Annotated in this window: 49 protein-coding genes (1 of these 49 running past the window's edge); 18 read left to right on the top strand and 31 right to left on the bottom strand. The window is 59.9% G+C overall.

What is annotated here, in order from left to right; all coding sequences use genetic code 11:
- The 3 genes from E0486_RS18690 to nosZ form a co-directional block, all read right to left on the bottom strand.
- Window positions 1-302, bottom strand: the beginning of a protein-coding gene (locus tag E0486_RS18690) for a nitrous oxide reductase accessory protein NosL (RefSeq protein ID WP_165917132.1). Its footprint begins 724 nt before the window's first position; the window shows 302 of its 1,026 coding nt (coding positions 1-302); it begins with the start codon at window positions 300-302; its stop codon lies beyond the left edge, outside the window.
- A gap of 159 nt (window positions 303-461) precedes the next feature.
- The gene (locus E0486_RS00240; protein ID WP_131850124.1) at window positions 462-1,022 is read right to left on the bottom strand and encodes a fasciclin domain-containing protein; all 561 of its coding nucleotides are present in this window, start codon (window positions 1,020-1,022) and stop codon (window positions 462-464) included.
- Between the two features lie 60 nt (window positions 1,023-1,082).
- Window positions 1,083-3,080 carry a Sec-dependent nitrous-oxide reductase gene (gene nosZ, locus E0486_RS00235; protein ID WP_131850123.1) on the bottom strand — a complete coding sequence of 666 codons (1,998 nt, stop codon included), beginning with the start codon at window positions 3,078-3,080 and terminating at the stop codon, window positions 1,083-1,085.
- A 191-nt stretch (window positions 3,081-3,271) separates the two neighbouring features.
- Between nosZ and E0486_RS00230 the strand changes: the two genes are divergently transcribed.
- Window positions 3,272-3,724 carry an RrF2 family transcriptional regulator gene (locus E0486_RS00230; RefSeq protein WP_131850122.1) on the top strand — a complete coding sequence of 151 codons (453 nt, stop codon included), beginning with the start codon at window positions 3,272-3,274 and terminating at the stop codon, window positions 3,722-3,724.
- Between the two features lie 69 nt (window positions 3,725-3,793).
- Here E0486_RS00230 and E0486_RS00225 read toward each other — a convergent pair whose 3' ends face one another.
- Entirely contained in the window at window positions 3,794-3,988 is a 195-nt protein-coding gene (locus tag E0486_RS00225) for a hypothetical protein (RefSeq protein ID WP_131850121.1), read from the bottom strand.
- Window positions 3,989-4,099: 111 nt separating this feature from the next.
- On the bottom strand, window positions 4,100-4,486 hold the full coding sequence (locus E0486_RS00220) for a PAS domain-containing protein (RefSeq protein WP_165917131.1): 387 nt from the start codon (window positions 4,484-4,486) through the stop codon (window positions 4,100-4,102).
- Window positions 4,487-5,218: 732 nt separating this feature from the next.
- Between E0486_RS00220 and E0486_RS00215 the strand changes: the two genes are divergently transcribed.
- Window positions 5,219-5,944, top strand: coding sequence for a hypothetical protein (locus tag E0486_RS00215; protein WP_131850119.1), 726 nt, complete (start codon window positions 5,219-5,221; stop codon window positions 5,942-5,944).
- Between the two features lie 61 nt (window positions 5,945-6,005).
- On the opposite strand, the gene E0486_RS00210 is transcribed toward E0486_RS00215, so the two are convergent.
- On the bottom strand, window positions 6,006-6,425 hold the full coding sequence (locus E0486_RS00210; RefSeq protein ID WP_131850118.1) for a response regulator: 420 nt from the start codon (window positions 6,423-6,425) through the stop codon (window positions 6,006-6,008).
- 100 nt (window positions 6,426-6,525) lie between these two features.
- On the bottom strand, window positions 6,526-6,717 hold the full coding sequence (locus tag E0486_RS00205) for a hypothetical protein (protein WP_131850117.1): 192 nt from the start codon (window positions 6,715-6,717) through the stop codon (window positions 6,526-6,528).
- A gap of 74 nt (window positions 6,718-6,791) precedes the next feature.
- Between E0486_RS00205 and E0486_RS00200 the strand changes: the two genes are divergently transcribed.
- Window positions 6,792-6,989, top strand: a complete 198-nt coding sequence (locus E0486_RS00200; protein ID WP_131850116.1) for a hypothetical protein — start codon at window positions 6,792-6,794, stop codon at window positions 6,987-6,989.
- A 114-nt stretch (window positions 6,990-7,103) separates the two neighbouring features.
- Here the strand turns inward: E0486_RS00200 and E0486_RS00195 are convergent, their stop codons facing one another.
- From E0486_RS00195 to E0486_RS00160, 8 genes are all read right to left on the bottom strand, one after another.
- Entirely contained in the window at window positions 7,104-11,255 is a 4,152-nt protein-coding gene (locus E0486_RS00195) for a hypothetical protein (RefSeq protein ID WP_131850115.1), read from the bottom strand.
- Between the two features lie 210 nt (window positions 11,256-11,465).
- Window positions 11,466-13,043, bottom strand: coding sequence for a F0F1 ATP synthase subunit alpha (atpA, locus tag E0486_RS00190; protein WP_131850114.1), 1,578 nt, complete (start codon window positions 13,041-13,043; stop codon window positions 11,466-11,468).
- Window positions 13,044-13,070: 27 nt separating this feature from the next.
- Window positions 13,071-13,634, bottom strand: a complete 564-nt coding sequence (gene atpH / locus E0486_RS00185; protein ID WP_131850113.1) for an ATP synthase F1 subunit delta — start codon at window positions 13,632-13,634, stop codon at window positions 13,071-13,073.
- A gap of 76 nt (window positions 13,635-13,710) precedes the next feature.
- Window positions 13,711-14,205, bottom strand: a complete 495-nt coding sequence (atpF, locus tag E0486_RS00180) for a F0F1 ATP synthase subunit B (RefSeq protein ID WP_131850112.1) — start codon at window positions 14,203-14,205, stop codon at window positions 13,711-13,713.
- Between the two features lie 149 nt (window positions 14,206-14,354).
- Window positions 14,355-14,603, bottom strand: coding sequence for an ATP synthase F0 subunit C (gene atpE, locus E0486_RS00175; RefSeq protein ID WP_131850111.1), 249 nt, complete (start codon window positions 14,601-14,603; stop codon window positions 14,355-14,357).
- A 151-nt stretch (window positions 14,604-14,754) separates the two neighbouring features.
- Window positions 14,755-15,999: a F0F1 ATP synthase subunit A gene (gene atpB, locus E0486_RS00170; RefSeq protein WP_131850110.1), complete on the bottom strand. Its 1,245-nt coding sequence runs from the start codon at window positions 15,997-15,999 to the stop codon at window positions 14,755-14,757.
- Between the two features lie 113 nt (window positions 16,000-16,112).
- Window positions 16,113-17,756: a hypothetical protein gene (locus E0486_RS00165; protein ID WP_131850109.1), complete on the bottom strand. Its 1,644-nt coding sequence runs from the start codon at window positions 17,754-17,756 to the stop codon at window positions 16,113-16,115.
- 87 nt (window positions 17,757-17,843) lie between these two features.
- Window positions 17,844-19,607: an ABC transporter ATP-binding protein gene (locus tag E0486_RS00160; RefSeq protein ID WP_131850108.1), complete on the bottom strand. Its 1,764-nt coding sequence runs from the start codon at window positions 19,605-19,607 to the stop codon at window positions 17,844-17,846.
- A 705-nt stretch (window positions 19,608-20,312) separates the two neighbouring features.
- Between E0486_RS00160 and E0486_RS00155 the strand changes: the two genes are divergently transcribed.
- A complete protein-coding gene (locus tag E0486_RS00155) occupies window positions 20,313-22,475 on the top strand; it encodes a hypothetical protein (RefSeq protein ID WP_131850107.1) in 2,163 nt (720 codons plus the stop codon).
- Between the two features lie 51 nt (window positions 22,476-22,526).
- Here E0486_RS00155 and E0486_RS00150 read toward each other — a convergent pair whose 3' ends face one another.
- Window positions 22,527-24,722 carry a hypothetical protein gene (locus E0486_RS00150; RefSeq protein WP_131850106.1) on the bottom strand — a complete coding sequence of 732 codons (2,196 nt, stop codon included), beginning with the start codon at window positions 24,720-24,722 and terminating at the stop codon, window positions 22,527-22,529.
- 272 nt (window positions 24,723-24,994) lie between these two features.
- Here E0486_RS00150 and E0486_RS00145 point away from each other — a divergent pair, with 272 nt between their 5' ends.
- The 4 genes from E0486_RS00145 to E0486_RS00130 all read left to right on the top strand — a co-directional run bounded on the left by E0486_RS00145 (window position 24,995) and on the right by E0486_RS00130 (window position 28,029).
- Window positions 24,995-25,675, top strand: coding sequence for a response regulator transcription factor (locus tag E0486_RS00145; RefSeq protein WP_131850105.1), 681 nt, complete (start codon window positions 24,995-24,997; stop codon window positions 25,673-25,675).
- 92 nt (window positions 25,676-25,767) lie between these two features.
- Window positions 25,768-26,820 (top strand): ATP-binding protein, encoded by a 1,053-nt coding sequence (locus E0486_RS00140; protein ID WP_131850104.1) that lies wholly within the window; start codon window positions 25,768-25,770, stop codon window positions 26,818-26,820.
- Window positions 26,821-27,233: 413 nt separating this feature from the next.
- The gene (locus tag E0486_RS00135) at window positions 27,234-27,494 is read left to right on the top strand and encodes a hypothetical protein (protein WP_131850103.1); all 261 of its coding nucleotides are present in this window, start codon (window positions 27,234-27,236) and stop codon (window positions 27,492-27,494) included.
- 88 nt (window positions 27,495-27,582) lie between these two features.
- Window positions 27,583-28,029: a hypothetical protein gene (locus tag E0486_RS00130; RefSeq protein ID WP_131850102.1), complete on the top strand. Its 447-nt coding sequence runs from the start codon at window positions 27,583-27,585 to the stop codon at window positions 28,027-28,029.
- Window positions 28,030-28,147: 118 nt separating this feature from the next.
- Here the strand turns inward: E0486_RS00130 and E0486_RS00125 are convergent, their stop codons facing one another.
- On the bottom strand, window positions 28,148-29,566 hold the full coding sequence (locus E0486_RS00125; protein ID WP_131850101.1) for a hypothetical protein: 1,419 nt from the start codon (window positions 29,564-29,566) through the stop codon (window positions 28,148-28,150).
- A gap of 142 nt (window positions 29,567-29,708) precedes the next feature.
- Window positions 29,709-32,531, bottom strand: a complete 2,823-nt coding sequence (locus tag E0486_RS00120; protein ID WP_165917130.1) for a TonB-dependent receptor — start codon at window positions 32,529-32,531, stop codon at window positions 29,709-29,711.
- A gap of 625 nt (window positions 32,532-33,156) precedes the next feature.
- On the opposite strand from E0486_RS00120, the gene E0486_RS00115 reads away from it, so the two are divergent.
- Window positions 33,157-33,885 carry a DUF6261 family protein gene (locus E0486_RS00115; RefSeq protein ID WP_131850099.1) on the top strand — a complete coding sequence of 243 codons (729 nt, stop codon included), beginning with the start codon at window positions 33,157-33,159 and terminating at the stop codon, window positions 33,883-33,885.
- A 52-nt stretch (window positions 33,886-33,937) separates the two neighbouring features.
- On the opposite strand, the gene E0486_RS00110 is transcribed toward E0486_RS00115, so the two are convergent.
- Window positions 33,938-34,462 (bottom strand): YybH family protein, encoded by a 525-nt coding sequence (locus E0486_RS00110; protein WP_131850098.1) that lies wholly within the window; start codon window positions 34,460-34,462, stop codon window positions 33,938-33,940.
- A 39-nt stretch (window positions 34,463-34,501) separates the two neighbouring features.
- Here E0486_RS00110 and E0486_RS00105 point away from each other — a divergent pair, with 39 nt between their 5' ends.
- A complete protein-coding gene (locus E0486_RS00105) occupies window positions 34,502-35,101 on the top strand; it encodes a pseudouridine synthase (RefSeq protein ID WP_131850097.1) in 600 nt (199 codons plus the stop codon).
- Here the strand turns inward: E0486_RS00105 and E0486_RS00100 are convergent.
- Window positions 35,089-35,607: a hypothetical protein gene (locus E0486_RS00100; RefSeq protein WP_131850096.1), complete on the bottom strand. Its 519-nt coding sequence runs from the start codon at window positions 35,605-35,607 to the stop codon at window positions 35,089-35,091. The two genes, E0486_RS00105 and E0486_RS00100, sit on opposite strands and share 13 nt — an antisense overlap.
- An 81-nt stretch (window positions 35,608-35,688) precedes the next feature.
- Here E0486_RS00100 and E0486_RS00095 point away from each other — a divergent pair, with 81 nt between their 5' ends.
- Window positions 35,689-36,339 (top strand): TMEM175 family protein, encoded by a 651-nt coding sequence (locus tag E0486_RS00095; RefSeq protein ID WP_131850095.1) that lies wholly within the window; start codon window positions 35,689-35,691, stop codon window positions 36,337-36,339.
- On the opposite strand, the gene E0486_RS00090 is transcribed toward E0486_RS00095, so the two are convergent.
- The 3 genes from E0486_RS00090 to E0486_RS00080 are packed head-to-tail and all read right to left on the bottom strand — an operon-like array spanning window position 36,336 to window position 40,926.
- A complete protein-coding gene (locus tag E0486_RS00090) occupies window positions 36,336-36,833 on the bottom strand; it encodes a hypothetical protein (RefSeq protein WP_131850094.1) in 498 nt (165 codons plus the stop codon). The two genes, E0486_RS00095 and E0486_RS00090, sit on opposite strands and share 4 nt — an antisense overlap.
- Window positions 36,834-36,842: 9 nt before the next feature.
- Window positions 36,843-39,554, bottom strand: a complete 2,712-nt coding sequence (locus E0486_RS00085; RefSeq protein WP_131850093.1) for a M14 family metallopeptidase — start codon at window positions 39,552-39,554, stop codon at window positions 36,843-36,845.
- 43 nt (window positions 39,555-39,597) lie between these two features.
- Window positions 39,598-40,926, bottom strand: coding sequence for a porin (locus tag E0486_RS00080; protein WP_131850092.1), 1,329 nt, complete (start codon window positions 40,924-40,926; stop codon window positions 39,598-39,600).
- A gap of 114 nt (window positions 40,927-41,040) precedes the next feature.
- On the opposite strand from E0486_RS00080, the gene E0486_RS00075 reads away from it, so the two are divergent.
- The 4 genes from E0486_RS00075 to E0486_RS00060 all read left to right on the top strand — a co-directional run bounded on the left by E0486_RS00075 (window position 41,041) and on the right by E0486_RS00060 (window position 45,338).
- Complete coding sequence (locus E0486_RS00075) at window positions 41,041-41,688, top strand: DUF47 domain-containing protein (RefSeq protein ID WP_131850091.1); 648 nt, start codon at window positions 41,041-41,043, stop codon at window positions 41,686-41,688.
- Between the two features lie 123 nt (window positions 41,689-41,811).
- On the top strand, window positions 41,812-43,035 hold the full coding sequence (locus E0486_RS00070) for an inorganic phosphate transporter (RefSeq protein WP_131850090.1): 1,224 nt from the start codon (window positions 41,812-41,814) through the stop codon (window positions 43,033-43,035).
- A 147-nt stretch (window positions 43,036-43,182) separates the two neighbouring features.
- On the top strand, window positions 43,183-44,238 hold the full coding sequence (gene galE, locus E0486_RS00065) for a UDP-glucose 4-epimerase GalE (protein ID WP_131850089.1): 1,056 nt from the start codon (window positions 43,183-43,185) through the stop codon (window positions 44,236-44,238).
- A 140-nt stretch (window positions 44,239-44,378) separates the two neighbouring features.
- Entirely contained in the window at window positions 44,379-45,338 is a 960-nt protein-coding gene (locus E0486_RS00060) for a transketolase family protein (RefSeq protein ID WP_165917129.1), read from the top strand.
- A 186-nt stretch (window positions 45,339-45,524) separates the two neighbouring features.
- Here E0486_RS00060 and kbl read toward each other — a convergent pair whose 3' ends face one another.
- The 4 genes from kbl to E0486_RS00040 all read right to left on the bottom strand — a co-directional run bounded on the left by kbl (window position 45,525) and on the right by E0486_RS00040 (window position 47,997).
- Complete coding sequence (gene kbl / locus E0486_RS00055) at window positions 45,525-46,712, bottom strand: glycine C-acetyltransferase (protein WP_131850087.1); 1,188 nt, start codon at window positions 46,710-46,712, stop codon at window positions 45,525-45,527.
- Window positions 46,713-46,762: 50 nt separating this feature from the next.
- The gene (locus E0486_RS00050; RefSeq protein ID WP_131850086.1) at window positions 46,763-47,284 is read right to left on the bottom strand and encodes a hypothetical protein; all 522 of its coding nucleotides are present in this window, start codon (window positions 47,282-47,284) and stop codon (window positions 46,763-46,765) included.
- Between the two features lie 79 nt (window positions 47,285-47,363).
- A complete protein-coding gene (locus E0486_RS00045; RefSeq protein ID WP_131850085.1) occupies window positions 47,364-47,549 on the bottom strand; it encodes a hypothetical protein in 186 nt (61 codons plus the stop codon).
- Window positions 47,550-47,790: 241 nt separating this feature from the next.
- On the bottom strand, window positions 47,791-47,997 hold the full coding sequence (locus tag E0486_RS00040) for a hypothetical protein (RefSeq protein ID WP_131850084.1): 207 nt from the start codon (window positions 47,995-47,997) through the stop codon (window positions 47,791-47,793).
- 228 nt (window positions 47,998-48,225) lie between these two features.
- Between E0486_RS00040 and E0486_RS00035 the strand changes: the two genes are divergently transcribed.
- Together E0486_RS00035 and E0486_RS00030 are read left to right on the top strand one after the other, a co-directional pair.
- Entirely contained in the window at window positions 48,226-48,867 is a 642-nt protein-coding gene (locus tag E0486_RS00035) for a T9SS type A sorting domain-containing protein (RefSeq protein ID WP_131850083.1), read from the top strand.
- A 137-nt stretch (window positions 48,868-49,004) separates the two neighbouring features.
- Window positions 49,005-49,562, top strand: a complete 558-nt coding sequence (locus E0486_RS00030) for a hypothetical protein (RefSeq protein ID WP_131850082.1) — start codon at window positions 49,005-49,007, stop codon at window positions 49,560-49,562.
- Window positions 49,563-49,656: 94 nt separating this feature from the next.
- On the opposite strand, the gene E0486_RS00025 is transcribed toward E0486_RS00030, so the two are convergent.
- From E0486_RS00025 to E0486_RS00015, 3 genes are all read right to left on the bottom strand, one after another.
- On the bottom strand, window positions 49,657-50,376 hold the full coding sequence (locus E0486_RS00025) for a LytR/AlgR family response regulator transcription factor (protein ID WP_131850081.1): 720 nt from the start codon (window positions 50,374-50,376) through the stop codon (window positions 49,657-49,659).
- A complete protein-coding gene (locus E0486_RS00020; protein ID WP_131850080.1) occupies window positions 50,373-51,446 on the bottom strand; it encodes a sensor histidine kinase in 1,074 nt (357 codons plus the stop codon). Before E0486_RS00020 ends, E0486_RS00025 begins: the two co-directional genes overlap by 4 nt.
- Before the next feature lie 129 nt (window positions 51,447-51,575).
- The gene (locus tag E0486_RS00015; protein ID WP_131850079.1) at window positions 51,576-54,026 is read right to left on the bottom strand and encodes a TonB-dependent receptor; all 2,451 of its coding nucleotides are present in this window, start codon (window positions 54,024-54,026) and stop codon (window positions 51,576-51,578) included.
- Window positions 54,027-54,310: 284 nt separating this feature from the next.
- On the opposite strand from E0486_RS00015, the gene E0486_RS00010 reads away from it, so the two are divergent.
- Entirely contained in the window at window positions 54,311-54,715 is a 405-nt protein-coding gene (locus tag E0486_RS00010) for an endonuclease domain-containing protein (RefSeq protein WP_131850078.1), read from the top strand.
- 41 nt (window positions 54,716-54,756) lie between these two features.
- On the opposite strand, the gene E0486_RS00005 is transcribed toward E0486_RS00010, so the two are convergent.
- On the bottom strand, window positions 54,757-55,491 hold the full coding sequence (locus E0486_RS00005; protein ID WP_131850077.1) for a pseudouridine synthase: 735 nt from the start codon (window positions 55,489-55,491) through the stop codon (window positions 54,757-54,759).
- Between the last annotated feature and the right edge of the window lie 1,439 nt (window positions 55,492-56,930).

Here is a 56,930-nt window from a genome sequence, read left to right as displayed (position 1 = left end):
CGGCGCCCGCTCGCGGCTACCAGTAGGCCGAGCGCGATGAACACGCCCACGATGGTGCCGAGGTAATGAAATTCGGGAAACATCTTTTCATTGATGTGCTTCATCCCGATGTAGTGGTTGAGTCCGTTGATGATGTCTACCTGCCCGCTCAGGCGGTCGAGCCAGATGTACATCGTAAGTCCTTCGGGGTATTGCGGCGCCATCAGGAAAATGAACCATACCGGCAGCACGAAGGTCAGGCCGAGGGAAAGCGCTGCCAGCGCGATCAGGATCCGGGAAAGGGGGCGCATCTTGGGTTGCATAACTTGAATTTTCGATCCCGGGGGGCGGCCCGCACGAACGCGGGCCGCTTCGGAACCACATAAGCAAAAAGAACCAAAAAGAGCTGCAAATGGACTGAGCACGCTGCGGGCGCGAACTGATCTTTCGGCGTTCCCGGCCTGAGCAAGCGCAGCTTTTCTTTATTTAGAAGGCGGCAGCAGTACCGCGTCGATGACGTGGATGATGCCGTTGGAGGCCGGTATCGATGCGATGATCACCGCGCTGTTGTTGATCAGCACCTTGCCGTCTTTCTTCGTGATGCTGATATTGCCGCCGTTCACCTGGTTGAGCGTTTGCCCGTCCTGCATCAGGTCGGTTTTGAGGCTGCCCACATACACGTGGTATTGCAGGATGTCCTGCAGCTTCGCCTTGTTCTCGGGCCTCAGCAGGTCTTCCACCGTGCCCTTCGGCAGCTTGTCGAAGGCGGCATTGGTGGGCGCGAACACAGTAAACGGTCCGGCATTCGAAAGCGCATCCACCAGCTCGCCCGCTTTGACGGCGGCAACGAGCGTGCTGTGGTCTTTCGAGCTGGCGGCTACTTTCACCACGTCTTTCTGCGAATCATCATCCTGTACCGCCGACTGGCCGGCGGTTGCGGTCGCTTCGGTGGCATCGGCCACTTTGGGTGCTTCGGCGCTCTGGCAGGAGATCATGCCAAGGGCCAGTACGGTGGCCGTGGCAAAGAAGAAACGTTTTTTCATATCAGTGGGTTTTAGAGAAAGGGCCGGCACCGCCAGCGCGGGCCGGCCCATCCGGTTGATTCATTTTTCGAGGCTGGCCACAGGTGCCGGCTCGGGGCTTGTTTTACCGGTGCTGAACGAGATCGGCACGTTAGACCCGGTTGGCGATACCCTTACGTAGCCTTGCATTTCCTGGTGCAGTGCCGAGCAGAAGTCGGTGCAGTAGATCGGGAAGATGCCTACCCGCTCGGGGGTCCACTTCAGGGTTTGGGTTTCACCAGGCATCACAAGGATCTCGGCGTTGTTGGCGCCCTTCACCGCGAAGCCGTGCGGAACGTCCCAATCCTGCTCCAGGTTGGTAACGTGGAAGTACACCACATCGCCCATCTTCACGCCTTCGATGTTGTCGGGTGTAAAGTGCGAGCGGATGGCGGTCATATACACGTGCACTTCGTTGCCCTTACGTTCCACCTTGGCATTGGCGTCGCCTTTAGCCGCGTAGGGGCTGCCGTTTTCTTCGATGCGGAAGATCTTCTGGCTTTTCTTGTTGAGGAGCTCGGCCGGGATCGCTTCGGCGTAGTGCGGCTCACCCACGGTGGGGAAGTCGAGCAGCAGCTTCATCTTGTCGCCCTCGATGGAATACAACTGCGCGCTCTGGGTCAGCTCGGGACCCGTGGGCAGGTAGCGGTCCTTGGTGATCTTGTTGTACGCGATCACATACTTACCCCAGGGCTTCGCCGTCGGGCCGCCGGGCACCGACAGGTGACCGATCGAATAGTAGGTCGGCACGCGGTCGAGCACCTTCAGGTCTTTCACGCTCCACTTCACGATCTCCGACGATACGAAGAACGAAGTGTAGGCATTGCCCTTGTCGTCGAACTCGGTGTGCAGGGGTCCGAGGCCCGGCTTCTGCACCTCGCCGCGAAGGGCAGCTTCATACTTGATCACGGGGATGCCGTCGTAGTTGCCGTCAAACTGCTTTTGCGCGATCGCGTTCTGGATCTTGTCGAACGAAAAAACCGGGATCACCGCGGCCAGCTTGCCCGAGCCTACGATGCTTTCGCCGTCGGGGCTTACATCGCAGCCGTGCGGCGATTTCGGGCAGGGGATGAAATACACCATGTCGGGGCAATCTTTCGGATCGAGCACCAGCACGGAGTTTTCCATGGTGGAAGTGGCGTTGTGCGTTTTGTCGCTATAGGTATTGTGCGCGTAGCGAACGGCTTCTTTCACGCCTTTGCCGCTGCGGGCATACTCTTCGGCCTTTTTCCAGTTCACGGCCATGATGAAGTCTTTGTCTTTGGCCGACGCGTTCACTTCCAGCAGCGTGTTGGCCTTCTCGGAATTGTAGCAGGAGAAGAAGAACCAGCCGTGCGACTTGCCTTTACCGGCGCGGGCCAGGTCGAAGTTGATGCCCGGCAGGCGCAGCTGGAAGGCGATGTTCATATGCCCGCTTGTATCCACTTTAATAAAGGAGACGGTGCCCTTGAAATTCTGTTTGTAGGTGCTGATCGGCACGTCGCCGTTCTGGTTGTCGAGGGGCACCGAAAAGCGGGTACCCGCGATCACGTACTCGGTGTTCTCGGTGATGAACGGCGAGGAGTGGTTGCCGGCGCTGTTGGGGATCTCGAGGATCTCCTCGGTGCGGAAGGTGGAAAGGTTGATGCGGGCGATGCGCGGCGTATTGTTGGCATTGCCGAAGGCCCAGCGGCCGTCGTGCACGCCGGCCGTGGTAGACAGGGCGATGTGGTGCAGGTCGTCCCAGGGCACAAAGCCGTGCGAGGTAGTGAGCATCGGCTTCGTCTCTTCGCTGAAGCCCCAGCCGTTTTCGGGAAATTGCGAGAATACCGGGATGATGCGGAAGAGGCGACCGGAAGGGATGCCGTATACCGACATCTGGCCGTTGAAGCCGCCCGATACGATGCTGTAAAACTCATCGTATTTGCCGGGCGCCACGTACACTTTGGAGGCCGCGTCGCCCGTTACGGCAGCCGCCGTGCCTTTGGGCTTGCAGCCAACCAGCGTGGCCACCGCTACGGCGGCGACGCCAACTTGGGTTAAAATAGATCGGGAAAACATAACGTGTTGTTTGATGGTGAGAAAGACCGGAGAGGCTGTCTTTTCAGACGTTTTGGTTTGTTTCGCAACAAAGCTATCTGTGCCGCCCGCGGCGGCGGTTGAGCGGCGTCAAAGCGAAAGATGATTGAAATCAGACAGCCTTGTCTCTTTAATACGGGGGCTATTTTTGCAGGGAAAAAGAAAGCCACCCTATGTTTTTTTCGAAGTCGTTCGGGTATGCGTTGCGGGGAATTTTGTACATCGCCGCCTGCAGGGAGCAGCAGGCGTTCGTACAGACCGACAGCCTCGCGGCGGAGCTGGGCGTACCGCGACATTTTTTGGGCAAAGTGCTTAAAACCCTGAGCCGGCAAGGCTTTCTTCATTCCTCCAAAGGGCAGCGCGGCGGCTTTTCGGTGCCGCCCTCCGTGCTGGAGAGGCCGCTCATTGAGCTGCTGGCGGCCACCGACGGGCTCGCGATCTTTCATACCTGCGTGCTCCGCCTGCGCTCCTGCGACAGCAAACAGCCCTGCCCGCTGCATCCGCACTTCAGTCAGGTGCAGGAACACATACGCGCTATCCTTACCAACAACAGCATCGGCAGCTTTCTCGAGCCCGATAAAGCATCACTGCTCCGCAGCCTGACCGTAGACGAGATCGTGGAGTAAAAATCGAAGCGGATGCTTAATAAAAAAGCCACCCTTCCGGGTGGCCTCATGCATTGGTCGGTGACGGCCTTACGCCATTTCGGCTACGTTGTCCTGGCCTTTCTTGGCCAGCTTTCCGTATTGCTCCTTCACGAGGTCGGAAGCATTCGCCAGCAGGTCGTTGCTGCGGTCGAGCACCTTACGCACAGGTTCTTTATCGCGGAAATAATAAACGAGGCCGGCAACGGCAGCACCGGTCAGCAGGATTGTTACGGCTGTTTTCATATCTGTGTTTTCCAGAAACAGTTTCAATGATCGTACCAGATAAAAACGGGGTTGGGATTAGTGATAACCCACCCATTGACCAATCGAAATCAACGGTCGCGCTGTCGCCTCTCAGGCGATTTCGTTGTCGCGTAGCTCTCTGGTCAGCTTCGTGAATCCCACAACCCTGTTCTCGTCGTCGTGCAAAGCCGTGATCAGCACGCTGCCCCAGAACGTGGTGCCGTTTTTGCGCACCCGCTGGCCGATATGCCGCAGGCGGCCTTCGCGGACGGCCTGTTGCAGCAGTTGCTCCGGGAGTTGCTGCTCGCGGTGTTGGGGCAGGTAAAAAAGCCGGAAATTCTGACCAATGATTTGTTCTGCCCGGTACCCCTTAATGAGTTCTGCCCCCTTATTCCAGGTGAGAATGGTTCCGTCGATATCCATTAAAATAATGGCATAGTCCTGCACCTCTTCAATCATTCGCTGATGCAGGAGCTCAAGCAGTTCCTTTTTTTCCATATACAAAGGTACCGCCCTGCCTGCAAGGACAGTAAGCACGGACAGGGCCAGGAAACGGACCATCAGCACGGCCCGTGGAGGCAAAACAGCGAACAGGACGTACTCCTTCTATTTTTAAATCCCGTTTGCATTTCTGCAACCAAGGTTTCGGAAATAGATGGGCCTGGGCTGAATCAGGATCTCTTTTTTCACGCAGAGCGCATTGCCACTGCAATTGTTGCCACTAAGTCCATAAAACTGGAAACATTTTTTTCTTTATTCAAGGTGCCGGCTTAAATTAGTCTTACCGAATCCACCGCATCCTTCCTAAACCATTGCAACCTCCCAAAGCACCCCTTTCACTGCTCTTTCAAACAACTCCGCAGCCCCGGGATTCCTACAACCTCTTTTCCTTCCTGTACGCCGTTATAGGAACCTCCTACAAGACCCCGTAAATCGTACAGACGGTTATAGGAACCTCCTACAAACAGCCTTAAACCGTACATCGGCTTATAGGACCTTCCTACAGGCTTATGTCAAAAGCAACAAGGCCTTATAGGAACTTCCTGCAGGTACTCCTAAAGTGTACAGTGGCTTGTAGGAATCGCCTATGCGACCGCTGCCTGCGAAACGCATCGCCCACCGCCCGCAAGTACCCCTCCGTCAATGACTTAGGGGCCGCGGAACTGCCTATGACGCACCCCTTGATTGCGTGTATTTTTTATTTGTATAACCCCAAAAACCGGAACAACAATGAAAAAGATCAGGCTTTTCCTCGGCAATCCCTTCAACGATGCCCGCATCACCAACCTCCGCCTCGTGCAGTTCGCGCAGGACGCCTCCGAAGCCCTCAAAGGCGAATTCGCGGAGCTCGCCGTGCTGATCAACGATCGCGTAGAGCTCGTGCTGGTGACCCTCACCCGGGTAGCTACCGGCAGAACCAAGGGCAGTAGTGACACCGACGCGGTGGACGCATACATCAAGAAGGCCCATTCAATGATGAAAAAACACAGGGCACATATCGCCGTAGCCACCGGCGGTGAAGATTCGGAGGGCTTCCGCGCCTTTTACCCCGACGGCCTCAGCGGCTATGGGTTCGGCGAGCTGTCGCGCGAAAAGGCACCGCTCGTGTACAAGCGCGTAACCGACAGCCTGGCCACCTACGGGGCCGGCCTTTCCGCCGATATACGGACAGCCCTGGCCTCTATCGAGACTGGCTGGACGGCCCTGCGGGCCGGGCAGAAGACCACCCTCGAAAACCTCGATGGCAACCGCAACGAGCGCGACGAAGCGCGCCTGGAGCTCGAATGGGTGCTCATCGACGCCCTCCACGAAGTAGGCAAGAAGTACAAGAAAGAACCGAAGAAAGGGGAGGGATTCTTTAAGCCGCGCCTCCTGCTGCCGAAGGGCCGCAAAAAGGCGGAGGCCGATGTGCCCGCCGGTGCCGTGCCGGCCACTACGGCCGCCGCCAACGCATAGCTGCGACACACACGGATACCGCGAAGGCCGGACCGCAGGGTCCGGCCTTTTGCGTTCGCTGTTACAAAGAGGACAAGGGATGCTGCGCCTGGAATGCGGCGCAATATTCCAGCACGCGCTGAACGATCTCTTTCATGGCCGGACAGCTGGTCGGCTTTTTCAGGATGAGCGCATCGAGCTGTTCGATCACCTTGCGCTCCAGGGGGTTGCTGGCGGTGGTATAAATGACCACCGGGAGCTTGTCCAGACTTTCGTCCTGACGGATCTCTTTAAGCACCTGGATGCCGCTCTTGGGCGGCATGTTGATGTCCAGGATGACGGCGCAGATTTCGTCCCGGTGCTTACCCAGGAAATCAATCAGCTCATCGCCGGTGGCAAAGGCGACGATGGAATAATTCGAACACTCCAGGAAAACGTCATGAAGCATTTCCCGGTCATCGGCGTCGTCGTCGGCATATAGGATTACGTTGGGCTTGTGCATGGATACGGGTGTTATATTAGGGTACTAATTTAGGCCTGGGGGGAAATCATGATCGCTGCAAACCCTGCTGGCGGGAAAAAAATGTTTGTTTGGAGCAGTTTTACATCCGCTGTTCGGCCGGCGTCACGAAATCGTAAATGGGCAGTGAAAGCTGCGTGCGCAACTCGCGAATCTCTTTCCAAAGCTGGCCCAGCAGGCGAACATCCTCTTCGATGAGGCATTCCGCATAGGCGTCCTCCAACTCCTGTAATTGGACATAGGGGGACAGGGGTGTGCGTTCAAAAGGGTTCATAATACGGGTAAATAGGGGTAGGCCGCGTAAATTTACTAGCCGGCATGGGAAATTTACTAAACTCCTGTTCTTCCATGCCAATTATTTTCCGCAAAGACACGAAAGAGGACCGCAACGACGCCAGCGATGCCCGCATCGCCGTAGACCGGGCCTGCCACGTGGCGGGCCACGGCGTGGCCATAGAGTATCCCGGCGACGTGGAACGTTGTAAGGAGTTCGCGAACATCCACCTACTGCTGCCGGCGCCGACCCATCCCCGGCCCAACCCCTGACCCCTTCCCGAAGGGAAGGGGAATAGAGAAGGCTCAATAAAAAGCCCCGACGCCTGCGTCGGGGCTTTTTCGTTCCCCTTCCCTCCCGGGGAAGGGGTCAGGGGATGGGGTGGTTTAGAGCTTGATCACCTGCTTGTTGAACACCACGCCACTCTTCACATGCGTTACCTGGAGCGAGTAAGCACCGGGCGTCACGTTGGAGAGGTCGAGGGTATAGGTGGTGCCGGTGAAGGAGAACACCCGTCCGACGGGCTGACCGTATTGCGACAGCAACTGCACTGTAAAGGGACTTTGTTCGGCACCTGTGTAGCGCAGCAGCACGTTGCTGCGGGCCGGGTTGGGCCCCGCCTCGAACTGCGCCGCGAGGGCCGCCCGCATCGTGGCGGGGTCGCTTTGCGTACCGCCGCTTTGGGTTACCGGGCCGCAGGGATTGACCGCGATGCGGAAGCACATCGCTTTGCTTTCACAGGTATTGAGCGTGCCCAAAGCCGTAACGTGCACATACGCATAGGCTACACCGGGGCCCGCATTCACCGTGGTAAATGACGGCAGGCTATTGCCCGTGCCCGAAGCAGCCAGCCCGATGGAAGGGTTGTCGTTGGTCCATGTATAAATGCCGCTCGACCCGGTAAAGGGTATTGCCGACGTCACGATTCCACTGCAATAATTCTGGTTGCCCAGGGGCGTTATCACTTCCAATGCCTTTATTTCAACCGGCGCCCAGGCTTCGGCGCTACAGCTGGCCAGGCCGGATACTACGTACCGCACCAGGTAAAAGCCGGCCTGCGAGCCGCCAATATCGATGACGCCCGTGACCGGGTGGATGCTCAGCCCACTGGGGCTAGACAGGTAGAGTCCCCCGGTGCTCCCGGTAGAAATGGGCACGGCGGTTCCGGGAATGCGGCAGTAGCTGGGTTGCGGGTAACGGAGCGTGCCCGCCGACGGCGACGATGTAATGGTAAAGGTCCGGGACAGGCCACTGCAGCCCGCGGCAACAGGTGTCACCGTAATCGAAGCCACACCGGCCTGGGTGGGTTGAAAAGCCGCAATGTTGCCGCTGCCCGCACCGATTAGTCCGACACTGGTGTTGTTGTTCGTCCAGGAGTAGACGGCCGCGAAGCCGGTAAAGTTGATCGCAGCGCTGGTGCCGCCGACACAAAACGCCTGGTTAGGCACGGCATCCACGCGCGGTTCGGGCTTTACGGTAATGCGGAATACGTTGACTGATGCAGAGCAGCCGGTGCCTCCGCTCGGCACCGCGCGGATGTTGGCAAGTGCATTCGTGCTGCCGTTATTGACTGCGGCAAACGGGGGCAGGTCGCCACTGCCGTTGGAAGCAAGCCCGATCGCCGGGTTGTCGTTGGTCCAGTTGAAGGTGAGGCCCGGGGCGGGGTTGAATCCGATCGGGCTGGTGGTGCTGCCGCCGCATACGAGGCGGTTGCCCGTTACAGTACCCAGGTCGGGACGAATGACCACCGGGGCTGTAGTGCTCACCGGGCAGGCACCGGCCGTGACCGAATAGGTGACCACGTAGCTGCCCGCAGCGCTGCTGCCGATGTTGACCGAACCCGTGCCCGCGTTAAGTACCAGGCCGGCAGGAGCAGCGCTGAAGCTGCCGCCGGTGCTACCCGAGAAAAATACGTTGCCGGTCCCCGTAGAAGTACAGTAGGGCGACCCCGTGTACGAAAAGCTGGTGGCCAACGGGGCGGCGTTGATCGTGAAGGCGCTGCCCGGCGTACCGGTCACGGCAGGAATACTGGCTACGATGCGCACGAGGTAGCCGCTTCCGGCCCCCGTGCCCGCAGGAATGCTCGTTGTGATGGTGCCGGCGCCGGTGCCGCTCAGCGTTCCGATGGATACCGGGCTGGCGAAAGAACCGGAAGCATCACTCAACTGCGCGGTGAACACATTACCCGTGGTGAACGTGCCGGAGACGGTAAACGGTATGGAAAGCGCGGCACCGCCACAGATCTGGGCGGGCATCGTTCCGGGTACAATGGTCTGCCCGCCCGGGTCGCCCAGCAAGCGCAATACACGGTTGCGGCGCACGCCGTTGTAGCCAACAAACCCGCCACCTGCCAGGATCTTATTGTCGGAAAGCAGTTGCAGCGAACGCACGTCCCCCGTGATCCCGCTACCTATTGTAAAGGAGGCGTCGGCAACACCGCTGGCTTCGAGGCGCGCGATGCCTTTGCTGGCCGCTCCACCGGCATTGCCGAAAACACCGCCCAGCAGGATCTTGGTATCCGGCTGCACGGCGATGGCATACACCCAGGAATCCAGGCCGGGGTTGAACGTTTGATCACGGGTGCCATTGGCGTTCAGCCGCACCAGGAAGCCGATCGACTCCACATCGTAGCTCGAAAACCCGCCTCCGACCAGCAGTTTGCCATCCGCTTGCTGCGCCAGGGCGTCCACCGTAAAGTCGAAACCGAAGCCAGTATTCAGGCTGTTGTCGAAGCTCCCGTCGCTGTTCACCCGAAACAGGCGGGTTGCCGGGCTGGTGAAGTCGCCGCCGGCGAGCACCTTTCCGTCACTTTGAATCGCAACAACCTGGACAACATTGTCGATCGCGGGCGCCTGGAAGGTATTGTCGAGCGTACCGTCGCTGTTCAGTCGGATGAGGCGGCTGGTAGCTACGCCCCCATAGTTGCTGAAGTTACCGGCAACGATGATCTTCCCGTCGGCACACAACCGGATGCTGTGTACGTTATGGTCCGTGCCGCCCGGCAGCAGGAAGGCCGCATCGGCGCTGCCGTCGCTGTTGAGCCGTATGATGCGGTTGGCCGGGATGCCGTTATAGGTGGTAAAGTCACCACCCACCAGGATCTTTCCGTCTGGCTGCTGCAACACCGTACGCACTGTATTGTTGAATCCGGCACCGGTTGCAAAGCTTGGGTCTGCAGCGCCACTGGCATCGGTACGCACGATCCGCTCAAATTCCTGACCGTTGTAATACGAAAAAAGACCGGCGATAAGGTACTTGCCGTCGCTTTGCTGCGCAACTGCATTGACCGTGCTGCTGGCGCCCGTGGTCGCATTGAATTGGGCATCGATGCTTCCGTCGCCGTTCACCCGGGCTACACGGGAGGCGAAACGGTTTTGATAGCTGAAGAACATACCGCCGGCTACCAATTTGCCGTCTGCCTGTACGGAAATGGAGTTGACCGTATTCTGAAACCCCGTACCGCTGGCGAAGCCTGGCTGAAGCTGGCCATCCGGTGCAAGGCATACGATACGCCCGGAGGTGACGCCGTTGAACGCGGTAAAGCCTCCGGATACATACAGAGCACCGTCAGCCCTCAGTCCGATGCTGTTGACGGCACTGATGGGGCCCGAACCGATATTGGTGGCAAAGGTTGCGTCGAGGTTTCCCGATGCATCCAGCTTGACCAGGCGATTGGCGGTTGCGCCCTTATAGCTGCTGAAGCTGCCCCCCACGATGATGCTGCCGTCGGGGCGCCACGCAATCGTGCCTGCCGACAGGTTGAAACCCGTACCCGCGCTGAAGGTGCCATCCATGGTTCCATCGGCGTTGACCCGCACGATGCGGGTAGCTGAAGCGCCATTGTAAGTGGTGAAGTTGCCGGCAGCCAGGATCTTGCCATCGCCCTGCAGGGCTACAGCGCTCACCAGGTTGTTCAAGCCTCCTAAGGGGTCAAAGGAAAGGTCCAGGGTGCCGTCGTTGTTTAACACCGCTATCCGGTTGCGCGGCACGCCATTGTATTGCGTAAAGTTGCCCACCAGGTAGATCTTATCGTTGCTGCCTACCACCATACCGGTCACGGAGTTGTTCGGACCGGTGCCGGAAAGGAAGCTGTTGTCCAGGGTGCCATCGGTATTCAGCCGGGCAAGAAAACGGATCGTAGTTCCGTTATAGTTGCTGAAGGAACCGGCGATGAGCAGCCGGCCGTCACTTTGCGCTGCCATCACGCTGATACCCGTAGCTTGGGTCGCCGTTGCGAATGTATTATCGACCGTGCCGTCAGCAAGTAACCGCACCAGGCCACGCCGGGAAATTCCGTTAAACTGAAGAAATGAGCCGGCGACCATCGTTTTACCACCCGGCAGGGCCAGCACAGAGGTTACTGTATTGTTAGCGCCATCGCCGTTGCCGACGTCGCCGGTATTGAAGGCCAGGTCGAGGGTGCCGGCCTGTGCGCAGGCAGCATTGGCAAAAAGCAGGAGGGACATAGAGTGGAGCACAACCACCCGCAGAAAACGGGCGCGCAGCCGGAGTCCGGCACGGGAAATAAGCAGTGTCATGGTTTCGTTTTAGCGTGTTACGGGGAAATGAGTTCGCGGTACAGGAAGCTCAACCTTAAGCTAATATACCAATTCAGCCTTTTGTCACTATTAATATTTCGGAGATCCGCCGCAGTATTAATACGGAGTGCGCCCGCGAAAACCGGTTGCACGTTAAAATAAAAAGCCCCCGTATTTCTACGGGGGCCTTTGTATCGGGAAGCGTTGCGCTTACTTGAACTGGGGGATGAGGCTGTTGGACAGGTCCGTCAGCTTCTTGATCGCCTCGTCGGAGAGACCGCCTTTCTTGAACTCGGCCAGCACTTCGGGGTGCTTGTTTTCGAGTTCGAGCAGCAGTTGCTCTTCGAATTCCTTCACGCGGCGCACGGGTACGTCGCGGATGAGGCCCTGGGTACCGAGGTAGATGATGGCCACCTGCTTCTCCACCGGAACCGGCGAGTACTGGGGCTGCTTCAGGATCTCCACGTTACGGGCACCTTTGTCGATTACGAGCTTGGTAGCGGCATCGAGGTCGCCACCGAACTTCGAGAAGGCTTCCATCTCGCGGTAGAGGGCCTGGTCGAGCTTGAGGGTACCGGCAACCTTCTTCATCGACTTGATCTGGGCCGAACCACCCACGCGGCTAACCGAGATACCCACGTTGATGGCGGGACGGATACCGGCGTTGAACAGGTTGGATTCGAGGAAGATCTGGCCGTCGGTGATCGAGATCACGTTGGTGGGGATGTAAGCGGATACGTCGCCGGCCTGGGTTTCGATGATCGGGAGGGCCGTCAGCGAGCCGCCGCCTTTGGCGAGGTGCTTGATGCTGTCGGGCAGGTCGTTCATCTGGCGGGCGATGGCGTCGTTGTTGATCACTTTGGCGGCGCGCTCCAGCAGGCGGCTGTGGAGGTAGAATACGTCACCGGGGTAGGCTTCGCGGCCCGGGGGACGGCGCAGCAGCAGCGATACCTCGCGGTAGGCCACGGCCTGCTTCGAGAGGTCATCGTAGATGATGAGGGCGGCACGTCCGGTGTCGCGGAAGAACTCACCGATGGCGGCACCCGCGAAGGGAGCGTAGAACTGCAGCGGCGCGGGCTCCGAAGCCGAGGCGGCTACGATCACGGTGTATTCCATGGCGCCGGCTTCCTGCAGGGTTTTCATCACACCTGCGATGGTGGAAGCCTTCTGGCCGATGGCTACGTAGATGCAGTACACGGGCTTGCCGGCTGCAAAGAATTCTTTCTGGTTGATGATGGTGTCGATGCAGATGGCGGTCTTGCCGGTCTGGCGGTCACCGATCACGAGCTCGCGCTGGCCGCGGCCGATGGGGATCATGGCGTCGATGGCCTTGATACCGGTTTGCAGCGGCTCGGTTACGGGCTGGCGGTAGATCACACCGGGGGCTTTACGCTCCAGGGGCATTTCGTAGCGCTCGCCGGCGATGGGGCCTTTGCCGTCGATGGGTTCGCCGAGGGTGTTCACCACGCGGCCCACCATGCCTTCGCCCACTTTGATGGAGGCGATCTGGCCGGTGCGGCGCACCTTGGCGCCTTCGTTGAGCGTTCCGGTTTCACCCATCAGAACCACACCTACGTTGTCTTCTTCGAGGTTGAGGGCGATACCCTGCACACCGTTTTCAAATTCCACGAGTTCACCGGCGCGGACGTTGCCGAGGCCGTAAACGCGGGCGATACCATCACCGATCTGAAGAACGGTTCCCACTTCTTCCAGTTCGGCAGTGGTTTGCGCACCGCTCAGTTGCTGGCGAAGGATGGCACTAATCTCATCGGGCTTTATTTCAGGCATATTTGCTGATTTAGATGATTGTAGTTGTTATACGATTTTGTAGAGATAGTCATTCTTTTCGAACTGCCGGCCGATCTCCTGCAGCTCATAGGCAACGGAGGCGTCCACCAGCTTGTCGCCCGTTTGCAGCACGAAGCCGCCGATGAGGTCGGGGTTCACGCTGGTTTCGAGCTCGATGAGGTCGAGGTGGCCGCTGCTTTTCACCTGGGCCATGATGCGGTTCTTCGTTTCCTCGGAGATGGGAGCGGCCGTGGTGAGCTTTACCGTGTGAATGCCTTTGTGCTGGCGGTACTGCTGCAGGAAGGCGGGGATGATCTCCACCAGCTCGCCCTCGCGGTGCTTACCCACCAGCAGGCGGGCAAAAGCCATCGTCAGCTCGCTGACGTTGTTGCCGACCACAGCGTTGAGCACCGTCTGCTTTTTGTCGGCCGAAACCACCGGGCTTTTCAGCATCACGGCAAGGTCGCGGCTCTGGCGCAGCAGCTCGCGCAGGTATTGCATGTCGGCATAAACCGCCTCCAGCTGCCCGCGCTCCACGGCGAGGTCCAGCAGGGATTTGGCGTAGCGGCCGGCTAAACGGGGATTAGGCATATTCTAATGGGGTAATAGCGCTTCGGCTGCGCTCAGCGTGACAAAAGGCTTTGTCATCCTGAGCGAAGTCGAAGGATTAATTAAGTTTGATTTCGTTCACGAGGCCGTTGATGTGGGCTTCCTGCGCCTGCTGGCCGGAGAGCTCCTTACGCAGCACTTTCTCGGTCACTTCGATGACCAGCTTGCCCACCTGGTTTTTCACCTCGGTGAGGGCGGCCATCTTCTGGGCGTTGATCGCGGCCTGGGCTTCAGCGATGATCTTGTTGGCTTCCACCTTGGCTTGGTCCTTGGCTTCGTTCACCATCTTGTCGCGCGTTTCGCGGGCTTCCTTCAGGAGCTGGGCACGCTCTTCGCGGGCCTTGGCCAGCAGCGACTCGTTCTCATTCTTCAGCTCGGCCATCTCGGCCTTCACGCGCTGGGCGCTTTCGAGCGATTCGGCAATACCCTGCTCGCGGGCGTTCAGCGAAGACAGGATGGGTCCCCACGCAAACTTGCGCAGCAGGAAGAATACGATCAGGAAGGCCAGCAGGGTCCAGAAGAATAGGCCGGGTCCAGGTAATAAGAGATCCATATAGAGATTTCAGATTTTTGATTTCGGATTTGAGATTCCAGACTTCGCGATTTAGAATCTGAGCTCCTAAATCTGAAATCTGAAATTAAGAAACCGCGCCCTCGGCCCTGTGCGTCGGGCGCGGAAACTTCTTTTGCGAGCGGTTCGTCTTAAACGAACATGGCCAGGATACCGGCGATCACCGCGAAGAGGGCTACACCCTCGATAAAGGCGGCGGTCAGGATCATGTTGGCGCGGATGTCGTTCGAGGCTTCGGGCTGGCGGGCGATGGATTCTACCGCGCCGCGACCGATCTGACCGATACCGATACCGGCACCGATGGCAGCGAGGCCGGCACCGATAGCGCCACCTGCGTTAGCCCACATTACGTCGCTCATCAGAATGCTTAACAAGCTCATGGTTGTTGTTTTATAGAGATTAAAAAATCACAGTTTTTATTTCAGATTTCAGATCGCAGATTTCAGATTTATCGATACCTGCCTGAAAGCTAAAATCGGTTTGTTTTGACCCAGACCCGGCTTTCAATCTGAAATCCGGAATCTGAAATCATCAGATGATCACAGGTTCAGTGGCCGGGTGGCCGTTGTGCCCCACAATCTTCGCCTCTTCTTCGTGGTGATGGTGTTCTTCCGTCGACTGGCCGAGGAATACCGCGGTCAGGTTGGTGAAGATGAAGGCCTGGATAAAGGCAACCAGCACTTCGATCACGAAAATGAATACCGAGAAGGCGATCGACACGGGCATGAAGCCCCAGCCGGCACCCTTGCTCAGCGATCCGAAAATAAAGATGAGGGAGATGAGACAGATGATGATGATGTGGCCTGCCAGCATGTTGGCAAACAGACGGATGATCAGGGCGAAGGGCTTCGTCAGGATCGAGAGGATCTCCACCGGCACCATGATAAACTTGATACCGAAGGGAACCGGGGGGTTGAAGATGTGACCCCAATAGTGCTTGTTGCCGGAGAAGTTGATCACGAGGGCCGACACGATGCCCAGCACGGCGGTAAAGGCGATGTTGCCCGTAACGTTGGCCGAACCCGGGATGAGGCCGAACAGGTTGTTGATCAGGATAAAGAAGAAGATCGTCAGCAGCAGGGGCAGGTACTTCTTGTAGTTGTGGCCGAGGTTCGGCTTGGCTACTTCGTCGCGCACAAAGGTGATCACCGGCTCGATGGCATTCTGCATACCCTTGGGGGCGGTGGTCACGCCTTCGCCGTTCTTGTAGCGCTTGGCCACGCCGAGCATGATCCAGCACAGCACGATCAGCGCCAGCATCATTTGTACCACGTTGCGGGTGAGGGAAAAGTCATATACATGCGCGTCGCGGATCGGCGTACCGTCGGGGTTGACGGCGATAATGTTCTCGTTGCGGAGGGTCTTGAGGTAGGGTTCGTCGTAACCCTTGTGCTTCAGCTCCTCGCGGTAGTGCTCCGTTACCAGCTGGTAGCGACCTTCGGCGATGGCATGGCCGTGCTCGAACTTGCCCGAGCTGAAAACCTTCAGGCCGCCGGCTTCTTTGTCGTAAAGGATCACGGGCAGGCTGAGGCCGTAGTGGTGGTCGCCAATGGAAAAGAAGTGAAACTGGTGGGCGTCGAGTACGTGTCCGAAGATCACCTCGTTGGCGTCGAAGCTTTTTTTCTTACCGCCGCCATGCTCTGTTGCTTCCGTTGTGGGCTCCTCCGAATGCGGATGGCCGTCAGGCGTATGCTCTTGCTGCGGCTGGGCGAAGGACAGCACCGAAAACAGGCTGAAAACCGCTACCAACAAGGATTTGACACGTTTGATCGTCATAACAGTACCCGAAATTTGGCGCAAAGATAAGGGTGGGGTGCCAAATAACCGGGAAGAAATCGAAATAGAAAAGACGCCCCCGGGGGGCGTCTTTTCTTGCAGGTTAGCCTGCCTTACTGGATGCTCCAGTAGCGGATCGAGCTGGTGGAGCTTCCGGGGGCCTGTGCCTGGATCAGGCCTACGCCCGGGGCATACCAGGACGTGCCGAGGTCTCCGCCGAAGGGCATGTTCTGCCAGCCCGTGTTCATCATATTAAATTGCATCTGCGCGCTTACCTGGTACACGTTCGTAAAGGTGTGGCCGTTCAGCGTCAGCGTGGCATTGTTGCTCACACAGGTGAATTGCACGCGCAGCTGCGTGCTGCTGCTTGATCCGGAGCCGGTATAAGCGGCCGAAAGCCAGGTGGCCCCGGTGGTCAGGGCGTCCTTAACGATCGGCAGCTCGCCGTAGGAGCCCGCCGGGAAGGTCACATTGAGCGCGAAGCCCAGGTCTTCCAGCGACTGCGCCATGTAGGTCGTGCCGGCGTCCTTGCGGAAATAGAAGGAATCTTCCTGGTTGCCGATGTTGTTGTATTGACGGAACAGGCGGTAGGTGGTGGTCCCCAGCGTAGCCGAGGCCTCGTTGACACGTTTCACGGTGTCGCCGCTCGTTCCATCGTCGTAGGTCCAGTAACTGTTGGCGCCCAGCGGGAAGTAGTCGCCGCCGGGAGGAGGCGTCGTTCCGGCGGGCAGAACCGTCAGCGACAGCGAGCAGGTAGTGCCGTCGCCAAAGTCAACATTTGCAGTATAAGTGCCGGCCGTCGTTGGTGTGCCCGACAGCGGAACCGTGATGGCGGGCGCTGAGCCGGCGCTGGTGGCCGTTACGGAAACCGTGGAAGCACTGAGGCCCGGGGCCGTGGGAGTGACTACGACATTATAGGTACCGGAAGTCGCGTACGTATGAACGGTGCTCGTAAATGTATTGGCCGACGTGGTAGCCGTTCCTGCCGTGAAGGTACCGTTCACCGTACCGCAGCCGCCACCACCACCGGTGCTGCCGGCCACCACCGTGATCGGGAAGCCGCAGGAGGTGCCGTCGCCGAAGCGGACGCTGAAGTTGTTGGCGCCCGTGGCGGCCGGCGTACCGAAGCCGTCGAGGGTAATGGTCTGGTTGCCCGCCGTGGTTACGGTCACGGTCTTATTGAAATAGTAGCCGTTCACTGTGTCGGTGGTCACCGAATAGGTGCCGGCAGCCGCGAAGTTGTGCTGCAGGGTCACAGTGTTGGCGGCCGTGAGGGCCGTGTCTTTTTTGAAGTTGCCGGCCACCGTGGCGTTGCAGGTGCCGCCGCCGTTGATTGGCCCCGCGCCCAGCACAGTCACGTTGATCTCGCAATAGCTGCTGTCCTGCACGAGGCGCAGCGTCGTGACGCCTTCCTGCACCGGGGTGCCGCGGGCGGGAATACGGATCGTGGTCATCCCGGTATCGTTGAAAGTGCCGGTGCCGGTGAAGGAAAAGCCGTTCTGCAGGTCGGTATTGATAGAATAGCGGCCGGGTACATTCACGAAAAGGCTCAGCTCCAGGTAGCTGCTGTCGCCCAGCACCTGCCCCGCACGGTACGCACCAACCACGTTGCTGGTATAACAGATGCCGAAGGTGTCTTGCAGCGAATAAGCGGAGGTGTAGCCGGTTTCAAGGCTCTCTTCACGCCGGCAGGCCGATAACAGGAGCAGGAAAATAACAACCGGCAAGGCCAGTGACGGACGGAGCTTCAGCTTCATATAGTGAGGTCTAAAGTGTTCAGGTTCATGGGTTAGTGAGGCGGTCCCTGCCGGGACGCCACTAGGACCCGTAATATTACGAATAGTTTAACGCCCGGCTGTCGAATTTATTTTCCGCTCGAACTGCATTTCGTACAGGCGGGCATAGAATCCGCTGTGACGGAGCAGCTCTCCGTGGGTGCCTGTTTCCTTCACTTCGCCCTTGTCGAGCACGAGGATCTGGTCGGCCCGCTGGATGGTAGACAGGCGGTGGGCGATGATGATGCTCGTGCGGCCCGCCACCAGCGTCTGGATGGCGTGCTCGATGAGCCCTTCGCTCTCGGTATCGATGGACGAGGTGGCCTCGTCGAGTACCAGGATGGCCGGGTTGTAGAGCAAGGCCCGGATAAAGCTCAGGAGCTGCCGCTGCCCGAGCGAAAGCGTGGCGCCCCGCTCCATCACGTTATAATCGTAGCCGCCCGGCAGGCGGAGAATGAACTCGTGCATCCCGATGAGGCGCGCCGCCTCCTCCACCCGCTCCTGCGTTATCGCCGGGTTGCGGAGGGTGAGGTTGTCGCGCACGGAGCCGGAGAAGAGGAACACGTCCTGCAGCACCACGCCCACATTGGCCCGCAGGGTGTCCAGCTGCCACTCGTCCACCGGCACGCCATCTACGCGGATGGCGCCCGAGCCGGCTTCGTAGAGCCTGTTGAGTAACGAAATGATGGTCGTCTTGCCCGAACCCGTGTGCCCCACGATCGCCAGGGTCTGGCCCGGCGGCACGCGGAACGACACGTCTTTCAGCACCGGGTGCTCCGCGTCGTAGCCGAAGGAAACATGGTCAAACTCCAGCTCGCCCCGCACTTCCGTGGGCGCAAAGGTTCCGGTATCCCGGGTGTAGTCGTCATTGTCGAGCACCCGGAACACGCGCTCTGAGGAGATGAGCCCCATCTGCAGCACATTGAATTTGTCGGCGATGACGCGCAGCGGACGAAACAGCAGGTTGAGGCAAAGGATGAAGGAGGTGATGATGCCCGCGTCCACGTTGGGGTGCGCCACGAACCACACGATGAGGCCGGTGGACGTGGCCAGGATGATTTCCACCACCGGGAAAAACACCGAGTAGGCGAAAATGGAGTGGATGTTGGCGTCGCGGTGTTCCTTGTTGATCTTCTTGAATTTGTCCATCTCGCGCTCTTCGGCGGCAAATGCCTGCACGATATACATACCGGTCAGATGCTCCTGCACGAAGGCGTTCAGCTCCGACACGGCGTTGCGCACGCGGTGAAACGACTTGTTGACGCTTTCCTTGAAATAATAAGTGGCCACGATGAGCACCGGGAACGGGATGAGGCACACGAGGGTCAGCGTCGGGTTGGCGGAAAACATGTATGCCAGCACACAAACGATCGACAGCAGGTCGGCGAGAATGGGAATTAGGCCGTCGGAGAAGATGTCGTTGATCCGCTCGATGTCGTCCACGGTGCGGGTGGTGAGCGTGCCGATAGGCGTACGGTCGAACTGGCGCAGGTTGAGGCCCAGCACCTTTTTGTAGGTGGTGGTACGCAGGTCTTTTACCACCGCCTGCCCCAGCCAGGAGGTGAGAAAGGAAAAATAAAAGCGCAGGCCCGTTTCCAGCAGCAGGAAAAGGATCTGGTACACGGTGATGCGGATGAGCAGGTCGGGCAGCTTGTTGGCCACCGGGTTGCGGAGGGTGTACTCGATGAGCCAGGGGCGCACCGGCGTGAATACCGCCAGCACGATGGCCAGGGCGATCGACAGGTAGAGGCGCTCGCGGTACGGCCGGGCAAAGGCCAGCACGCGGCGGAGTACGGCGAGGTCAAAGGATCTTTTCTTGTCCGGAGAAGCCATCGGGATGCAAAAGTAGCCCCGGGGTAGCCAGAACGAACGCCGCTTCCACAGATCCTGCTGATTTGAACCTGGCCCACGCTCCCCGCCGGCACCCGCGCTGCTCCTTTTTTTTGGGGAAGGCGTCCCGCACGAGCCGCGGATCAGCCTGGACCGTATCGCGCCGATGGAAAAAAATCCGGGAAAAACTTTGGGCGCGTCCGGAGCGGCAATTGATTTAAGAACAGGTATTTAGCCACGCTGCAGTTCGGGCACTATTTCCGGCGGCTCTACCGTATTAATACAATACCCTTGTATCGGTGTAAAAATTGTATTAGAATTTGTGTGCCGCCCGGCACTTGTTTCCTCACCGTCACGACATTTTTCAGCTAACCGACCAACCTAAAAACACCTTATGCAATTGTACCTGTTCCGAAACCTTTACCCTTAACGGGAAGAGTCGCCTCTGCGCTTCTTTTCCCTGCCGGGCGGGGACCGATGGGTCCTTTCCCGGAATCGTACGGGCCTTCCCGTATGTCCCGGCGTTGCTAACCTATAAAACCGTTCTATGCAGTTGCGTCCCACAGGCGGCACTTCCGTGTGCTCCGGGGTCTGCCTTCGCTGCGCAGACTCCTCTCCCCCGCAACTCCCCACCCCTTTACTCCTTCCTGTGCACGGCGCCCGCGCTGCCGTCCGGCATACCTATTCCCATACACAAAAAAACTGACCATGAAGAAACGCTCCTTACTCAAAATCCTGTTCCTGTGTCCCGTATTTATACTGGGCGCCGCAGCAATGAATAGCGGCTTCGCACAAACGCCGCAGACGCCTGCCGATTGCAAGACGGGCTGCACCTCCAACGACGTACAGATCAGGCGGGCTTACCTGGTCGATTCAGCCACCCAGCAGCCCCTCACCGGCAATGTTGCCTGCAGCGGTTCGGTGAAGGTTAAGCTGGCACTGGAGCTGACTACCAATACGCCCCGGGTGGGCGTGGTGGTATATGCCAACGTCAAAAACTTTACGGGTGGCGTCATCGGCAGCACGCTGGTCACCAAGAAAGAATGTTTCAGCACAACCCTCAACCAACCCACCAACAGGGTGGTGTTTTCGGGCGCCTTCAGCTGGCCCTGTGGTATGCCCATCGTGCTTACCAACGTATTCCTGGGCTGGGGCACGGGTAATACCGATTTCTGCCAGAGCAACGCCGCTTTCCGCTGCCCGGGCACGCCTTCTAAATGCTATTCACAACCCGACGGCCAATACATCACCATTGAAATACCGATGGCCAAAAACACCTCCCGCTCCCGCTGCCCCGACGCCGTGGGCGGCAACCGGGCTACCTTCAACCTGACCGCACTGAATGGCGAAGTGTCGAACAACGCACCCAACGCAACCGTCAGCTGGTTCAGCAACAGCGCCCTCAGCAGCTCCATCGGCACGCCCGGCGCCTATAACACCGTCAGCACCACGGTGTACGCGAAGGTGGCCAACAGCGGCGACTCCACCGTGTACAGCACGGCCACCGTAACACTGACGGTGCTCGCCGGCCCGGTGCTGTCGATCAGCAACCCCACACCTGTGTGTGCACCGGCCACAGTGAGCATTACGGCAAGCGCGGTAACCACGGGCAGCACGCTGCCGGCTGGCACGAGGCTATCGTACTGGACCAGCGCCGACACCAGCACATCGCTTACCTCTCCCGGCGCCCTGGGCACGGGCACCTATTACATCAAGGCAAACAGCAGCTCAGATCCCAGTTGCGAGGATATCCGGGGGGTGACAGTAACCGTACATGCGAAGCCGACACTTTCGATCACGAACCCGTCGGCCGTCTGCGCACCATCCACGGTGGCGCTTAACAACGCCGCGGTAACCACGGGCAGCACCCTCCCCTCCGGCACCACGCTCACTTATTGGACGGACGCGGCAGCGACTTCGTCGTCCTACACCACGCCGGCCGCCGCAGTTGACGGCACCTATTACATCCGGGCGCAGACCAACACCACGCCTGCTTGCTCCGACATCAGGTCGGTCATAGCAACGGTGCGGCCCACACCCGTGCTCTTGATCACGGCCCCGGGCGCCGTCTGCGCACCTTCCAAAGTAAACCTGACAGCTTCGACTGTCACAGCGGGCAGTACGCTGCCTGCGGGAACGACCCTATCTTATTGGACCGACGCCGCCGCCACCAACACATTGTCGACACCGGGCGCGGCAACATCGGGCACGTATTACATCAAAGCCGCCCTGGGCAGCAACCCCACCTGCGCCGATGTGGAACCCGTTACCGTTACGGTGAGCAACAGGCCCAATGCACCCGCGCTTTGCGCCGTGGAGCCGAGCATGTGCGGCCCCGCAACCGGCACGCTGACCGTAACAAGCCCCAGCGGCGGACCGTATCAATACAGCATCGACAACGGCCAGCACTGGCAAAAGGAAGCCAGCTTCACCAACATAGCGCCGGCCTCCAACCCGAGCATCCTCGTGCGCGACAGCAGCACCGGCTGCGTTGCGGCAACCGGCACCAGCTGCAGCCAGGCTTCGCCCTGCGCCACCACCACGCGCAATGCCGTTTCAGCAACCCGGGAAGAAGCACGTTCCTTACCGGTGCTGGTGCCGGTACCCGACGAACTGTCGGTGCAGGTATTTCCCAACCCGTTCCGCAATACGGTGAACTTCTTGTTTACAGCGCCCGTTTCGGGCAAAGTGAGCCTGGAAATATTCGACAACACCGGCCGGCAGATCGCCGCCGTCAGCTACGGTGAAGTGACCGCGGGCACCAGGCGCGTGCTGCAATACACACCGCGCCAGAAGCTGCGCTCGCTGCAGCTGTACCGCCTCCGCATCGGCAGCCTGATGGTGAGCGGCAAGATGATCCAGGGTGACTGATCATCCCGGAGGACGAAAAAAGAACCCCGCAGTGGTGCGGGGTTCTTTCTTTTATTCCTGTGCGCCCATCTGGCTGTTGTAGGCCTTGATGAACAGCGCGCCGAGGTTGCGGTGCGGGGGGATGTAGTCGTCGAAGCCATCGGCCTTGCCCGACACGGCTTTGAAGTCGCGCCAGAACGGGATCCACTCGATGTTCTTACCGCCGCGCAGTTTCTCCAACAGCAGGTCGATGAACTTCTGGTTGATCTTGTTGAAGCCGGTTTGCTTCGAAGCCACGATGTGTGCATCGGGGGTATGCTCCAGCACGTCATGAATTAAATGATAGCCGCCGCAGGAACCGAGAAATACGATCCGGGCCGAAGGCTGGAGCTGCTCGATGGTGGAGCCGGCGTAATAGCTGTGGCCGCGGTGCAGCACCACGGTGGGTGGAAGACCCTTCTCGTTGAGGTGGTCCACCAGGGCAGCCTGGGCCTTTTCGAGCTCGCCGCTTTCCTCGTCGAGGGGCTTGTTGAAATAGTGGAGTACGGGCTTGCCGGTGGTCGTGGCATAGGCCACCCACTGCTTCGTGTCTTCGATCTTCTTCCAGCCTTTGCCCAGCTGGGCTACCTGGATGTTGTAGTTGTTGACACCGTCTTTGTCGCCATAGATGAAACTCTGCACCACCACGCGGTTCGTGTCACCGAGCAGCGATTCGTAGCTTACGCTGTACACCGGCGGGATACCGAATTCCTTGGAAAGGTCGATGCTGGAATCGGAGGCAGAGCGGAAGAGCTTGTCGAGCAGGCGGTAGAGCAGGGCACCGCGGGCGTTGCCCTGGTTGCTGTTGCGCTGCAAGCCGCTTTGCACGTTCTCAAGCATCTTGGCCGCGAGGTCCTTGTTGTTCTCCACGATGGAGGCATAGGAGTCGGCCACGTCCACGCCGTCTTCAAGAGTAGTGGTTTTCTCCAGGCCATTCACGAAGGCGGTCATGAGCTTCTCGGCGTCGCCCTTGTTGGGAAAGGAGCCGAGGAAGGCCGACAGCGTGTTGTAGCCCGCCGCCAGCTTGATGAATTTCTTGAAACGGTCGAACGACACGAGCATCAGCACCGAGTCGCCGCGGTTGCCGGCCTTCTGCATCAGCAGCGGGAAGATGCCGCGCACATAGCTCGAGGTATAAAGCTCCTGGTCGTCGGCCACGGCGAGGTAATAGAGCTCCTGCGCCGACAGGTCCTGGAGGATGCGGAAGCGCTTCGGGTCGGGCGATTCGTGGAGCGCGTTGACGGTATTGATAAAAGGATCGCGGGCCTTGCGCTGGAGCTGCGCCCAGAGCGCGTCCATGCCGAGCACGGTGTCTTTGCCGTCGATGCTGCGGTTGACGTAGTCGATGCGGGTCTTTACCAGCAGCTTGTAGTATTTCACCGGGTCGTCCTTCACGGCATTGATCTGCTCGATCGTTGTGCGGCCCTTCAGGAGGTTGTCAAGAAAGGGAAAGAGCATCTGCCCGGAGCCACCGCTCGTGGCCATCTTCGACACCGTAGACACAAGCGGGTCTTCCATCTTCCGGATAGCATACGCGAGCGTGTTGGAGGCGGAAGCGTAATCGTACAGCTGCTTGGGGTATTTATAGGAGGCAAGCAGGATGAGCGAGTCGCGGTTGGGCAGGTTGGGATTGTCTTTGAGGGTGGCGAAGATGCGCTCGGGGTGAAGGGCGAGGTACTTGCTGAGCACGATGTTCTTCGCTTCGGCGCGGCCGGCGTTGTTGTCGAATGCCTCGGAGGCCACGAGGTAGGCTCCCGTTTCGTACGACGAGCGCTGCACCAGCGGCACGATCGACTCGCCGCGGCGGTCGAGGTCCATGGCGGCTTCGTAGCCGTCGAGGATGCCGGGCAGGTGGCCGGCCAGGATGCGGCGGCCGCGGTAGGCGGTGCCGAAGTTGCGCAGCACGCGCTCCAGGCCGCGCAGGTAGGCCACTTTTTTCTGGTCGCGGGCGAGGGTATCGGACTCGATGGCGCACTGGAGGTTGTCCACGCGGCGCGTCAGGTTCTGGGTTACGTGGTAGTTGACCTCCTCGTTGGCCGCGCCGGTGAATTCGGCGTCGGCCTTGCCGTCGGCCTTCAGCGCATTGCGCTGCTCGCGGTCTACGTAATCGTGAAAAAGCAGGTGATTCTGGGGCACCTTACAGCCGGGGCCGCTCTTCTGGGCAGCCGCCGGCCCGCACAGCGCCACAGTCAGGGCGCTTCCCAGCAAAACACGTAAAAGCACAGTCATAGGCCGCATAGCACAAATTTAATACCCAACCGTAAGAAAGAGGTTTTGAAGGTTTTTCGGGTTCTGAAGGTTTTGAGAAAGTTTCCTTAATACCCGTAGCGCAGCATTGCCATCGCCGGATCCCATGCTGCTGCCCCTCTTTTCGAAACCCGACAAAACCTGTCTCCCGGTAAAGCCGGGGCAAAACCTTTCAAGTCTTCCGGCTCGTTAAGTAATTATAAACTGTTTGCCGCCACCCCGCTTTGCCCTAGGTTTGCGGCAATCATTGCTGCATGGAGAATCGATCCTGGAAAGTGCTGATCGCCGACGACGAGCCGGATATCCGCGAACTGCTCGAGTTTCACCTGGTACGCGCCGGCTACCAGGTAGTCACGGCGCAGGACGGCAACGAAGCCCTCGTGAAGGCGCAGCAGCTGCACCCCGACCTCGTGGTGCTCGACATCATGATGCCCGGCAAGACCGGCGTAGAGGTGTGCGAGATCCTCCGGGCGCAGCCGGCGCTCAAAGACACGCTCATCATTTTCCTCACCGCCCTCAGCGACGAAGCCACCCAGATCAAAGGGCTCGGCACCGGTGCCGACGACTACATCAGCAAGCCCATCTCCCCGAAGGTGTTCGTGAGTAAGGTACAGGCCCTCCTGCGCCGCGCCACCCCCCGCACCGACGACAAGGCCCTCAACGCCGGCGGCCTCCGCATTGATCCCGAGCGCTTTGAGGTGCAATACGAAGGCACCTCCTTCGTGCTCGCCAAAAAGGAATTCGAGCTCCTCCACCTGCTCGCCTCCCGCCCCGGCAAGGTATTCCTGCGCAACGAGATCCTGAGCCAGGTGTGGGGCAACGACGTCATTGTCGGCGACCGCACCATCGACGTCCACATCCGCAAGATCCGCCAGAAGCTCGGGATCGATTGTATCACGACGGTAAAGGGCGTCGGGTATAAGTTTGATCTTTGACCGTGACCCGTGACCCGTGAGCCGTGAACCGTGAGCGGCTTAGCGGTTGTTGCTTTTGCTCACGGCTGACGCCTCACGCTTCACGAATCCAGATGTTCAAAGAAAAAAACCTTTCCCCCCGCCAACTGGCCCTGTTCACCGCCATCGTGCTGTCGGTGCCCATCGGCATCGGCTTCTTCGCCTATGGCGGCCATAGCTGGAAAGAAGCGGTGACCTCCTTTGTGCTCATCCTCGGCGGGTCCTACGCGCTCATTTCCTACATCTTCCAGCGCTTCATCTACCGCAAGCTGAAGCTCATTTACAAGTTCATCTACCAAACGAAAGCGTCCAAGAAGCAGGAGACCTATTACAAATACATCCTGCCGCAGAAGAGCATCGACGAGGTGCGCGAGGACGTGGAAGCCTGGGGCGAGCAGAAGCGCCGCGAGATCGAGCTGCTGAAGCGCAACGAAACCTTCCGCAAGGAATTCCTGCAAAACCTGTCGCACGAATTCAAGACGCCCGTGTTTGCCATCCAGGGCTATATCGAAACGCTGCTCGGCGGCGCCATGGAAGAACGCGAGCTCAGCGAACGCTTCCTGCAAAAAGCGCAGAAGAACGTGGAGCGCCTCTCCCACCTCATCCAGGACCTCGACGAGATCTCCCGCCTCGAGCGCGGCGAGCTGAAGTTGCATCGCCGCAACTTCGTGATCCAGGACCTCGTGCGCGAGGTATACGAAAGCCTGTCGCTGCTCGCCGAGCCGCCGCAGATCGGCCTCTACATCAAGAAAGGCTGCGAGGCGCCGCTCACGGTGTGGGCCGATGAAGAAAAGATCCGCCAGGTGCTCACCAACCTGGTGGAAAACGCGATCAAATACGGCCGCCAGCAGGGCTCCATCACTGCGTCTATTTACAATACCGATGGCCGCAACATCCTGGTGGAGATCTCCGACGACGGCATGGGCATTCCCCAAGACGCACTGGCCCGCGTGTTCGAACGCTTTTACCGAACGCCCGGCGGCCGCGGCCGCGACGTTACCGGATCGGGTCTCGGCCTCTCCATCTGCAAGCACATCATCGAAGCCCACGGCCATACCATCCACGTGCGTAGCACCGAGAACGTAGGCACCACCATCGGGTTTACGCTGGATGGCCGGAAGTCGTGAGGCGGGAGGCGGGAGGCGTGAGGTGTCAACCGTGAACAAAAGCACGGGAATGGTTCTATTAAAACGCCGCGCTCTTCTTCGTAACGAATCGCCCTGACGGCTCACGACCTCAGTGCTCCACCAGCACCTGCGCCGACCGGAAAACAAATCGTGAAGCGTCAGGCGTGAAGCGTGAGGCGAACCCCTGGCAGGATTTAACCGACCGCGCATTGCCTCTCACGCCTCACGCTTCACGCCTCACGCCTCACGAAAAAACGCCCCTGTAGAAACAAGGGCGGGGAAATAGTCTGCTTGAGGAGAGACCCAAAAGTCGGGCACGGCTGTGACCGCAACATGAACGGGATGCTACGGAAATGTTAGCAATCGGAGCCTTCCCTTGAAAGTGGCACGCGCCTTGGATAAGCAGAGGTACTATGAACTACGCCGTCGTCCTTTTCTTTGATGAAAGCCCTTGTGGCTATGCGGTTTCCGAAGACGGAGACCGTGTCCGCTTCCGCCCCGCGCCCCACCCGGCCGGCTTCGGACGCCCCGCTTACCCCGAATTGACCGCCCGTGCCGCCGGAAACGGATGGCTCGTGGAAGGCACCGAAGATCCTTCGGTACGCCACCAGGTAGGCCGCCTGCTGGGCCAGCGCTCCGCGCCCCTGCCCCACCGTTTCAGCGTGGCGCCCTAGCCTACGGCCGGGCTGGATAACCTAAATTTAATATTGGCCAAAGGCCTTACGCGTAGCATTCGGGCCGGATTTGTGCGACCTTAAAGTCATGGCAAACCGGATCAGCCCCGACCCCACGCAGGCCGGGCACTTCGAATGGCAGCACCCGGGCCTCCCGCCCGTATCGCTCCGCTACAACGAGCTGCTGCACTCTATGCGGGTGCAGACCGGCGACGAACGCCGCGTGTACCTGCTCGAATCCTCCCCCGCGCATACCCGCAAAGTGGCCCTCTTCAACGAGTATGGCCTCCGCTGCGGCTCCTGCAGCTTCGACGATACCCGCCCGCTGCGCGGATCGCTGCGCTGGGAAGACCGGAAGTTCCGCTTCCGGCAGGAAGGCGACCAACTGGTACTCTCCGGCCCCGATGGCCCGCTCGCGTCCGACTGGCCCCTGGCGCCCGAAGCTTCCCTCGAAGCGATCGCCGGCGTGCTGCTGATGATGGCGCGGCAGAAAAGCTCCGGCCCCAGCGCGCCGCCCGCCGCCGGAGGCAGGTAGCAGCCATCCCAGCTTTACCCGTAAAACAGACCCCAATAAAAAAGCCCGGATCCTCCTATGATCCGGGCTTTTGTTCCCCTTCCCCCCGGGAAGGGGTTAGGGGATGGGCTGGCAGGGCTTAATTGCCGTAGCGCGTCCACCCTTTGTACCAGTTATCGTTCGGACCAACAGCGCCGCGGTAGGTCACGGCCTGCAGGCCGCTAAGGCGCGCATCGGCGGAGGTATAAGCGCCGGTGAGCAGCGGCGAGGTGGCGGCGGGCGCCAGGTCGGGATTGCTGTAGTTGAAGGCAGCGGCATAGCCTACCGCGCTGTTGGTAGCCAGCAACAGGTTGTTGAAGGAAGGCGTATTGTGCCAGGCCAGTGCGTCGGCGGCGGTCCAGCCGGTAGGCTGCGCGGTGCTGGCCGAATACTTCACCTGGTTGGATACCGAGGGCACACCCGCGATGATGTTGCCGCGCCACCACAGTGTGGGCGTTGCCCCGGCGATGTTGAGGTCGGTCGGGCGGCCGGTGGAGGCATCGATCAGCAGGCCGTTGTTCCAGCCGAGAAATACCGAGTTGATCACCGACAGCGAGGAATTGCGGCGGATCTGTGCCGCGTTGCGGTAATAGGTGTTACCGATGCTGGTGACGGTCTCCTTCGGACCTACCGAGGTCACGTTGGCGAATACGGCGCTCGTTTGCGGCGTCAGCATAGAGCCGGCGGCGTCGTTGTCGCTTTCAAAGCCGTTGGAGCCCGACACGTCGGCCACCGAGGAGTCGCGGATGGCGATGGCGAACTGCACCTTGCCGGCGAAGCCGTTGTCGGTGTCGAAGTCGTCGTCGAGGCCTTTGTAGGCAATGAGGTGATCGGCGTTCACCGAGCCGCCGAACCACTCGAAGGAGTCGTCGGCCGCCCAGGCCACCTGCACATAAGAGATCGTGGTGCCTTTGCCCACGGCATAGAGGCCGATGCCGTTCAGCTCCTTGTCGGGCAGGAAGGCGTAGCCAGCGTATTCGATGCGCACGTATTTCAGGGTGCCGCTGTTGTCGTTGTCGTCGGTGCCGCCGAAGAGGCCGTAGCCGTCGCCGTTGTTGATGCCGCCTTCGGCTTCACCGAGGCCGGCCTGGCCGTTGTAGGTGGCGTTGGTTTTGGCGCGGCCCAGGATCACGATGCCGCCCCAGTCGCCGGAGCGGGCGTTGGCGCCTTCGCTCGACGTGAATACGATCGGGCTGGCGGCGGTGCCGGAGGCGTTGATGCGGCAGCCGCGCGTGATCACGAGCGTTCCGCGCGAGCCCTTGTCGCCGAGGATCGTCACACCGGGCTCGATCGTGAGCTGGGCGCCGTTGGCCACATACACAATGCCGCGCAGCGTATACGTCGTGCCGCTGCGGAGGGTCATATCGGTGCCGATGGTGCCCGACAGGATCGTGGAGCCGGGCGTCACCACCGTGCCGCCGCCGCTGTTGTTGCTGCTGCCGTCGCCGTCCACCTGGATCTTACGGCAGGATGCAAAGACCAGTGTCGAGGCCATGGCGAAAAGAAGGATGCGTTTCATGTTATGGGTTTTGAATGGGTTTATCCGGAGACGCACATGGTGCGTCTGTACAATTGTTTTATTGGGTGGGCCCGTAGAGACGCATCCTATGCGTCTCCTTGATCGATGCCAATTTTTGTGCTGTGGAGACGCAGCCGTAGCGTCATTTAATCGAATACGCGAACGTCAGTCCTACCGCCGAACCATAGTTGCGGCGGATGGCATCCACGTCGCCGTTGCTGCGGCGGCCGTTGTTGTCGAGGTCGTGGTAGAAGAGCACGGGCTGGTTGAGCAGGTCGGAGATCGAGAAGCGCAGCTCGCCCTTGTTGCGCAGCACTTTCTTCGTTACCTGGAAGTCGAGCAGCGAGCGGGGGTTCTCCCAGATCTCGGGCACACCGACACCGGTGCTTTGCTGGAGGTTGCCCACGAAGAGGATGCGGCGGCCGATGCGGTTGAACAGCAGCGTGCTCGTCAACCCGTATTTCTCCAGGTCGTACTGCAGGCCAAAGTTGAGCAGGTAGGGGCTCTGGCCCTGCATGGCACGGTCGAGCGAGGCGGCGTTGGTGCGGGCCGTGATGTCCGATCCGCTCACCTGGCTGAAGATGTACGACAGGTTGCCCGTCAGGGTGAAGTTGCGCAGGGCGGGCGCGAAATCGAGCTTCTTGCGGGCTTCGAATTCCACGCCGTAGTTCTGCGCCTGCTCGATGTTGGCGAAGTTGAAGGTGTTCGAAGACCCGGCGCCCGAGGTATTGAAGTACAGCTCGATGGGGTTCTTGAAATACTTGTAAAACACGCCGAACGTGAACAGCTCGCCGGAGCGCGGGTACAGCTCCCAGCGGAGGTCGAGGTTCGTCACCTTGGTGCGCACGAGGCGGCGGTTGCCCACGATAGTGGCGCCCAGCTCGAAGTCGTAGAAGGCGAAGTCGCTCAGCTCGCGGAATTCCGGACGCACCACCGTTTGCGAGCCCGACAGGCGGATGTTGGTGCGCGGGTTCAGTTTGTACGTGATGTTCACTCCCGGCAGCCAGTCGCCCTGCACGGTGCGCAGGTGGCGCGGGTCGCTGGTATGCACCGAGCCGATCAGCTGGTCGAAGTCTTCGTAGCGCAGCCCCCACACGGCGCGGAGCTTTTCACTAAAAGCATTGTCGAATTGAATGTAGCCGGCGTTGAGGATGGTGTTGGCCATGTAGCGGTACTGCCCGCCTTCGAGCTCGCCGAACACGATGCCGCCGTCCTGCCCCGTGATGTTTTCGGGTGCGAAGATCTGGTCAGCCGGCAGGTGCACGAGGCGTCCCGACGGGTCGCGCTGGATGCCGTAGAAGAAGGGGCGGCTGTCGAAGAGGCGGTCTTTCACCTGCAGCAGGTAGCCGGCTTTGACGGTCTGGTTCTGACCCATCCAGCGGAAGGATTTCGAAACATCTGCACCCGCGTTGTAGATATAGTCGCTCAGCATTGAGAAGAAGCGCGAGCCGCTCTTTTGCGAGTTGCCGCCGCCAACGAGGGCCACCCATTGCTTGCTGCCGCCGGTCGTGTCTTCGGTGTACAGCAGGCGGCGCTGGTCGGGGATGTACTGGTCGAGGATGTTGAAGCCGCCGCGCCACTGGAGCTTTACGCCGTTGTGGCCAAACAGGCTGTGGTCGCCCTGCACCTGCGTGTTGAAGAACACGTTCTGGCGCAGCCCGAGCTCGGTGCCGCGGATCGGCTGGGCATTACCGCCGCCGAGGATGTAGTCGGAGCCGGCGCTGCGGTCGAGCACATACTTCTGGGCGTTGACGTTGATCAGGTTGCGCACCGAGATCTTGTTATTGCCGTTCAGCTGCAGCGTGAAGTTGGCCATGGCGCCGGCGAGCACGTCCTGGTTGTACTTCTGGTTCTCATAGATGAAATCTTTGTCGCCCTGTATGTTCGAGATGAACGTGTTCGTGTAATCGATGCGGCGGAAGGCGCGGTTGTAGGTCAGGGCCAGCACGCTGCCGAGACGCTTGCCGAAGAGGCGCGTATTGAAGCCGCCGCTCAGCTGCACGCTGTGGTTGGGCAGCAGGGCCGTTTGGTCGGGCGTCCAGATGTTGCGGAACTGGCGGCCGAGGGCGGCCTGCTGCACCTGGCTGCCACCGGCGAAGTCGGTCTTGGTGCCGATGGCCGTGGGGATGGCGCGGAAGCCGTTGTCGATGCCGAGGGCATCGAGGCCACCGCCCTTGTAGGAGTAAAACGGCTTGCCGGCGGTCTGGGTGTTGAAGCCCGTGCCGACCTGCACGTTGAGGAAGTTGTTGGCGGGAATGTCTTTGGTGTTGATCTGCACGAGGCCGCCGGCCCACTCGCCCGGGAGCTCGGGCACGAAGGCCTTGTTGATGACCATGTTGTCGAGCAGGTTGGCGGGAAAGATGTCGTACGAAAACGTTTTGCGATCGGGTTCGGTGGAGGAAAGCAGCTGCCCGTTGAGCATCGTCTGGTTGTAGCGGTCGGCGAGGCCGCGCACCACGAGGTACTTGCCTTCGAGGATGGAGGTGCCGGGCACGCGGCGCAGCACTTCACCCGTGTTCTTGTCGGGCGAGCGGCGGATCGCTTCGGCCGACACCACCTGGGCCACGGTGCTGCTGTTCTTCTGGTAGGCGATCATCGAGGAGATCGTTTCGCGGCGGCGGTTGCTCGTGCCGGTTACCACCACGCCTTCGAGGGCGCGGGCGGCGGTTTCGAGCGACACCGTCAGCTCGGGCTCTTTCGCCGGGTCGAAGTTGGCGATGCTGCGCGGCGCATAACCCACGCCCGAGATCGTCAGGGTGTAGGTCTTGCCGGCCGTGAGGTTGAGGATAAAGGTGCCGTCTACGCCCGTGCTGGTGCCGCCGGCCCCGTTGGCCTGGATGCTGATCCCGGGCAGGGGCTCGTTCTTGTCGTTGACCACGCGCCCGGCAATGCGGGTGCTTTGACCGTAGGTAAGGAGGGTGAAGCCAAGGAAGAAGAGCAGAAGAAAAGCAGACCGCGATTTCATTTGTTTCCGCATTTGCCGCAAAGCTCCGCCCCCCGTGTTATGCCGGTGTTACGCCGCCATTACCGGTGCGTGAAGGCATTATTACCGCATTGTTAACCAGCGCGACGGTGGGGATAATGGCGCTTCGACTCCGCTCAGCGCGACAGGGCCGCTTTGTCCTCCTGAGCGTAGCCGAAGGATGGGGTGATGGCACGTCCGCATCCCGTAGGGATGCAAGCTTGGTAGCCCGGGATGCAATCCCAGGTTGAATGCGCCCGGTTGGATGATCCAGGCATGCGCCCGTCGCGAACGCCAGCCATGCCTGCGCGCACGGCGCGGCATCCCCGCAAACGCGTTTTTCGCCCCGGCGCCGGTGACGGCGCCCTTTCAAATCCGTTTTTTCCCCTGCCGCCGGTGCCGGCGCCCCTGCAAACGTGTTTTTTAGCCTGCTGTCACTGACGGCACCCCCGCAAACGCGTTTTTTCCGCTGCCGCCACTGACGGCTACGATAAAAACAAGATTTTCAATGACTTAGAAAACGGCTTGGGCAGCCCTTTTTTCACTCCGCACACAATATCCACAACCGGCCCCGGCCTATTGCAGGGATCGCTCACAATGCCGACCTTACTGTCAAATCAATTTGCATATGTATCAACGTATCGTTCTCTCCCGGCTCACCAATGCGGTGGCCATCCGCTTTTTCAAACGCACGGCAATCCTGATCAACGAAACGGACGAACTCCCGGCTGCCATCGTGGATGAAACCGGGCACCTGCTTTCCATTGCAGAAGCGATGGAAACCCTGTTTCTCAACGACCCGGCTTCCGGGCTCACCGATGTGCTCGAATTCGCCGACAGCCGCCGCGACCGCCTCGCCAGCAGCCTGCACGACATGTGCACCGGTTATAGCCGTGGCCCGGAGGAAAGCAAATACCCGTTCGCAAATGCGCTGCTGCGGCACTTTACCGTCTATGGCGGCGTGAGGGACCTGATCCGCTGTGATTACGATACCGAAACGACCAAGCTGGAAAACTTCATCACCGATTGCCGCGAAAAGCCCGCGCTGCGGGCAGCGCTGGAAGCGCTCGGACTTACCGCCTGGATCGATGCGATCGCTGCGGCCAACGAAGAATTTGAAACGGTGCACCAGCAGCGTACCCGCAATACGGCCGATGCGAAACTCCCCTTCAAAATGCTGGCGAAGCGGAAGGAAGGAAAGGAATGCTACGACGACCTCATCGACATGCTCGACGGCGCCGGCAAAATGGCCCGCGGCACCGGCCCCTTCGCCAAGCTCGCCGCCCGCATGAACGAGCTGGTGGATGAAATGACCGAAAAAGAAGCGCGCAGCGAAGCACCCGCAACCAGCGCCTGATCCTGGCTTTTCCCGGAAATGAAAAGACCCTTCCTTGCAGAAGGGTCTTTTTTTATCGTACCGCCGGCGCCGTATGTCCCGGCAGGTCTTCAAAGAATTCTTTCGTGCGTTGGTTGGTAATGGACCGCCAATGCCACTTGCCGCCGGTCTTCACGGCCACGATCGTCATCAGGCCCGTTTCGTGGAGCGTGTCGGAGCCCGGCGTCTTCAGCGTCCAGTCCTGCTGCCACGGGTAATATACCAGCGCCACACGCGGGCGCACGGCATCGACTGTTACATGGCCCGCCTTGTAGGTGTATTGCAGGCTGTCATTGCGGAACATGGCTTCGTGGAACGCGCGGATGGCGGCGGCGCCCTTGTAGTAATAGCCGCCGCCGTTGATGAAGGTGGCCGCGCTGTCGAAGGGCGCCATCACGGCGTCAAGGTTACGGGCTTTCATCGCGGCTTCGCGTTCCCGCACCATACCCGCCAGGGTGCTGCTGTCGGCGGCAGGGTCGCGCCGCTCGTCGGAGGCTTCCGGCGCCGTGCAGGAACAGGCGAGGAGGATGCAAAAAGGGAAAAGCCAAATTTGACGCATGTGCTAAAGATACGGGGTCGGCCGGACTACCTTCGCGGCGTGCCGCACCGCTATTTCCTGCTCCACAAGCCCTACGATGTGCTGTCGCAGTTCGTCAGTCCCTACCCGCAGCGCCTGCTCGGCGACCTGGGCTTCGACTTCCCCGAGGGCACGCACGCCATCGGCCGCCTCGACCTGCATTCGGAAGGACTGCTGCTGCTCACGACAAATTCCAAAGTAACGCGCCTGTTGTTCCAGGGGCTGAAGCCGCACCCGCGCACGTACTACGTGGAGGTGAAAGGTATCGTGTCGGCCGAAGAAGCGGAGCGCCTGCGCGCCGGTGTCTCCTTCCTCGTTCACGGCGGTCGCGACTATACCTCGGCGCCCTGCGACGTGGAGCGCGTGGCCGGCCCGCCGCACCCGTTTCCCTCCCCGTATACCCACAATCCCTACCTCACCTACAGCTGGCTCCGGATGTCGCTCACCGAAGGCAAGTTTCACCAGGTGCGCAAGATGGTGCGGCTCGTGGGGCATCCCTGCGTGCGCCTGCTGCGCACGAGCATCAGCGGCCTCGAGCTCGGCGACCTGCCGCCGGGCGGCGTCCGCGAACTTTCCGAAACGGATTTCTTTACCGGGCTGGAGATCGATTACGAAGGCTGACGCCCTGGTGGGTGAAAGAGCGCGCCGGTGCTTTTGCGCGCGAACAGGAACAGCACCGTTGCCAGCGGCAGCGAATAAACGAATGCTTTGGCTACCTGGCCGGCCAGCATCAGGCGGCCGATGGGAAAGTGCCGCGCTATGCGTTCGGCATCCATCTGTTGCATCGCTTCCTGCAGGTAGGGCTGCATCACGAAAGGCAGGGTCCATACACCCAGCAGCATCAGGGCCAGAACAATACACACCAGCACCCGCGCCCATTGCCGGAAAGACACCATGAAGATGGACCCCAGGCAAAGCAGCAGGCTGAGCAGGGCGGTGATGGCGGCCACGGGCACCATCAGCTTCATCATCTGGAAGAAGGCGTGCGGCGGTGGGTGCGGCGTCCCGTCGCGTTGGATCGCCCGCTCGATCTTGCCCGGGATGTCGAAAGCCCCGAAGGCCATCGCCAGCAGCGAGTTGGTCAGGAACAATAACCCGCCGAGGGAGGCGAGGATGATGGCGAGCACACGGATGGTTTTGGGACCTGTTGGCTGCATAAGGGATGGGCGTGGCGCTGCTTTTGCAGGCCTTGCCAAGATAAGTAAATTATGAAGATCACTACCACGCGGCTGGAGACCTTTACCGACGGGGTCGTGGCCATCCTGATCACCGTGATGGTGCTGCAGATGCGCCTCCCCGAAGTAGACGGCCACCATACCGCCGCGCAGATCATCCACCACCTGCACAAGCTGCTCCCCTACTTTATCACCTACGCGTTCAGCTTCATGATGATCGGCATCTACTGGACCAACCACCACCACCTGTTTCACCTGCTGGAGCATACCGACACGCAGCTGGTGTGGCAAAACTTCCTGTTCCTGTTCCTGTTGAGCCTTATCCCGCTCACCACGGTCCTTGTCGGCGCCAATCCCTGGCTACCGCTGTCGGCAGCGCTCTACGGCGGTTTGCTGCTCCTTACGAGCGCTTCGTTTTTCCTGATGCGGCATTATACGCTGAAGAAAAAACTGCTCCATAAAGACCGTGATCCCGAGCTGACGCGCACGATCACACTGGTGTCGAAAAAAGCGCGGCACAAATCACTGATCGGGATGTGCTGTTATGCCGGCGCCGTGCCGCTGGCCTGGGTCAACCTGCACCTGTCGTACTGCCTTTGCCTCATACCGCCGGTTATCTTCTTCATCCCGGTCGGTATCGACAACGAACGGCTGGCCGAAAAGGTGGCGGAAAAAAATTCCTAGCGCGCGTCGAGGTAATCCTGCTCCGTGAAGGTGTACCAGAAGTGGTTGCGCCGCATGTACCTCGTTTCTTCATCGGGGGCGCTCTCCCAGTTGGCCGGGTTGTAAAGCGAACGGGGACTGCTGTAGGGAATGTGGTGTGTATAGGAAACGGCAAGCCCCGCGCGGATGTGCCCGATATGCGCCGTATCGTGCGGCTGCAACGCGTTCGTATCGGCATACACGATGTGCAGCGAATCGAAGTTGCGCACCTGGAAGCCCCAGGTGGTAGCGCCGTCCTTGCCGGCACCGCTGCCCTCGTACACCACCGCGGTATCGCCCGGGTCGATGGTCACCAGCTGGAAGCGGTAGGCCGAATCGCGTTGATACGGGGTGATGAAGATCCGGTGCGTCGAGCGGTTGATCAGCCACGAAGTAGTGCGGTAGTATTCGCTTTTTACACAGGCGCCCAGCAACAGCAGCAGGAGCAGAAGGGCCAGGGTGCTTTTCGGTTTCATCGCCTAAAATTAAGGTGCCGGCCGCATGCGGTACAATTGGTTGAACAGAAGGCGGAAGGAACCCTGCGCCTGGCCGCGAAAAAGGATCTCCGGTCCGAAGCCGTAAAAGCTACCCGCGCCCACCGGCGCCTCGTAGGCCGCCAGCGCGCCCTCGAGGTATTTCGGCCCCCAGGCCCAGCCGCTGCGCAGCAGCGGTCCGCCCGGGTACCAGGCCAGCGCCCGGAGCCGGCCCGCGGCCAGCGCAGCCGGGTCGGCGCTGAAGGCCGGGCTCCGCGCAAACACCACATCCAGCGTATCGGCCAGCCCCCAGGTGGCGGGCGTGCCGGGGGCCACCTGCATCCGCAGCACGGAGCCGGGGATGTAAAACTTTTCGGCAGGCAGCGGCCGTTCCTCCCCGTTTACCACTTCGGTCAGCGCATTGCGCACCGGAAGCTTCAGGGCATAGGCCAGCTCGTTGGCCGAGCCGATGGCCACGATCCGTCCGCCTGCTTCGAGAAAGCGCCGCAGCGCCGGCAGCGTTGTATCCGTAGAAATACGGCCGAGGCGGTTCCGGAATTCGGCGGGGATACTTTCCGGCGCCGGCCCGCTGGGGCGTCGTGCGCCTGTTGGCGGCACGGTGCCCGAGGCAAAGAGCAGCACATCGAAGCGCTCACCAAGATTACCCTTGTTGATATCGGCCACGTACACCGGCTCGGCCGGGTAATGAAATTCTTCCAGGATCCAGCGCGCCCATCCGGCGGGCTCCACGCCTCCATAAGGCTCGAAGAGCCCGATGCGCAGGCGCTTTACGCGCTGAAGGCCGGCGGGACGCTGCGCGGCCGCTTCGGCACGCACACCCTCCAGCTTCAGCGTTTTCAGGCGCCGGTATTCTTTCTTCGGAATAAAGAAGGTACCATCAGCACCCGCGCGGTATACCTCGGCGCCGCTTTGCAGGAGGTCGTTCACTACGCGGTAATGCTCGTTGTTGGCGGGATGAAGCACGAAGCCCGCCGACCCGCCGGTGCCCAGCAGGGAGGGCGCGCCCTCGATCGTGCCGTAGGGTATCGGCGTGAAGCGGCCCTGCACGTCTTCCTGCAGGCGGTCGAATCGGATACCCATGGTATAGGCCGGCGTCCAGCCGGCGGCATCATAGGGCGGCACCGGCGGCCCGCCCGGGTACTGAAAGTCGTTGGGATGATCCTGCGGCTCGAAGAGGTCCATGAGGTGCGGACGGAAGGCCTGTGCCGTGCGCAATACGAAGGACCCGGCCGGGTAGGATGTACCACCCGCTTCAAAAGGAGCCGTGGCCCGCAGCACCTGCACGCCACTCCATTGCAAGGCATTGACCAGGCGGTATACCGAGGCGATGTCGGGCTGGTCGTACGGAAGGAGGTACACCCTCGTGTCGCGGAGCGAAAGGTCGCGGAACACCTTGTCGAAGTAGAGCGCCGGCAACGTGTCTGCCTGCAGCGGCGCGCTGCGGGCCAACCCTTTGTCTTTACGGTAAGCGTTCGATACGGAATCGATCAGCCGCGGCGACAGCGTCCAGTGATCGCCGCTGCCGGCCTCGATGCTGCGCCGGGCCATTACATAGCGGTTGTAGAGCAGCTCGTCTTTGTGCCGCACGGCGTAATCAAGCACCGCATAGTTAAGCGATACCGAGTAGTCGATCGAGCGGCGAAAGTGCCACTCCTGCGGCGTTATGGGGTTGGGTGTGGCGCCGTTGGGCAGCAGGCGCGACGGCACCAGCGGCACTTTCGACGGCGTCGGGTCGCCGATGATCTCGGTGAGGATGCCGATGGCGTGGTGAAAGTAGGGCGTTGTCCGAAGGCCGCCGTTCCACCAGGTGGAGAACACCGACCCGGCGCGTTGCGTATACCCCGGCTTGCCTTCGGTGTTGAGCCGGTTATTCATGGCGGCGCCGATGGCGTCGAGACTGGTCACGAGCAGCGGGTCGTACACATAGTTGAAGGGGTCGCGATAGGGTGGCCCGGCAAGCACCGATCCGGCGGGGCCCGCCTGGTGGTGGTTGTACACGATCTGCGGCAGCCAGTCCACGTACAGCTGGCTGCTCATGTTCTGCGACTCTTTCATGTTCATCATGTAGAAGTCGCGGTTGTTGTCGTGGCCCACATACTTCTGGTAAGGCCGCGGCAAAGCCCGGTACGAGCGTGCCTTCGGGTCGGCGTTGCGCATGTACCAGTTCGCCACCAGTTCCTGCCCGTCGGGGTTGGCGTGCACAAACAGGATGATGGCTTCTTTCAGGATCCGCTGCGTTTCGGCATCGTTGCGGCTTACGAACTGCCAGATCGTTTCGATGAGCTGGTGCGCACCAACGGTCTCGGTAGCGTGGAGGCCGCCGTCGATCCATACTACGGCTTTTCCTTCCTGTGCGAGCAGGCGGGCCGCGGAGTCGGACAGCAGCCGCCCGTTGCGGTCTTCGGCGCGGGCCAGCTGCTGCGAAATTTCCTTGAAATCGGTGTAATGGGCAAGGTTTTCCGGTGCCGACACGAGGAGCATGTATTGGTGCCGGCCTTCTTCGGTGAGCCCGATCTCGACAAGCCGGACGCGCCTGGATACGGCCGCCAGCTTTTTGAAGTACGCTTCGGTCTGCGTATAGTTGGCGAGCATATAGTCGTCGCCGATGTCGAAGCCGAAGTGTTCCTTGGGTGAGGGAAGGCTTTGTGCGGGCGCTTGTAGAAATACGGTCGCCGCGAACAGGGCAAGCAGGATCTTTCTCATGGTGCAGGGATGTGCCGACAAATTACGGCAAAGCCGCGGCACCCTAAAACCGCAGCTGTGTGCGCAGCGTCAGCACGTCGTCGGGCACGTCCTGGGTAAAGCCGGCCAGCGCGGTCCGCTCGTTCACGGGATGCGTGTACCAGCCCAGCACCTTGAGGTTTTTCGACACGTACCAGGTGAGGCCCGCGCTCCAGGTGTCGTAGCGGATATCGGCGACCGTAAGGTTGTTGCCGGCAGCGCCGATGGCAGTGCCTGCGGTCCTGCGGTTCGGATCGTACCAGTCGTATTTGAGACCCAGCTCCCAGCGTTCGCTACCGAGTTGCTGCAGGAAATAAAAGATACCGGCGTTGAAAGGCCGCAGGTAGGTGGGGCCCTGCGGCTGTGTGCTCGGGTTGAGCGTGCTGCCGGCAGTGCCGGGTTGCGTGCCCTGCCAGAATTCGCCGCGCAGCTCGGTCTTGCCAAGGCCGCCCTGCCAGGCCAGTTGCGCGTCGCCGCCGTAGTAGTGGCGCGGCGCCTTGGCACCTTCGTTAGAGGCCGTGGAATCGACGGTGAAGGCACCTTTCGAAAGATCCATTTCCCAGCGGTAGCGGGTGTCTTGCCGCCAGCCGCCACGGAGTGCCGACAAGCCCGCCGACAGCGTCAGTGTCTTGGAAACTTTCCAGGGCTTGAGGGCCAGGCGGCCGGCGAGGTCTTTATAGGAGTCGAAATCGGTGCTGGCGTTAACGCCCGGCCCGTTGAAGAGGCCCGCATCAAACTTCAGCGCGGGACCGTTCGTAGTGTGTAGTGGCTCGTAGGAAAACATGAGGCCGAGGTCGCGCTCGCCGGGCATCAGCACCTGCGAGGCCCGCGCCCGCTCGGGGCTTTCACGGTACGCCGAGGACAGGTTGACTTCATAACCAAACGGCCGTGCAAAAAGCCCAAAGGTGCCGGAGAGCGCCTGGTTGACCGGCAGGTATACCTTGGCGAACATGTCGCGCACGATGGAGCCGCGCTCGGTAACGTCTACCTGGAACGTAAACAGCGCCAGCGGCAGCGGCAGGTCGCGTAGCGGCATCTGGTAGTCGACCCGCACCCGCGCGCGGCGCAGCTGGAACCGGCTGTCGCTGTGCTCCGAAAAACCGCCGCCCTCGAAGCCGAAGGCTCCTTCCGTTTCCGCCCATTGAAACTGCGGTTGTATGTAGCCGCTGAAGTGGAGGTTCTCGAAGCGGTTTACGAGCGGGCGCAGCGTATCGCGTACAAAAAGCGTTGAATCATAATCGGATAGGAAGCGCTGCGCGGAAGCCTGGACCGAACACCCCAACAGCAACAAAGCGGCGAGCGCCAGGCGAAAGTGCCGGTAGAAATACGGTCGGTGGTTGTGGATATGCCTCATGATTGCGGGTTGCGCCACAAAGATCGACTATATTAACTTAGTATTAAATCTGCGTTACGGCAAGGCCGGCGCGCCCATGGTAGTATTTTTGCTCCCCAATACCCCAAACAGATTATGGCACTCACCTCTTTCATGAAGCTGTTCAGTCCCAAGGATAAAGTGTTTTACGGATTATTTGAAGAAGTGGCGAATAACGGGCACATCATGGCACAGAAGCTGGCTGCCATCGTAGCGGAGACCGATATTTCCAAGCGTCAGAACATGGTCAAGCCCATCGAGGACCTCGAGCATGCTTCGGATGAGCTCACCCACAAGATCTTCACCGAGCTGGGCCGCAACTTCATCACGCCCTTCGACCGCGAAGACATTCACTTTATGGCCTCTGCGCTCGACGACATCGCCGACTATATTTTCGCCTCGGCCAAAAAGATCAAGCTCTACCACGTTAACCCCACCGACGAAGGTATCCAGCGCCTTTCCGAGATCATCGTGCAATCGACCAGCGAAGTAAAGACCGCCGTAATGGAGCTGCGCGACATGAAGAACATCCGCAAGATCACGGACTCGCTTGTGCGGATCAACTCGCTCGAAAACCAGGCCGACGACATCGCCGACATGTTCATCGAGCGCCTTTTCAGCATGGAGCCCGACGCCCGCGAGATCATCAAGAAGCGCGAAGTGTACCAGGTGATGGAAGACGTGACCGACAAATGCGAAGACGCCGCAAATGTGATTGAGTCCATCATTGTCAAGTATGCCTAAAAGTAAGCAAGTCGGAAGTGGGAAGTGGGAAGTGAAACGCATGGTTGCGCTGCTTCCGACTTCCCACTTCAAACTTAACCACTTCTTTCCCGAAGCCTCTTTTGCTTCACTACTTATTTGCTTATGACCTTTCTCATTGTCATCATAGCCCTGGCGATCATCTTCGACTACATCAACGGCTTCCACGATGCTGCCAACTCCATCGCCACCGTAGTTTCCACCAAAGTACTCACCCCGTTCCAGGCGGTGGTCTGGGCCGCGGTGTTCAACTTCGCCGCCTACTTCATTTTCAAGGACCACGGCGTGGCCAATACGGTGGCCAAGACCGTCAAGCCCGACGCGCTCGAAGGCATCAACATGCTGCGGGTAGTGTTCTCCGGGCTCGTCGCCGCCATCATGTGGAACCTGCTCACCTGGTGGTTCGGCATTCCCTCTTCTTCGTCGCACACGCTCATCGGCGGCTTTGCCGGCGCGGGCATTGCGGCGGCCGGCTTCGGCGCCATCAACATGAGCAACTCGCCCAACATCCTTACCACCGCCGGCTTCATCTTTATTGCGCCGCTGGTTGGCTTCCTGATGGCCTTCACGATTTCGCTCTGGTTCCTTTATTCTTTCCGCAAAGGACTACTGCCCCGCCTTATCTCCATCCTGGTGCTGGTGCTGGTGGCCTGGTTCCTCAAATCCAACCTGGTTACCGACCGCGCCGTGCTGGCCAAAGGCACGCACTACGACTCGTATGCCGCACAGGTGATCTTTTATTCGAAGAACTTCAAGTGGGTGCTGCTGGCATTCATCCTGACCATCATGGCCTGCTTCACCTTCTTTCTGCAATCGCTCAACGCCAACAAAGGAACGATCTGGTTCAAGCGCCTGCAGCTGGTGTCTTCGGCAGCCTTTTCGATCGGCCACGGCGGCAACGACGCCCAGAAGGTGATGGGTATCATCATGGCCGCGCTGGTGGCCTACGATCCCACCCGCTTTCACCTCGATCACATGGAATTCTGGGTGCCGCTGGCGTGCTACAGCGCCATTGCGCTCGGCACCATCTCGGGTGGCTGGAAGATCATCAAGACGATGGGCACCCGCATCACTAAAGTAACCCCCTTTGAAGGTGTGGCTGCGGAAACCGCCGGCGCCATCACCCTCTTTGTGACCGAATCGCTGAAGATCCCGGTAAGTACCACGCACACCATCACCGGCGCCATTATCGGCGTAGGTGCCACGAAGCGCCTCTCGGCGGTTCGCTGGGGTGTGACCATCAACCTGCTCTGGGCCTGGATCCTCACCATCCCCGTGAGCGCCCTGCTGGCCGCGCTGGTGTATTTCATCGTGCACCTGTTTGTATAAGAACGTGAGCCGTCCGCCGTGAAGCGTGCGCGCTGACATCGTACCATAGTAGAACGGATGCCTCTGGCATTCGTTTTTTTTTGCCGCGTATTGCGTGCTCACGGCGGACGGCTCACGGCTCACGCTTCCGCCTTACTTTTGCTTCTTATGGCAAAAATCCTGGTTACCGGCGGCTGCGGCTACATCGGCTCCCACACGGTAGTAGACCTGATCGAGAACGGATACGACGTGCTGTGCGTCGACAACAACGTGCGCTCCAATCCCGCCATCCTCGAAGGAGTGGAACGCATCACCGGCAAGCCGGTCAAGAATTACAAGGTAGACCTCTGCTCTTACGACGATACCTGCGCGATCTTCCAGGAGAACCGCGATATCCAGGGCATCATCCACTTCGCCGCCTTCAAGGCCGTAGGCGAATCGGTGGAGAAGCCGCTGATGTATTACGAGAACAACATGACCTCGCTGATCAACCTGCTCAAATGCGTGCAGGAGTTCAACGTTCCCTGGTTCGTGTTCTCCTCGAGCTGCACCGTGTATGGCAATCCCGATGAGCAGCTGGTGACCGAAGAAACACCGCAGAAGCCCGCCGAGAGCCCCTACGGCGCCACGAAACAAATGGGCGAACGCGTGCTCACCGACTTCCAGAAGAGCAGTAAGGCACAATGCATCCTGCTGCGCTATTTCAACCCGGTGGGTGCACATCCCTCCAACCAGATCGGCGAGCTGCCTATCGGCCGCCCGCAGAACCTCGTGCCGGCCATCACGCAGACCGCCATCGGGAAGCTGCCCAAAATGACCGTGTTCGGCACCGACTACCCCACGCGCGACGGCTCCTGCATCCGCGACTTCATCCACGTGTCCGACATCGCACACGCCCATACCCTGGCCATTAAGTACCTGCAGGACGGCCGCCAAAAGGCGGGTACCGAGATCTTCAACCTCGGTACCGGAAATGGCGTGACGGTGCTGGAAGCGATCAACGCTTTCGAGAAGGTTTCGGGCCAAAAACTGAATTACGAGCTCGGCCCGCGCCGCCCCGGCGATGTGGTGGCTATCTACGCCAACAACGACAAAGCCCGCAACGAGCTTGGCTGGAACCCGCAATATGGCATCGACGACATGATGCGTACCGCCTGGGCATGGGAGCAGCGCCTCCGCGACGATAAAGAACTGTTTACGAAGCCGGATGCCGCACTGAACTAGCCCATCACCGGACCTTCCCGAAAGGAAGGGAGCGTAAACACCATCAAGACTTCACTCAAGATTGAAATTCCCCTCCCTTCGGGAGGGGTAAGGGGTGGGCCCGATTCCGTACCTTCGCCCCCGAAAATAACCCCAGCATCATGCTTAAAGACATACAACCTACCGGCAAGAAAGATACCCGCAGCGGCTTCGGTGACGGCATCGTGGAAGTGGCCCGCAGCAACGAAAACGTGGTGGCCCTTACCGCCGACCTCGCCGGCTCGCTCAAGCTCCAGCAATTCATCAAGGAATTTCCCGAGCGCTTCGTGCAGGTAGGTATCGCGGAGGCCAACATGATCGGCATTGCGGCCGGCCTCACCATTGGTGGCAAGATCCCCTACACCACCACGTTCGCCAACTTCTCTACGGGCCGGGTGTACGACCAGATCCGCCAGAGCGTGGCCTACAGCAACAAGAACGTGAAGATCTGCGCCTCGCACGCCGGCGTTACGCTCGGCGAGGACGGCGCTACCCACCAGATCCTCGAAGACATCGGCATGATGAAGATGCTCCCGGGAATGACCGTCGTGGTGCCCTGCGACTATGCGCAGACCAAAGCCGCCACGATGGCCATCGCGGATTATGAAGGCCCCGTATATCTACGGTTCGGCCGACCCGCCTGGCCCATTTTCACGAAAGAGGAAGACTTCGTGCTGGGCAAGGCGCAGCAGTTCTCCGAAGGTACCGACGTATCCATCTTCGCCTGCGGCCACATGGTATGGCAGGCCATCCAGGCGGGCGTGCAGCTCGAAGAGCGCGGCCTCTCGGTGGAAGTGATCAACCTCCACACCATCAAGCCCCTCGACGAAGAGGCGATCCTGAGGTCGATCCGCAAAACCGGTTGCGCCGTTACCGCCGAAGAGCACAACGTGCTGGGCGGCATGGGCGACGCCGTAGCGCAGGTAGCTTCCCGCCACTTTCCCATACCCATCGAGTTTGTAGGCACCAACGATACCTTCGGCGAAAGTGGCACCCCCGACCAGCTGCTGAAGAAATACGGACTGACACCCGAGCATATTGTTGCGGCCGCTGAAAAGGCTATGGAGCGGAAGAAGAAATAAGATCATCACGAATCGAATAAGCCGAAGGCTGTGCCTGCTTTTCAAGCGCTTCCTATCGAAACTCTTATAAGGCAGGAGTACCCGCGTAACGGAGGAGTTTTTCCCGAGGCCTCGGGACGCTGCGTTCACAATGACAGAACCCCGCATTCGCGGGGTTCTGTCTTATACAAGCAATCGATACGTCCGTTATTTGAGCACACCTAATTCCTTGCCCACTTTCGTGAAAGCAGCAATGGCGCGGTCGAGGTGCTCCCGCTCGTGGCCGGCGGAAAGCTGCACGCGGATGCGCGCGAGGCCCTTCGGCACCACGGGGAAGAAGAAGCCGATGACATATACGCCTTCGGCAAGCAGTGCGTCGGCAAACTTCGATGCCAGTACCGAGTCGTAGAGCATGATCGGTACAATAGGGTGCTCGCCCGGCTTGATGTCGAAGCCGGCTTCGGTCATCTTTGCGCGGAAATACTTCGTACTGTCTTCCAGCTTGTCGCGCAGCTCGGTCGTCTCGCTCAGGAGGTCGAGCACGGCGATGGAGGCGCCCACGATAGAGGGCGCCAAGGTGTTGGAAAAGAGGTAGGGGCGGCTGCGCTGACGCAGCAGTTCGATGATCTCCTTGCGGCCGGAAGTAAAGCCGCCCGATGCGCCGCCGAGGGCCTTGCCCAGGGTACCTGTGATGATGTCGATGCGGCCCAGCACGCCTTTCAGCTCGTGGGTGCCGCGGCCCGTCTTGCCCATGAAGCCCGACGCGTGGCTTTCGTCCACCATAACGATGGCGTCGTACTGGTCGGCGAGGTCGCAGATCTTATCGAGCTGGGCCACGGTGCCATCCATGGAGAATACGCCGTCGGTGACGATGATGCGGCTGCGGGCGCCGGCGGCTTCCTTCAGCTTCGCCTCGAGGTCTTCCATGTTGTTGTTCTCGTAGCGGAAGCGCTGGGCTTTGCAAAGACGCACACCGTCGATAATGGATGCGTGGTTGAGCGAGTCGGAAATGATCGCGTCCTGCTCGTTGAACAGGGGCTCGAACACGCCGCCGTTGGCGTCGAAGGCAGCCACGTAAAGGATCGTGTCTTCAGTGCCGAGAAATTGGGCGAGCTTCTGCTCCAGCTCTTTGTGGATGTCCTGCGTACCGCAGATAAAGCGCACGGACGACATGCCGTACCCGTGCGAATCGAGGTAGCGGTGCGCCGCCTCCAGGGTTTTGGGATGCGAGGAAAGGCCCAGGTAATTATTGGCGCAGAAGTTCAGCACACGCTGGCCGTTGACCTCGATCTCCGGTCCCTGCGGCGAGCTGATGATGCGCTCGTTCTTATAAAGCCCCGAGGTTTTGATCTCTTCGATTTCGGCGCGAAGGCGCGCTACGAATTTGTCGTTCATATGGAAATAATTTATGGGTCTATTGGTAAGCCAACAGATCAGCAGGCGGGTTAAAACTTGAGTGAAGCCTGGAGGCCCCAGAACTGGCCGTTGGCGTCCAGCCATGACTCGTATTTGCCCCGGATGTCGATATTGGCGAAACGCACGCCGATAGCGGGCGCGAGCAGCCCGGTCGTGCGGTCCTTGGAAAAGTCGTTCTTATCGGGGAGGCTGGAAAAAACAGCACCTGTTTCGAGTGCAACGTAGAAAACTTTGAGGCGGTACTTGGCACCCACACGGAGCGGGAAGGCGTTGAGGGCAGGATACTGCGCATTGACGCCGTTGATCACCACGTCGCTACCTCCGAAATGCATAAGGCCGAAAGATGCCGTGGCCGATAAACTGGCGGGCAGCTTTACCTCGGCGTTGATACCGGCGCCATAGCCGGTCGTATTGCTGTTCGACATACTACCGGTAGGGAACCCGGCTTCGGCATAAACGCCAAAGGAGAAGGGCTTTACTTGTGCCTCCACCCGGGGAGCGCACAGGAAAGCGGCTGCCGAGAGGCAGGCGATGCGGATGCTGTATTTCATGTTTTTCCGAATTGCTGCAAAAATAGGGTTCCGCCCGGCCGTTTGAGCGGCCGGGCGGCATTCCCCGCGGCATTTCGGCTTAATTCACGAAGGGCAGCTGACCGTTGGTCAGGAAGATAGCGCCCATCGCCAGCACGAAGAGGCCGATCAGGACGAGGAACAACAATAATACGTAGTTGGGATCGCGGCGTACATCGGGCTCGGGCTGATGCTCATAATAAGAAAGCTCGAACTCGGAATGGAGTTGACCATTTTGCAGGTTCATAGGAACGTAGTTTTTGGATTTTGGATTCATCCTGAACAAATTGTTTTGGCAGGATGAACATAAAGAAAGAAAAATCTTTTTAGAACACCAAATAGGCGGAAAGATTTTTTTGACCGTCCAATACCGGCCCGGCGTCGACGAGTCTTTTCGCTGGTACAACACCGTTGGAAACAAGTGGGAAGTCGGAAGTGGGAAGTACCGCCAACTATTTTCCACTTCCGACTTCGTATGTAAGCACTTGCTACTCATCGCCCCGGCGGGCGTCGTCGGGTTCCTGGTCGGGGTTGAGGATGTTGCGGTCGCGACCCCGCTGCGCGCCGTAGCCCGAGGCGGCGTCGTCGGCGATCCGGTCCCAGAAATCGGCCGCGCCGCTGCGCCGGCCCCGTTCTTCCTGCGGACGCTGCGGCCTTGCCGCCTCGTTCCGCTCGTTATGGTCTCTGCTTCGCATACCGAAATCCGGTAAATTCCATGCCGGAAAAAAGTGCCGGCGGCCTTTCTCTTTTTCGAAAATAGGTGTACTTTAGCGCCGGCTCCGCCCCACTATCCCCCTGGAATTCCCATCCCCTATCCTCCTGGAATCCGCACCCACTATCCCCTGAAACCCGTTTCCGTCCCTGTATCCTCTTGAGGCCTCCAATTCCCGTGAAGCATTCATCAACGCTTTAAACGAATCCGTATGCGCCTCTCCGTACCGACCCTGCTTCTATGCCTGCTGGCAGCCGCCTGTTGCCTGCCCGCCGGCGCCCAGCAACAGCAAAGCTCCTATGGCTTCCTGAGCCTCAACGGCCGCGCCAGCCGCCAGAACGCAATCATCAGCTGGGAAACAATCCAGGAACTCTCCATCACCCACTTCAACGTACAGCAAAGCCGCAACGGCATCGACTTCGAAACCGTCGGCAGCCTGGAGGCCAGCCACGATACGGCCCAGGACCGCTACCAATACAGCTTCACCGACCGCAACGCTGGATTGCACGGACGTGTTGTTTACTACCGGCTCGCCATCGCCATCAATAACGGCCGCATGCTGTACAGCAAGACCTTCCTGCTGCGCTTCGATGAAAGCGGTGAGGCCCAACTGTCCATCCAGCCCAACGTCGTGCGCAGCAGCCTGCCCCTGATGGTGGAAGGCACCGAAGACGGTGAAGCCGAGCTCCACATCCTCGACCTGCAGGGCCGCGTAATGCAGCGCCGTATCATCCAGCTCGTCAAGGGCAGCTCCAGCCAGTCGATCGACATCTCCGGGCTGCGCTCCGGCTCCTATATCGCCGTCGTATGCGCCCCCGGGCTGCGGCTGCAGCAACGCTTTTTTCACCAGTAAGGAAACCTTTCCCTTTGTAAGGCCCCGCTTCGTGCGGGGCTTTTTTGTGTGGCAAAATTTTATCCCTCCTGAAGGTGTGCCGTGGCAGGACGGGGCGCTGTATTTGCGGCAAGAAAAGGAACCACAAAAAACACATCATGAAAAAACATCTTTTAGTCCTGGCGGCCCTGTTGGCCGTGGTCTGTGCCGATGCACAGGACACCAAGACGAAGTCGACGACGAACAAGACGAAAACGAAAACGGAGCAGCACCCGCGCACGCAGCGCATCAACAGGATGGATTCGGCCGCCACCAACAACAGGAATATGGCCGACACGGCGATGAGTGGCAACATGCAGAGCAATCAGAGCAATATGGCTATGCCCGACAGCGCCAAGATGAACCGCGACAACAACATGCCCATGACCGATACGGCCCGCGGCAATTGGGACAACATGCCCGTGACCGACACCATGGACCGTTCGGGAATAAAGTCTGACAGCAGCGGCATGAACAACATGCCGACGAACATGAACAGCAGCGGCAACAACCAGGCGCGGAGCGACAGCACAATGGCGCCGGTAATGAACCGCAACATCAATCCGGGCGATAAGGAAGTAAAGGTGAAGGAAAAGGCAGGCAAGTCGAAGATCAAGCACAACAAAGACCGCAGCAAACCGGCACGCCCGATGGACAACAGCTCCGGGGGGTACTGACAAATTTGTTATTCTGTCGCAGTGCTGACTCACAACAGGAAAGCCCCCGCACAGTGCAGGGGCTTTCGTATGGCAGTAGTCGTTCCGCAAACGATCACCGGATCATCTTGTTCCGGATCAGTTCCATGAGCTCGGCCTTGTAGTTGTCGCCGATAAGGATCTCCGCCTGCACGCCCTGCAGCCGCACGAGGTTGCCTTCGATGCCGGTGATGCGGCCCAGCGGGATGATGAAGGATTTGTGCACGCGCAGGAAGCGGCGCTGCGGCAGGCGCTCCTCGAGCTCTTTCATGCTGGTATACACCAGCGTCTTCTGCGCTCCGCGGTGAATGGCCACGTAGTTCTTCATGCCCTCGATGTAATCGATATCGTCCAGGTTGATCTTGAGCAGCTTGCCCTTCGACTCGGTCTTGACAAACAGGTAGTCGTCTTCTACGTCGGTCGCGGCCGCTGCGGGTGCGGGCTGCACGGCGGTCATCGCCTTTTGCACGGCCTGCAGGAAGCGGGGCAGGCGCACGGGCTTCAGCAGGTAATCCACCACGTCGAGCTCGTAACCTTCGAGGGCAAACTCGGGGTAGGCGGTAGTGAGAATCACCTTGGCCTTGCCGTTGATGGCCTTGATGAAGTCGAGACCGGAAAGCTCGGGCATCTGGATGTCGAGGAACACGAGGTCGACCTTGCCCGACGCCACTTCCTGCAGCGCCTCGATGGGATGCGTGCTCGTGCCCACCAGCTCCAGGTAAGGTGCCTGCTTCACGTAATGCTCCAGGATGTCGATGGCATGCTGCTCATCGTCGATGATCATACAACGGATCATAATTGGTAGATGGTTAGTTCGGTGGTATAAGTTACGGCGTCTTCCTTCACATCGAAGCGAAATTTATCGTCGTAGGCCAGCTCGAGGCGCTTTCGGATGTTTTCGAGACCGATGCCGGTGCTGAGTTCCTTTGGTCCCGACTTCTTGCGGTTGGAGCAGGAAAAGAAGATGCCGTTGCGGCCCACGCGCAGCAGGATGGTGATGGGATGCTCCTCGCTTTTGAAGTCGCCGTGCTTGAAGGCATTCTCCACGATGGTGATGAGCACGAAGGGAATGATCTCCGCGCCGTTCATGATGCCCTCCACGTCGAAGCGCACGTTGAGCTTGTTGCTGTAGCGCAGCTGGTTGATCTTGATCACGTTGCGCACGTGTTCCACTTCATCTTTCAGCAAGGCCTTCCCGTCGCGGGTATTGCCCTGGCTGAGGGCGTAGCGCATGATGTCGCTGAGCGTGAGGATGCCCTCGGAGAGCTCCTCCGACAGGGGCAGTGCCTTTGCATAGAGAAAGTTGAGCGTGTTGTGCAGGAAGTGCGGGTTGATCTGCGCCTTCAGGAAGTTGAAGTTGGCCTGCGACTTTTCGTATTCCAGCTGCATCTTCTGCTCTTCGAGGATCTTGCGCTGCTTGCGCTCGTCGCGCAGGTACACGAAGTAGGCAAAAACGAGCGAGATGGCCAGGTAGAAAAAGGTGACGAACGCGTAGGAAAAGACGAGCATGCCCGTTCCCATCTTGTCGCGCTCCATCCGCTCGGTGGAAATGTAATAGCCCAGCACGAAGTTGGCGATGAGCGCCAGCACGATCAGCACGCAGTATTTCAGGAAGCTGAAAAAAGACTTGCGCTGCAGGTAACGCTGGTAAAAGCCGTTGAGCGTTACGTAGTAATACAATACGCCGAAGGCCAGCGAATACACATGTTCCAGGATGTAGGGAAAGGTAAGCTTCTTGCTCCAGTTGATCGGCTTGGCCTGCGGCGACATGTAGATCGCCAGCAACCCCAGGATCATCATGACCAGGTAAAGCGCGAGCACGACCCAAAACACCTTCCAGAACTGGAACCGCTTTTCAGATTTCATAAGTGACGGAAATTAGGGAGGAAAAACAAAAGAGCGCTGGCCGGGGCCATCGATGGAATAAATGCGCCTTCGGGCTGGGGGAGCTACCGAAGGCGCATTCTTCAGGGACGATTCATACTGCACGACCGATTAGCCGCCGATACCCATGCCTCCGTTGCCGCTCTGCGTGCGCTTCAGTTCTTCTTCGGCACCACCGGCGCGCTGCTTGGCAGCTTTCACCTGGTTGTTGCCGAAGCGCCAGGTCAGGTTCAGCTTGAACTGACGGCTTTCCCAGCGGGCGGCCACGTCGGTACGCTGGCCGTTATAATCGCTGTAGCCGCGGAACTGCAGGGTGCGGAACACGTCGCTCACGGAAGCTTTTACCGTGCCCTGGCCTTTCAGGATCGTCTTCTGCACACCGATGTCGGCGGAACCCATGGCGCGGGCGCGGAAGAGACCCTGGTACACGGTCGGGGCATTGTAGAAGGCAGTCACCTCGCCGGTCCAGTCTTTCTTCTTGCCGAATTTGAGGCTGTTCTGCGCAAAGGCCGTGAGGCCGAAGGCGTCGAGCGAAACGGCGGGGCCGCTAGCCGTGGCGGGGCTGTGGTACTTCGAGTAGTTGGAGCTCACGTTCACGAACGACATGAAGCTCTTATACATGAAGGGATAGCTGACGTTGAGCGACACGACGTCCTGCGTGGCGAGGTTCTGCTTCGTCATGTAGGAAGCCGATCCTTTCCGGTCGATCTGCTGGGCCAGCATGTCGGTAACGTGGCTGTAGTTGAGGGCGGCGGTCAGCTTGTAATGATACGTATGGCTGATGCCGACGCTGTTGGTGTATTGCGGGCGCAGGTTGATGTTGCCTTTCGAGTAGCTGAACGAGTCGAGCTGGAATTCGAAGGGGTTCAGGTCCTGGTAGGCCGGGCGGTCGATGCGGCGGCTGTAGGTCACGTTCCACACCTTCATCGGGTTCTTGTTGAAGGTAACGGCAGCGCTCGGGAAGAAGTCGGTGTAGTTACGCGAGAACTCCGAGTGCGTGGGCAGGTAGCCACCGCTGGCAGGCGTGCGGCCTTCCGAGCGGCCGGTGCCGGCGGTATGCTCCACACGCAGTCCGCCCTGTACCATAACGCCTTTCAGCTGGCGGTTGTAGGTCACATAACCCGCGTGGATCTGCTCCTCGTAGCGGAAGCGGTTGCTGCGGTTGTAGTCGTATTGCTCGGTGGCGGTGCTGGCGTCGTAGCGGCGGAAGTCGTTGTCCGAGGTGGTGAAGGCCGTTTTGCCGCCCACACCCAGTTTACCCTTGTACAGGTCCTGTTCCCAGTCGGCCTTCAGCGAGGAGATGTCGATGCGCGTGGGCGAGATGGAGTGGATGGCCGAGTAGCTACGCAGCGTCTTGCCGTCGGGCGCATAAGTCCAGTTGGGCTGGCGCTGGTCGGTGCTGATGTCGTAGTAACCATAGTCGGCATTCACCACGAGGCTGCGGCCTTTGGTGCCGGTGTAGGTGTAGTTGCCGTTGGCGTTGATGTTGTTGCGCTTCATCTCGTTGTGGCTTTCCGACGCGAGGATGCGGTTCACGACGCCGCTGTTGCTGACGATGATGGGGGTGCTGCCGTTCATGTCGATAGACGGGGCGGCGAGGTTGCCGTTCACCATCAGGCCTACGGAGTGGCGCTTGCTGAGGGTGAGGTCGGCGCCGGCCTTGAAGCCGTGGCTCTGGTTGCTGAACTGCGTGCGGCCCTGCTGGTCGAAGATCGTGTCGGGGATGCTGCGGTACAGCGACAGCGTGTTGTGGTTGCGGCTGTAGTTGTAGTTATAGTTGCCGTACAGGTTCACGGCCTTGTTGCGGTAGTTGAGCGACAGGCCGCCGTTGTACTTCGAGTAATAGGCCACGCTGTAGCCGGCGTTCACCGAGCCGTTGGTGCCGAAGTTCTTGTTCTTCTTCAGGCGGATGTTGATGATGCCTGCGTTGCCGGCGGCTTCGTAGCGGGCCGAGGGGTTGGTGATGATCTCGATGCTTTCGATCTGGTTCGACTGCAGCGTCTTCAGGTAGTTGGACAGGTCGGTGCCGGTGAGCGGCGTGGGACGGCCGTCGATATATACCTGCACGCCGTTCTTGCCGGCGAGGGCGAGGTTGTCGTCTTTGTCCACCTGCACGCCGGGGCTCTTGCGGAGCAGCTCGAGGGCGTCGTTGCCGGTGGCGTTGATGGTGCCTTCCACGTTGACCACCATCTTGTCGGCACGCACCTCCACCACGGGCTTGCGCGCGGCGACGGTGACGCCCTTCAGCTCGGCGGAAGCGGCGGAAAGACGGAAGGCCGGCAGCTGCACCGGCGACTGGGCGATTTCAAAGGGGGCGGAAGCGGCCGGCGCGAAGCCGACGTGGGAGGCCTGCACGCGGTAGCGGCCCGAGGGCGGCGCCGGGAAGGCAAAGGAGCCATCGGCGCTGCTGACGGCCAGCTTGACGGTAGCCGAATCGCGCAGCAGCGATACGGTGACGCCGGCGATGGCTTTGCCGGACTCGTCCTGTACGCGGCCTGCCACCTGTGCGTTGGCGGCAAAGGCGCCGAGTGTGAAGAGGGAAGAAAGGAGTACGCTTCTCATAACAACTGATTTTCTGGTTAATGCTCCTTGGCGGAACGGGCACAAACCTAGAAAACCGGGGAAAGGAAGGGAAAAACGTTGTACGAAAGGGGCTTTTTCCCGGACAAACCCCATCCCCTAACCCCTTCCCCGGGAGGGAAGGGGAATGCCTCGCCCTCCATCTTACCCCCGGCCCTTCCGGGACGGAGAGGGTGTGTTAAACAGCATTATCTGGCCAGAAAAATCCCATTAAAGTCTGGTGTTTCTCACCGGGTCTCCTTTGAAGGCAATCGTTCCTTCGTTCAATGAAAGATGAAACCCGGAGACGTCTTTGCTTCCACGCGAGCGAGGAGCAGTATTGGAGAAAAATCAATTTTGCCCGGTCCAACCGGCGAGCGATGACTCCGGCCGAAAGCGCGCTTTGGCAAAGGGTGCGTAAACGCCAGCTTGGTGGGCACAAGTTCAGGCGCCAACATATCATTGGCCGGTACATTGTCGACTTTGTGTGCCTGGAGCAAAAGCTGGTCCTGGAAGTCAACGGTGGTTATCATTTGGAAGGGGATCAGCCGCAGCGCGATGCGGAGCGCTCATCAGACCTGCGGGACAGTGGCTTCACGGTACTGGATTTCACCAATGAAGAAGTACTGACCGACATGCCCTCCGTGCTGGCGAGAATAGCCGCCCAACTGGGTGTCACGCTGGCACAGTAGCCGTCCCCCCCTCCCGGGGAGGGGCCGGGGGTGGGGTGGGATCATTCGCCCATCCCATCGCCGTCGGCGGTCTTGCTGCTTCCTTCCACCAGCGCCTGCAGCGACGCGAGCTCGGCGGGCGTAAAAAAGCGCCACTTTCCCGGCGGAAGGCCGGTGAGGGTGATGTTCATGATCCGCACGCGCTTCAGCGCCGTCACGCGGTAGCCGAGGGCTTCGCACATCCGGCGGATCTGGCGGTTCATGCCCTGGGTGAGGATGATGCGGAAGCGGTTCGGCGCCTCCTGCTTCACGAAGCAGGGTTTGGTCATTCCGTCGGGAATGCGGACGCCGGCGCGCATTTGTTTCAGGAAGTCGAGGTCGAAGGGGCGGTCGGTGGTCACCATGTATTCCTTTTCGTGACCGTTGCCCGAGCGCAGGATCTTGTTGACGATGTCGCCATCGGAGGTGAGGAAGATGAGGCCTTCCGACAGTTTGTCGAGGCGCCCGATCGGGAAGATCCGCTGCTTGTAGTTGACGAAGTCGATGATGTTGGTCTTGTCCTGGCGGTCGGTGGTGCAGGTGATGCCCTTGGGCTTGTTGAGCATCAGGTACACGGGCGCCTTTTTCTTTGGCAGGGGCTCGCCGTCCACCAGCACCTTGTCGCCGGGTTTTACGCGGCTGCCTTTCCACCCGAGCTCGCCATTGACCGTCACGCGGGCCTGCTCGATGTACTGGTCTGCTTCGCGGCGACTGCAGAAGCCCGTGTCGGAGATGTATTTGTTGAGACTCGTGTCCATGGCTGCGAAGATAGCAACTGGCGGGCGGGGGCGGGCGCAGGCGCCCTTGGTCGCAACGGCACGACGGCGCAACGACGCGACGTTTTTGGAAAGCGCTGCTACCTACGTTTTGCATTCAACTGGGCCCGTTGTGCCGCCATGTCGTCGTGCCGCCGCGATCCGCCGCAGGCGAAAAAAAGAGGACCGCAGGTCCTCGCTGCGGGCGGGCGCAGGCGCCCTTGGTCGCAACGGCACGGCGGCGCAACGACGCGACGTTTTTGGAAAGCGCTGCTACCTACGTTTTGCATTCAACTGGGCCCGTTGTGCCGCCATGTCGTCGTGCCGCCGCGATCCGCCGCAGGCGAAAAAAAGAGGACCGCAGGTCCTCGCTGCGGGCGGGCGCAGGCGCCCTTGGTCGCAACGGCACGGCGGCGCAACGACGCGACGTTTTTGGAAAGCGCTGCTACCTACGTTTTGCATTCAACTGGGCCCGTTGTGCCGCCATGTCGTCGTGCCGCCGCGATCCGCCGCAGGCGAAAAAAAGAGGACCGCAGGTCCTCGCTGCGGGCGGGCGCAGGCGCCCTTGGTCGCAACGGCACGGCGGCGCAACGACGCGACGTTTTTGGAAAGCGCTGCTACCTACGTTTTGCATTCAACTGGGCCCGTTGTGCCGCCATGTCGTCGTGCCGCCGCGATCCGCCGCAGGCGAAAAAAAGAGGACCGCAGGTCCTCGCTGCGGGCGGGCGCAGGCGCCCTTGGTCGCAACGGCACGGCGGCGCAACGACGCGACGTTTTTGGAAAGCGCTGCTACCTACGTTTTGCATTCAACTGGGCCCGTTGTGCCGCCATGTCGTCGTGCCGCCGCGATCCGCCGCAGGCGAAAAAAAGAGGACCGCAGGTCCTCGCTGCGGGCGGGCGCAGGCGCCCTTGGTCGCAACGGCACGGCGGCGCAACGACGCGACGTTTTTGGAAAGCGCTGCTACCTACGTTTTGCATTCAACTGGGCCCGTTGTGCCGCCATGTCGTCGTGCCGCCGCGATCCGCCGCAGGCGAAAAAAAGAGGACCGCAGGTCCTCGCTGCGGGCGGGCGCAGGCGCCCTTGGTCGCAACGGCACGGCGGCGCAACGACGCGACGTTTTTGGAAAGCGCTGCTACCTACGTTTTGCATTCAACTGGGCCCGTTGTGCCGCCATGTCGTCGTGCCGCCGCGATCCGCCGCAGGCGAAAAAAAGAGGACCGCAGGTCCTCGCTGCGGGCGGGCGCAGGCGCCCTTGGTCGCAACGGCACGGCGGCGCAACGACGCGACGTTTTTGGAAAGCGCTGCTACCTACGTTTTGCATTCAACTGGGCCCGTTGTGCCGCCATGTCGTCGTGCCGCCGCGATCCGCCGCAGGCGAAAAAAAGAGGACCGCAGGTCCTCGCTGCGGGCGGGCGCAGGCGCCCTTGGTCGCAACGGCACG

It is taken from the genome of Flaviaesturariibacter aridisoli (assembly GCF_004343705.1).
Taxonomy (GTDB): Bacteria; Bacteroidota; Bacteroidia; order Chitinophagales; family Chitinophagaceae; genus Flavisolibacter; species Flavisolibacter aridisoli.
The sequence above is the reverse complement of the archived record's forward strand: the minus strand, read 5'-3'. Positions and strand labels throughout refer to the sequence as shown.

What these genes read in the sequence shown, in the direction of transcription:
- E0486_RS00240 (WP_131850124.1), bottom strand. Translation starts at nt 1,022, where the DNA reads ATGAAAAAACGTTTCTTCTTTGCCACGGCCACCGTACTGGCCCTTGGC.
- nosZ (WP_131850123.1), bottom strand. Translation starts at nt 3,080, where the DNA reads ATGTTTTCCCGATCTATTTTAACCCAAGTTGGCGTCGCCGCCGTAGCG.
- E0486_RS00230 (WP_131850122.1), top strand. Translation starts at nt 3,272, where the DNA reads ATGTTTTTTTCGAAGTCGTTCGGGTATGCGTTGCGGGGAATTTTGTAC.
- E0486_RS00225 (WP_131850121.1), bottom strand. Translation starts at nt 3,988, where the DNA reads ATGAAAACAGCCGTAACAATCCTGCTGACCGGTGCTGCCGTTGCCGGC.
- E0486_RS00220 (WP_165917131.1), bottom strand. Translation starts at nt 4,486, where the DNA reads ATGGAAAAAAAGGAACTGCTTGAGCTCCTGCATCAGCGAATGATTGAA.
- E0486_RS00215 (WP_131850119.1), top strand. Translation starts at nt 5,219, where the DNA reads ATGAAAAAGATCAGGCTTTTCCTCGGCAATCCCTTCAACGATGCCCGC.
- E0486_RS00210 (WP_131850118.1), bottom strand. Translation starts at nt 6,425, where the DNA reads ATGCACAAGCCCAACGTAATCCTATATGCCGACGACGACGCCGATGAC.
- E0486_RS00205 (WP_131850117.1), bottom strand. Translation starts at nt 6,717, where the DNA reads ATGAACCCTTTTGAACGCACACCCCTGTCCCCCTATGTCCAATTACAG.
- E0486_RS00200 (WP_131850116.1), top strand. Translation starts at nt 6,792, where the DNA reads ATGCCAATTATTTTCCGCAAAGACACGAAAGAGGACCGCAACGACGCC.
- E0486_RS00195 (WP_131850115.1), bottom strand. Translation starts at nt 11,255, where the DNA reads ATGACACTGCTTATTTCCCGTGCCGGACTCCGGCTGCGCGCCCGTTTT.
- atpA (WP_131850114.1), bottom strand. Translation starts at nt 13,043, where the DNA reads ATGCCTGAAATAAAGCCCGATGAGATTAGTGCCATCCTTCGCCAGCAA.
- atpH (WP_131850113.1), bottom strand. Translation starts at nt 13,634, where the DNA reads ATGCCTAATCCCCGTTTAGCCGGCCGCTACGCCAAATCCCTGCTGGAC.
- atpF (WP_131850112.1), bottom strand. Translation starts at nt 14,205, where the DNA reads ATGGATCTCTTATTACCTGGACCCGGCCTATTCTTCTGGACCCTGCTG.
- atpE (WP_131850111.1), bottom strand. Translation starts at nt 14,603, where the DNA reads ATGAGCTTGTTAAGCATTCTGATGAGCGACGTAATGTGGGCTAACGCA.
- atpB (WP_131850110.1), bottom strand. Translation starts at nt 15,999, where the DNA reads ATGACGATCAAACGTGTCAAATCCTTGTTGGTAGCGGTTTTCAGCCTG.
- E0486_RS00165 (WP_131850109.1), bottom strand. Translation starts at nt 17,756, where the DNA reads ATGAAGCTGAAGCTCCGTCCGTCACTGGCCTTGCCGGTTGTTATTTTC.
- E0486_RS00160 (WP_131850108.1), bottom strand. Translation starts at nt 19,607, where the DNA reads ATGGCTTCTCCGGACAAGAAAAGATCCTTTGACCTCGCCGTACTCCGC.
- E0486_RS00155 (WP_131850107.1), top strand. Translation starts at nt 20,313, where the DNA reads ATGAAGAAACGCTCCTTACTCAAAATCCTGTTCCTGTGTCCCGTATTT.
- E0486_RS00150 (WP_131850106.1), bottom strand. Translation starts at nt 24,722, where the DNA reads ATGACTGTGCTTTTACGTGTTTTGCTGGGAAGCGCCCTGACTGTGGCG.
- E0486_RS00145 (WP_131850105.1), top strand. Translation starts at nt 24,995, where the DNA reads ATGGAGAATCGATCCTGGAAAGTGCTGATCGCCGACGACGAGCCGGAT.
- E0486_RS00140 (WP_131850104.1), top strand. Translation starts at nt 25,768, where the DNA reads ATGTTCAAAGAAAAAAACCTTTCCCCCCGCCAACTGGCCCTGTTCACC.
- E0486_RS00135 (WP_131850103.1), top strand. Translation starts at nt 27,234, where the DNA reads ATGAACTACGCCGTCGTCCTTTTCTTTGATGAAAGCCCTTGTGGCTAT.
- E0486_RS00130 (WP_131850102.1), top strand. Translation starts at nt 27,583, where the DNA reads ATGGCAAACCGGATCAGCCCCGACCCCACGCAGGCCGGGCACTTCGAA.
- E0486_RS00125 (WP_131850101.1), bottom strand. Translation starts at nt 29,566, where the DNA reads ATGAAACGCATCCTTCTTTTCGCCATGGCCTCGACACTGGTCTTTGCA.
- E0486_RS00120 (WP_165917130.1), bottom strand. Translation starts at nt 32,531, where the DNA reads ATGAAATCGCGGTCTGCTTTTCTTCTGCTCTTCTTCCTTGGCTTCACC.
- E0486_RS00115 (WP_131850099.1), top strand. Translation starts at nt 33,157, where the DNA reads ATGTATCAACGTATCGTTCTCTCCCGGCTCACCAATGCGGTGGCCATC.
- E0486_RS00110 (WP_131850098.1), bottom strand. Translation starts at nt 34,462, where the DNA reads ATGCGTCAAATTTGGCTTTTCCCTTTTTGCATCCTCCTCGCCTGTTCC.
- E0486_RS00095 (WP_131850095.1), top strand. Translation starts at nt 35,689, where the DNA reads ATGAAGATCACTACCACGCGGCTGGAGACCTTTACCGACGGGGTCGTG.
- E0486_RS00090 (WP_131850094.1), bottom strand. Translation starts at nt 36,833, where the DNA reads ATGAAACCGAAAAGCACCCTGGCCCTTCTGCTCCTGCTGCTGTTGCTG.
- E0486_RS00085 (WP_131850093.1), bottom strand. Translation starts at nt 39,554, where the DNA reads ATGAGAAAGATCCTGCTTGCCCTGTTCGCGGCGACCGTATTTCTACAA.
- E0486_RS00080 (WP_131850092.1), bottom strand. Translation starts at nt 40,926, where the DNA reads ATGAGGCATATCCACAACCACCGACCGTATTTCTACCGGCACTTTCGC.
- E0486_RS00075 (WP_131850091.1), top strand. Translation starts at nt 41,041, where the DNA reads ATGGCACTCACCTCTTTCATGAAGCTGTTCAGTCCCAAGGATAAAGTG.
- E0486_RS00070 (WP_131850090.1), top strand. Translation starts at nt 41,812, where the DNA reads ATGACCTTTCTCATTGTCATCATAGCCCTGGCGATCATCTTCGACTAC.
- galE (WP_131850089.1), top strand. Translation starts at nt 43,183, where the DNA reads ATGGCAAAAATCCTGGTTACCGGCGGCTGCGGCTACATCGGCTCCCAC.
- E0486_RS00060 (WP_165917129.1), top strand. Translation starts at nt 44,379, where the DNA reads ATGCTTAAAGACATACAACCTACCGGCAAGAAAGATACCCGCAGCGGC.
- kbl (WP_131850087.1), bottom strand. Translation starts at nt 46,712, where the DNA reads ATGAACGACAAATTCGTAGCGCGCCTTCGCGCCGAAATCGAAGAGATC.
- E0486_RS00050 (WP_131850086.1), bottom strand. Translation starts at nt 47,284, where the DNA reads ATGAAATACAGCATCCGCATCGCCTGCCTCTCGGCAGCCGCTTTCCTG.
- E0486_RS00045 (WP_131850085.1), bottom strand. Translation starts at nt 47,549, where the DNA reads ATGAACCTGCAAAATGGTCAACTCCATTCCGAGTTCGAGCTTTCTTAT.
- E0486_RS00040 (WP_131850084.1), bottom strand. Translation starts at nt 47,997, where the DNA reads ATGCGAAGCAGAGACCATAACGAGCGGAACGAGGCGGCAAGGCCGCAG.
- E0486_RS00035 (WP_131850083.1), top strand. Translation starts at nt 48,226, where the DNA reads ATGCGCCTCTCCGTACCGACCCTGCTTCTATGCCTGCTGGCAGCCGCC.
- E0486_RS00030 (WP_131850082.1), top strand. Translation starts at nt 49,005, where the DNA reads ATGAAAAAACATCTTTTAGTCCTGGCGGCCCTGTTGGCCGTGGTCTGT.
- E0486_RS00025 (WP_131850081.1), bottom strand. Translation starts at nt 50,376, where the DNA reads ATGATCCGTTGTATGATCATCGACGATGAGCAGCATGCCATCGACATC.
- E0486_RS00020 (WP_131850080.1), bottom strand. Translation starts at nt 51,446, where the DNA reads ATGAAATCTGAAAAGCGGTTCCAGTTCTGGAAGGTGTTTTGGGTCGTG.
- E0486_RS00015 (WP_131850079.1), bottom strand. Translation starts at nt 54,026, where the DNA reads ATGAGAAGCGTACTCCTTTCTTCCCTCTTCACACTCGGCGCCTTTGCC.
- E0486_RS00010 (WP_131850078.1), top strand. Translation starts at nt 54,311, where the DNA reads ATGAAAGATGAAACCCGGAGACGTCTTTGCTTCCACGCGAGCGAGGAG.
- E0486_RS00005 (WP_131850077.1), bottom strand. Translation starts at nt 55,491, where the DNA reads ATGGACACGAGTCTCAACAAATACATCTCCGACACGGGCTTCTGCAGT.